The organism is Vibrio sp. CUB2, assembly GCF_001557945.1.
Classification (GTDB): Bacteria; Pseudomonadota; Gammaproteobacteria; order Enterobacterales; family Vibrionaceae; genus Vibrio; species Vibrio owensii.
In genome coordinates this window covers 1-57,671 of record NZ_LNRB01000024.1, presented here as the reverse complement: position 1 = coordinate 57,671, position 57,671 = coordinate 1, and the positions used below count along the sequence as shown (strand labels likewise).

The 57,671-nt window shown below is 46.0% G+C and carries 59 protein-coding genes and 1 pseudogene (1 of these 60 running past the window's edge); 30 read left to right on the top strand and 30 right to left on the bottom strand.

Translation table 11 applies throughout. The features are described 5' to 3' along the window. Together ATB78_RS25365 and ATB78_RS25360 are read left to right on the top strand one after the other, a co-directional pair. Positions 1-757: the 3' portion of a helix-turn-helix domain-containing protein gene (locus tag ATB78_RS25365; RefSeq protein ID WP_061010949.1), read on the top strand. The gene continues 302 nt to the left of window position 1, outside the view; only the last 757 of its 1,059 coding nucleotides appear in the window; the start codon falls outside the window, past its left edge; its stop codon occupies positions 755-757. Between the two features lie 62 nt (positions 758-819). Further along, the gene (locus tag ATB78_RS25360) at positions 820-1,545 is read left to right on the top strand and encodes a phosphatase PAP2 family protein (RefSeq protein WP_061010948.1); all 726 of its coding nucleotides are present in this window, start codon (positions 820-822) and stop codon (positions 1,543-1,545) included. An 87-nt stretch (positions 1,546-1,632) separates the two neighbouring features. Here the strand turns inward: ATB78_RS25360 and ATB78_RS25355 are convergent, their stop codons facing one another. Beyond that, positions 1,633-1,866, bottom strand: a complete 234-nt coding sequence (locus tag ATB78_RS25355) for a hypothetical protein (protein WP_078608762.1) — start codon at positions 1,864-1,866, stop codon at positions 1,633-1,635. 321 nt (positions 1,867-2,187) lie between these two features. On the opposite strand from ATB78_RS25355, the gene ATB78_RS25350 reads away from it, so the two are divergent. After that, positions 2,188-3,351 carry a HAMP domain-containing sensor histidine kinase gene (locus ATB78_RS25350; RefSeq protein ID WP_240537443.1) on the top strand — a complete coding sequence of 388 codons (1,164 nt, stop codon included), beginning with the start codon at positions 2,188-2,190 and terminating at the stop codon, positions 3,349-3,351. A 181-nt stretch (positions 3,352-3,532) separates the two neighbouring features. Here the strand turns inward: ATB78_RS25350 and ATB78_RS25345 are convergent, their stop codons facing one another. Together ATB78_RS25345 and ATB78_RS25340 are read right to left on the bottom strand one after the other, a co-directional pair. Beyond that, positions 3,533-5,980, bottom strand: coding sequence for a molybdopterin guanine dinucleotide-containing S/N-oxide reductase (locus ATB78_RS25345; RefSeq protein ID WP_061010945.1), 2,448 nt, complete (start codon positions 5,978-5,980; stop codon positions 3,533-3,535). Positions 5,981-6,003: 23 nt separating this feature from the next. Next, a complete protein-coding gene (locus ATB78_RS25340; protein ID WP_009706835.1) occupies positions 6,004-7,098 on the bottom strand; it encodes a NapC/NirT family cytochrome c in 1,095 nt (364 codons plus the stop codon). Positions 7,099-7,329: 231 nt separating this feature from the next. Here ATB78_RS25340 and ATB78_RS25335 point away from each other — a divergent pair, with 231 nt between their 5' ends. The 6 genes from ATB78_RS25335 to ATB78_RS25310 all read left to right on the top strand — a co-directional run bounded on the left by ATB78_RS25335 (position 7,330) and on the right by ATB78_RS25310 (position 10,789). Continuing rightward, positions 7,330-7,881 carry a GNAT family N-acetyltransferase gene (locus tag ATB78_RS25335; protein WP_061010944.1) on the top strand — a complete coding sequence of 184 codons (552 nt, stop codon included), beginning with the start codon at positions 7,330-7,332 and terminating at the stop codon, positions 7,879-7,881. 28 nt (positions 7,882-7,909) lie between these two features. Continuing rightward, a complete protein-coding gene (locus tag ATB78_RS25330; RefSeq protein ID WP_061010943.1) occupies positions 7,910-8,641 on the top strand; it encodes an SDR family oxidoreductase in 732 nt (243 codons plus the stop codon). 9 nt (positions 8,642-8,650) lie between these two features. Continuing rightward, positions 8,651-9,115, top strand: a complete 465-nt coding sequence (locus tag ATB78_RS25325) for a GNAT family N-acetyltransferase (RefSeq protein ID WP_061010942.1) — start codon at positions 8,651-8,653, stop codon at positions 9,113-9,115. A gap of 118 nt (positions 9,116-9,233) precedes the next feature. Next, positions 9,234-9,704, top strand: a complete 471-nt coding sequence (locus ATB78_RS25320; RefSeq protein WP_061010941.1) for an HAD family hydrolase — start codon at positions 9,234-9,236, stop codon at positions 9,702-9,704. A gap of 60 nt (positions 9,705-9,764) precedes the next feature. Further along, positions 9,765-10,265: a GNAT family N-acetyltransferase gene (locus ATB78_RS25315; protein WP_061010940.1), complete on the top strand. Its 501-nt coding sequence runs from the start codon at positions 9,765-9,767 to the stop codon at positions 10,263-10,265. A gap of 74 nt (positions 10,266-10,339) precedes the next feature. Beyond that, positions 10,340-10,789 carry a GNAT family N-acetyltransferase gene (locus tag ATB78_RS25310; RefSeq protein ID WP_061010939.1) on the top strand — a complete coding sequence of 150 codons (450 nt, stop codon included), beginning with the start codon at positions 10,340-10,342 and terminating at the stop codon, positions 10,787-10,789. 14 nt (positions 10,790-10,803) lie between these two features. On the opposite strand, the gene ATB78_RS25305 is transcribed toward ATB78_RS25310, so the two are convergent. Together ATB78_RS25305 and ATB78_RS25300 are read right to left on the bottom strand one after the other, a co-directional pair. Continuing rightward, on the bottom strand, positions 10,804-11,463 hold the full coding sequence (locus tag ATB78_RS25305) for a hypothetical protein (protein ID WP_061010938.1): 660 nt from the start codon (positions 11,461-11,463) through the stop codon (positions 10,804-10,806). Positions 11,464-11,531: 68 nt separating this feature from the next. Beyond that, entirely contained in the window at positions 11,532-11,975 is a 444-nt protein-coding gene (locus ATB78_RS25300; RefSeq protein ID WP_020195147.1) for a cytochrome c, read from the bottom strand. Between the two features lie 132 nt (positions 11,976-12,107). On the opposite strand from ATB78_RS25300, the gene ATB78_RS25295 reads away from it, so the two are divergent. Both ATB78_RS25295 and ATB78_RS25290 read left to right on the top strand, forming a co-directional pair. Then, entirely contained in the window at positions 12,108-12,749 is a 642-nt protein-coding gene (locus tag ATB78_RS25295) for a cytochrome b/b6 domain-containing protein (RefSeq protein WP_061010937.1), read from the top strand. A gap of 10 nt (positions 12,750-12,759) precedes the next feature. Beyond that, entirely contained in the window at positions 12,760-13,188 is a 429-nt protein-coding gene (locus ATB78_RS25290; protein WP_005435347.1) for a MarR family transcriptional regulator, read from the top strand. Between the two features lie 96 nt (positions 13,189-13,284). Here ATB78_RS25290 and ATB78_RS25285 read toward each other — a convergent pair whose 3' ends face one another. From ATB78_RS25285 to ATB78_RS25270, 4 genes are all read right to left on the bottom strand, one after another. Then, positions 13,285-13,812: a hypothetical protein gene (locus tag ATB78_RS25285; protein WP_061010936.1), complete on the bottom strand. Its 528-nt coding sequence runs from the start codon at positions 13,810-13,812 to the stop codon at positions 13,285-13,287. Positions 13,813-14,090: 278 nt separating this feature from the next. After that, positions 14,091-14,462 (bottom strand): cytochrome c, encoded by a 372-nt coding sequence (locus ATB78_RS25280; RefSeq protein WP_061010935.1) that lies wholly within the window; start codon positions 14,460-14,462, stop codon positions 14,091-14,093. A 67-nt stretch (positions 14,463-14,529) separates the two neighbouring features. Beyond that, entirely contained in the window at positions 14,530-14,817 is a 288-nt protein-coding gene (locus ATB78_RS25275; RefSeq protein ID WP_061010934.1) for a hypothetical protein, read from the bottom strand. 62 nt (positions 14,818-14,879) lie between these two features. After that, positions 14,880-15,797, bottom strand: a complete 918-nt coding sequence (locus ATB78_RS25270; protein WP_061010933.1) for a DMT family transporter — start codon at positions 15,795-15,797, stop codon at positions 14,880-14,882. Between the two features lie 109 nt (positions 15,798-15,906). On the opposite strand from ATB78_RS25270, the gene ATB78_RS25265 reads away from it, so the two are divergent. Then, positions 15,907-17,343: a PLP-dependent aminotransferase family protein gene (locus tag ATB78_RS25265; protein ID WP_061010932.1), complete on the top strand. Its 1,437-nt coding sequence runs from the start codon at positions 15,907-15,909 to the stop codon at positions 17,341-17,343. 128 nt (positions 17,344-17,471) lie between these two features. Here the strand turns inward: ATB78_RS25265 and ATB78_RS25260 are convergent, their stop codons facing one another. Then, complete coding sequence (locus tag ATB78_RS25260) at positions 17,472-18,605, bottom strand: glycerate kinase (RefSeq protein WP_061010931.1); 1,134 nt, start codon at positions 18,603-18,605, stop codon at positions 17,472-17,474. A gap of 148 nt (positions 18,606-18,753) precedes the next feature. Next, entirely contained in the window at positions 18,754-19,884 is a 1,131-nt protein-coding gene (locus ATB78_RS25255; protein ID WP_061010930.1) for a sugar diacid recognition domain-containing protein, read from the bottom strand. A 237-nt stretch (positions 19,885-20,121) separates the two neighbouring features. On the opposite strand from ATB78_RS25255, the gene ATB78_RS29645 reads away from it, so the two are divergent. Next, the gene (locus tag ATB78_RS29645; RefSeq protein WP_009706819.1) at positions 20,122-20,295 is read left to right on the top strand and encodes a hypothetical protein; all 174 of its coding nucleotides are present in this window, start codon (positions 20,122-20,124) and stop codon (positions 20,293-20,295) included. Between the two features lie 58 nt (positions 20,296-20,353). Here the strand turns inward: ATB78_RS29645 and ATB78_RS25250 are convergent, their stop codons facing one another. Beyond that, positions 20,354-22,042 (bottom strand): amidohydrolase, encoded by a 1,689-nt coding sequence (locus tag ATB78_RS25250; RefSeq protein ID WP_061010929.1) that lies wholly within the window; start codon positions 22,040-22,042, stop codon positions 20,354-20,356. Positions 22,043-22,172: 130 nt separating this feature from the next. On the opposite strand from ATB78_RS25250, the gene ATB78_RS30290 reads away from it, so the two are divergent. After that, complete coding sequence (locus tag ATB78_RS30290; RefSeq protein WP_258070912.1) at positions 22,173-22,307, top strand: hypothetical protein; 135 nt, start codon at positions 22,173-22,175, stop codon at positions 22,305-22,307. Between the two features lie 10 nt (positions 22,308-22,317). Here the strand turns inward: ATB78_RS30290 and ATB78_RS25245 are convergent, their stop codons facing one another. Next, the gene (locus ATB78_RS25245; protein WP_033005074.1) at positions 22,318-22,689 is read right to left on the bottom strand and encodes a hypothetical protein; all 372 of its coding nucleotides are present in this window, start codon (positions 22,687-22,689) and stop codon (positions 22,318-22,320) included. Between the two features lie 242 nt (positions 22,690-22,931). Between ATB78_RS25245 and ATB78_RS25240 the strand changes: the two genes are divergently transcribed. From ATB78_RS25240 to ATB78_RS25210, 7 genes are all read left to right on the top strand, one after another. Beyond that, positions 22,932-24,779 (top strand): M3 family metallopeptidase, encoded by a 1,848-nt coding sequence (locus tag ATB78_RS25240; RefSeq protein ID WP_061010928.1) that lies wholly within the window; start codon positions 22,932-22,934, stop codon positions 24,777-24,779. 55 nt (positions 24,780-24,834) lie between these two features. Continuing rightward, positions 24,835-25,371 (top strand): DUF924 family protein, encoded by a 537-nt coding sequence (locus ATB78_RS25235; RefSeq protein WP_050910031.1) that lies wholly within the window; start codon positions 24,835-24,837, stop codon positions 25,369-25,371. Positions 25,372-25,521: 150 nt separating this feature from the next. After that, positions 25,522-25,839 (top strand): DUF4144 family protein, encoded by a 318-nt coding sequence (locus ATB78_RS25230; RefSeq protein WP_010645482.1) that lies wholly within the window; start codon positions 25,522-25,524, stop codon positions 25,837-25,839. A 314-nt stretch (positions 25,840-26,153) separates the two neighbouring features. Continuing rightward, entirely contained in the window at positions 26,154-27,362 is a 1,209-nt protein-coding gene (locus ATB78_RS25225) for a NupC/NupG family nucleoside CNT transporter (protein WP_061010927.1), read from the top strand. A gap of 164 nt (positions 27,363-27,526) precedes the next feature. Beyond that, on the top strand, positions 27,527-28,255 hold the full coding sequence (locus tag ATB78_RS25220) for a class I SAM-dependent methyltransferase (RefSeq protein WP_047477074.1): 729 nt from the start codon (positions 27,527-27,529) through the stop codon (positions 28,253-28,255). Positions 28,256-28,317: 62 nt separating this feature from the next. Further along, positions 28,318-29,568 (top strand): hypothetical protein, encoded by a 1,251-nt coding sequence (locus tag ATB78_RS25215; RefSeq protein ID WP_061010956.1) that lies wholly within the window; start codon positions 28,318-28,320, stop codon positions 29,566-29,568. 99 nt (positions 29,569-29,667) lie between these two features. After that, on the top strand, positions 29,668-30,606 hold the full coding sequence (locus ATB78_RS25210; protein ID WP_061010926.1) for a LysR family transcriptional regulator: 939 nt from the start codon (positions 29,668-29,670) through the stop codon (positions 30,604-30,606). Positions 30,607-30,641: 35 nt separating this feature from the next. Here the strand turns inward: ATB78_RS25210 and ATB78_RS25205 are convergent, their stop codons facing one another. Then, positions 30,642-31,088, bottom strand: a complete 447-nt coding sequence (locus tag ATB78_RS25205; RefSeq protein WP_010645458.1) for a hypothetical protein — start codon at positions 31,086-31,088, stop codon at positions 30,642-30,644. Between the two features lie 362 nt (positions 31,089-31,450). Between ATB78_RS25205 and ATB78_RS25200 the strand changes: the two genes are divergently transcribed. After that, complete coding sequence (locus tag ATB78_RS25200) at positions 31,451-31,942, top strand: VOC family protein (RefSeq protein WP_005428296.1); 492 nt, start codon at positions 31,451-31,453, stop codon at positions 31,940-31,942. Between the two features lie 150 nt (positions 31,943-32,092). Continuing rightward, on the top strand, positions 32,093-33,703 hold the full coding sequence (locus ATB78_RS25195) for a DUF4041 domain-containing protein (RefSeq protein ID WP_240537441.1): 1,611 nt from the start codon (positions 32,093-32,095) through the stop codon (positions 33,701-33,703). Between the two features lie 367 nt (positions 33,704-34,070). On the opposite strand, the gene ATB78_RS25190 is transcribed toward ATB78_RS25195, so the two are convergent. From ATB78_RS25190 to ATB78_RS25170, 5 genes are all read right to left on the bottom strand, one after another. Next, complete coding sequence (locus ATB78_RS25190) at positions 34,071-34,862, bottom strand: hypothetical protein (RefSeq protein ID WP_050919582.1); 792 nt, start codon at positions 34,860-34,862, stop codon at positions 34,071-34,073. Further along, on the bottom strand, positions 34,859-36,421 hold the full coding sequence (locus tag ATB78_RS25185; protein WP_061010925.1) for an NAD(P)-binding protein: 1,563 nt from the start codon (positions 36,419-36,421) through the stop codon (positions 34,859-34,861). The genes ATB78_RS25190 and ATB78_RS25185 overlap by 4 nt, the downstream gene beginning before the upstream one ends. Positions 36,422-36,435: 14 nt before the next feature. Further along, on the bottom strand, positions 36,436-36,840 hold the full coding sequence (locus tag ATB78_RS25180) for a hypothetical protein (protein ID WP_061010924.1): 405 nt from the start codon (positions 36,838-36,840) through the stop codon (positions 36,436-36,438). A 572-nt stretch (positions 36,841-37,412) separates the two neighbouring features. Further along, entirely contained in the window at positions 37,413-37,721 is a 309-nt protein-coding gene (locus ATB78_RS25175) for an MliC family protein (protein ID WP_043883155.1), read from the bottom strand. Next, positions 37,718-38,179, bottom strand: coding sequence for an ecotin family protein (locus ATB78_RS25170; RefSeq protein ID WP_061010923.1), 462 nt, complete (start codon positions 38,177-38,179; stop codon positions 37,718-37,720). The genes ATB78_RS25175 and ATB78_RS25170 overlap by 4 nt, the downstream gene beginning before the upstream one ends. Before the next feature lie 200 nt (positions 38,180-38,379). Here ATB78_RS25170 and ATB78_RS25165 point away from each other — a divergent pair, with 200 nt between their 5' ends. Both ATB78_RS25165 and ATB78_RS25160 read left to right on the top strand, forming a co-directional pair. Beyond that, positions 38,380-38,799: a VOC family protein gene (locus ATB78_RS25165; protein WP_005428272.1), complete on the top strand. Its 420-nt coding sequence runs from the start codon at positions 38,380-38,382 to the stop codon at positions 38,797-38,799. Positions 38,800-38,928: 129 nt separating this feature from the next. Next, entirely contained in the window at positions 38,929-39,180 is a 252-nt protein-coding gene (locus tag ATB78_RS25160; protein ID WP_005428362.1) for a TIGR03643 family protein, read from the top strand. A gap of 37 nt (positions 39,181-39,217) precedes the next feature. Here ATB78_RS25160 and ATB78_RS25155 read toward each other — a convergent pair whose 3' ends face one another. From ATB78_RS25155 to ATB78_RS25140, 4 genes are all read right to left on the bottom strand, one after another. Beyond that, entirely contained in the window at positions 39,218-39,937 is a 720-nt protein-coding gene (locus ATB78_RS25155) for a hypothetical protein (RefSeq protein WP_061010922.1), read from the bottom strand. A gap of 521 nt (positions 39,938-40,458) precedes the next feature. Beyond that, entirely contained in the window at positions 40,459-43,164 is a 2,706-nt protein-coding gene (ygjK, locus tag ATB78_RS25150) for an alpha-glucosidase (RefSeq protein WP_061010921.1), read from the bottom strand. Between the two features lie 260 nt (positions 43,165-43,424). Further along, the gene (locus ATB78_RS25145) at positions 43,425-44,192 is read right to left on the bottom strand and encodes a transcriptional regulator (RefSeq protein WP_032802841.1); all 768 of its coding nucleotides are present in this window, start codon (positions 44,190-44,192) and stop codon (positions 43,425-43,427) included. A 456-nt stretch (positions 44,193-44,648) separates the two neighbouring features. Continuing rightward, complete coding sequence (locus ATB78_RS25140; RefSeq protein ID WP_061010920.1) at positions 44,649-45,782, bottom strand: MBL fold metallo-hydrolase; 1,134 nt, start codon at positions 45,780-45,782, stop codon at positions 44,649-44,651. A 157-nt stretch (positions 45,783-45,939) separates the two neighbouring features. Between ATB78_RS25140 and ATB78_RS25135 the strand changes: the two genes are divergently transcribed. Continuing rightward, positions 45,940-46,185 (top strand): Rho-binding antiterminator, encoded by a 246-nt coding sequence (locus tag ATB78_RS25135; RefSeq protein WP_061010919.1) that lies wholly within the window; start codon positions 45,940-45,942, stop codon positions 46,183-46,185. Between the two features lie 86 nt (positions 46,186-46,271). Here the strand turns inward: ATB78_RS25135 and ATB78_RS25130 are convergent, their stop codons facing one another. The 5 genes from ATB78_RS25130 to ompW form a co-directional block, all read right to left on the bottom strand. After that, positions 46,272-47,759, bottom strand: a complete 1,488-nt coding sequence (locus tag ATB78_RS25130; protein ID WP_005434843.1) for an MDR family MFS transporter — start codon at positions 47,757-47,759, stop codon at positions 46,272-46,274. After that, positions 47,756-48,781 carry an HlyD family secretion protein gene (locus tag ATB78_RS25125; RefSeq protein ID WP_009706795.1) on the bottom strand — a complete coding sequence of 342 codons (1,026 nt, stop codon included), beginning with the start codon at positions 48,779-48,781 and terminating at the stop codon, positions 47,756-47,758. The genes ATB78_RS25130 and ATB78_RS25125 overlap by 4 nt, the downstream gene beginning before the upstream one ends. 270 nt (positions 48,782-49,051) lie before the next feature. Next, positions 49,052-51,652: a TRAP transporter permease gene (locus ATB78_RS25120; protein WP_061010918.1), complete on the bottom strand. Its 2,601-nt coding sequence runs from the start codon at positions 51,650-51,652 to the stop codon at positions 49,052-49,054. An 81-nt stretch (positions 51,653-51,733) separates the two neighbouring features. After that, the gene (locus ATB78_RS25115; protein ID WP_020195112.1) at positions 51,734-52,705 is read right to left on the bottom strand and encodes a TAXI family TRAP transporter solute-binding subunit; all 972 of its coding nucleotides are present in this window, start codon (positions 52,703-52,705) and stop codon (positions 51,734-51,736) included. A gap of 431 nt (positions 52,706-53,136) precedes the next feature. Then, on the bottom strand, positions 53,137-53,781 hold the full coding sequence (ompW, locus tag ATB78_RS25110; RefSeq protein ID WP_061010917.1) for an outer membrane protein OmpW: 645 nt from the start codon (positions 53,779-53,781) through the stop codon (positions 53,137-53,139). 507 nt (positions 53,782-54,288) lie between these two features. On the opposite strand from ompW, the gene ATB78_RS25105 reads away from it, so the two are divergent. After that, complete coding sequence (locus tag ATB78_RS25105; RefSeq protein WP_061010916.1) at positions 54,289-54,939, top strand: Qnr family pentapeptide repeat protein; 651 nt, start codon at positions 54,289-54,291, stop codon at positions 54,937-54,939. 8 nt (positions 54,940-54,947) lie between these two features. Continuing rightward, positions 54,948-55,259, top strand: coding sequence for a cupin domain-containing protein (locus tag ATB78_RS25100; protein WP_061010915.1), 312 nt, complete (start codon positions 54,948-54,950; stop codon positions 55,257-55,259). Between the two features lie 195 nt (positions 55,260-55,454). Here the strand turns inward: ATB78_RS25100 and ATB78_RS25095 are convergent, their stop codons facing one another. After that, a complete protein-coding gene (locus ATB78_RS25095) occupies positions 55,455-56,201 on the bottom strand; it encodes a hypothetical protein (RefSeq protein WP_061010914.1) in 747 nt (248 codons plus the stop codon). Between the two features lie 187 nt (positions 56,202-56,388). Here ATB78_RS25095 and ATB78_RS25090 point away from each other — a divergent pair, with 187 nt between their 5' ends. Continuing rightward, positions 56,389-56,718, top strand: a complete 330-nt coding sequence (locus tag ATB78_RS25090; RefSeq protein ID WP_005434828.1) for a multidrug efflux SMR transporter — start codon at positions 56,389-56,391, stop codon at positions 56,716-56,718. Positions 56,719-56,734: 16 nt separating this feature from the next. Next, positions 56,735-57,364, top strand: a complete 630-nt coding sequence (locus tag ATB78_RS25085) for an HAD family hydrolase (protein WP_061010913.1) — start codon at positions 56,735-56,737, stop codon at positions 57,362-57,364. Between the two features lie 65 nt (positions 57,365-57,429). On the opposite strand, the pseudogene ATB78_RS25080 reads toward ATB78_RS25085, so the two are convergent. After that, positions 57,430-57,671, bottom strand: a pseudogene (locus ATB78_RS25080) (IS5/IS1182 family transposase); the annotation flags it as partial.

The following is a 57,671-nucleotide window of genomic DNA, read 5'->3' as shown; positions in this document are numbered from 1 at the left end:
AAATGCGACAGAAGCCATTCACCGTCACGTTCAGTTCAAGCCGATTATGGGCTCACGTGACCGCTTGTATTATCGGATAGCACCGCAAGGTGATGTTGTTGTCCATTACGTACAAGATGAAGGGGTTGTCGATATTTATGGCCCTATACTTAACTTGTGTTTTGTTGCTAAAGCACTCACTACCTTATCTCTTCCGCCTGATTCAATGCGAATTCAGTCCAATAAATTCATTCCGAATATCAAAGATTTTGAGCAAACGAGTGGTGTCATTATTGAAGCTGGAGAGCAAAACCAACTCATTCTAAAAGCCCCTTATGCACAGCATCAACTTGAAACGAATAATCCTCTTCTAGACCAGCACCTTAATCAGCGCTTGTTAACTTCACTGGCCCAGTTAGAGTCCTTAAATGATCTAAATACCACTGAGTTAGTGATGCTGACTTTAGAACGCTTATACCATCATGATTCACTCATGCATGCTTCAAGCAAAATCCTGAATCAAATGGGATACTCTCGCTGGACGCTAGCCCGAAAGCTTAAACAAGAGGGGCAAACCTTTGATCAATTGCTCAATCAATTTAAACAAAAGAAATGCTACGAAGTTTTGTCATACACATCGATTCCTCTTGTCGCATTGTCAGAACGTTTAGGTTTTCAATCTCAATCCTCACTCAATCGCTTTACTGTTCGCACTTTTGGGCTTTCTCCAATGGAGATTCGGAGCAAAATAAACAAGACCGAATTGACAGAGCGTTGATAAGTTTTTCACATCGATTGTCGTAAGATAGCCGCCTATTTTCGACTGCTGTATGACTTTTCATGAAAACTAAAAAATACGGTTTGATGATGCTCGCCTTGTTCATTCTTGGCATCATCCCACTTTCGCTGTTTGCCTCGTATCACGATCTTACTTCTCACGTTTCTGACGGCATTGGCATTCTCTTTACTCTGCTAACCGATTCTGCGGGCAGTAAAGGCTTTTTGATCACACTTACGCTGTTGGTGTTGTCACTTTACCGCTACAAACCGAGTCAGTCTGATTGGATGCAAAAACTCTCCATGCTGGGATTGTTACTGGTGATTGGTTTTGCCAGCAAAACAGGCTTAAAGTTGATGACAGAAAGCCCGCGTCCCTACACAGAACTGCTTGCCGCAGAGCAATTGATTGAGCACCCAGAAGCGTTTTATCAGTTGGAGACTGAACAACAAGCGAGTGTGATTGGTGAGATCTCCGAAAAAGTCAGCGAATGGCGTACTCGTCACTGGCAAGGTGAAAAAGACTATTCCTTCCCATCTGGTCATACGATTTTCGTTTCTATCTGTTTAGCCTTCTTTGGTGGGTTGTTTTTGCAGAACAAGTGCTATTTCTCTGCCGCTACCTTATGGGTTTGGGCAATGGGCGTGGCGTACAGTCGCTTGTGGCTCGGCATGCACAGAATTGAGGATTTGATTGGTTCAGTGGTATTTGTCGCCATCGTGTTTACTTTGCTGCCTGCATTCCAAGTCACCAAGAAAATGCCTTTTGTGACCCTCGCTAAATCGTAACAAGACATACTCCACTCAAGCATTATTCAGCTCCAGAAATGCAAAAACGCCCGACCATAAGACACTATGCGTCGGGCGTTTTGTTATCTAAACGACATCCAAATCAGAGGCTAGTGAGTAGCACTCTTGTGCTCGCACAGCACCGCTTGGAACTTGATTCGCGATCAACGCAGACAAAACCGTAAACTGCCACTGGTGTTGGCAATCTGAGTTACTGCAATGAACCTGATACAACAAGTTCATTTCAAAAGCGCCTTGTTTATACGCCATAAACTGTGTTCGACACACTTGGCAGCTCACATAAGTTATCGCTACTTTCATACGCATTCCCTTCGATAAAAGTAATCCATTAAAAAACCAAGCACTGAAAACACTTCCCTTCCCTCCGCTTTGGATCTGGAAAGTCATTTTCATATTTTGTTCATAGAGCCATGTTATTTGAGAACGCGTGAAGCATTCGTGAAGAAAATAAATAACGAACATTCAATGAGTGTGATATCCCTGTGAGGATGAACGAATTATTTCCGCATACTATTTCTATTTTTCGACAAGGATAAATTTATGGATATTAGGGCAATAATCAAACCGGTTCATAAAAAAGCCCCCAGTATTTATGCCAAAATACGGTGGAGCTTTACTAGGATGGCATTCATTATTGCCTTGTTTTTCTGGACGATTATTTACATCGCCGAAAGTAAGTTTGAATCTCTGAGCTTAAATCATTGGTTGGAAAAAGAAGCAGAGCTGTATTTACACAACTACCAACAGTTTCAGCACCTCGCACCTCCACCAAACTCTTTGGTATTTGATTTCTACTGGTCGTTAACGCATGTACCTGAATGGCTCGCGATTCACACTCAGTTGGGGTTTTATGGCCAAGAAGTGCGCTCCGATGAAAAGAGCTTCGGTGTGTTCCATCACCCTTCAGGAAAAGGGCTGATGTACATTGTATTCAAAGGCGATTCTGATGAGTTTAGGGATGAGTACGAGAGCGCTTTGCATCACTTTACGCTTTACTCCGTTGCCATCCTTTGTTTAGTGATGTTTCTGTATGGCATTCACATTGTTCGTATTCTCTCCCGCCCACTCAACGTGATCGTCAACAAAATAGACCGCATGCCACCCCAGTACGAAGGTTTTGAAGTGGAAACCCGCTTTAGTGAAACACGTTATATTGAGCAAGCCCTTGTTGATGGCAAGAAGCACATTGCGCATAACTTTCAGCGCGAACAAGAGTTCAACCGCTTCGCTTCTCATGAGCTCCGAACACCAATAATGGTGATCAAAGGATCAGCCGATATTTTGAATCGCGTATCGGATCTGCCGCGCGTTGCCCTAAAGTCAATTCAGCGTACGCAGCGAGCTTGTGAAGACATGAGAGTATTGACCGAAGTGTTCCTGTTACTAGGAAAGGAAGAGATAAACTCACGTCATTTTGAGCAGGTCGACTTGGCGAAGTGTATAGAAAAGCAACTCGAAGAAGCTGGAACACTGTTTATTAAAGAAGGCGCTCAGCACCACTTTCAGCAGCAAGGCAATATACATTTGCTTGTACCAAAGAGCTTCATATCAATCGTTATCAACAATCTAGTTAAAAATGCATTCAGCTATAGCTCTGGTGATGTCTTCATTGATCTGAATAACCACCGCTTACAAGTCAGAAATCAATTTGAAGCCGATAATGAAAATAATTCGGGGTACGGATATGGATTGATCATTATTGAGCGAATTTGTGAGCGGATGAATTGGCAATTTACTCACCGTACTGAAGACAAACAATTTATTGCCCAAGTCATCTTCACTTAATGGTTTTATTTTAATTGCCCAGACTGCAACTCAGTTTACTAGCAGAAATTAGATGGCTTATTGTTTGATTCTGTCTTAATAAGACTCAGTTGAAAGTTGAGAAGCAAATACAAAGAAGCCAGCGTATCGCTGGCTTCTTGTTTTAAACATCGAATAATGAATTTGCTAATTAGCGTTCACATTAACCGTTCTTAGGCGGTGTGAATGCTGTTAGCTCAAGCACTGGACCTTCGTACTTCTCGATACGAACCAATGCAGAGTTCGCCGCACAACCGTTCGCAAGGCGAGAGGTTGGAATATCGAGCGTTAGAACGTTACAGCCACCGTTTTTACAGATGCCTGTTTTAGGGTCTAGATCTGGCCAACCACCTTCGTGGATACACACTGAGCCTTGCTTGATGCCATCAGTCACCAATGCACCAACCAGAACTTGACCACGGCCGTTGAAGGCACGAACAAGATCGCCGGTCTTAATACCACGCGCTTTTGCGTCTTCTGGGTGGATAGAAATCGGCTCACGGTCAGCAATCGCGTACTCTTCACGAATCTTCGCGTAGTTGAACTGGCTGTGTAGACGATGCGCCGCGTGCGCTGTCATTAGCTGAAGTTCACCATCGGTTGCGTTACCCGTGTACTCTGTTGGCTCCATCCATGTTGGGTGTGGAGGACAGTCTTCTAGCTGGTAACCTTCAATCGTCTTAGAGAAGATCTCGAACTTACCACTTGGCGTACCTAGTGGGCTCATAATTGGGTTTTCACGGAATTCAGCGTAACGAACGAACTGCGCGTTCTTCTCGTTCCACTTCATTTCGATCAACTGGTTATCTTCCCAGAACTTGCTGAAGTTTGGCATTGCGATGCGTTGGCCACGACCGCCTTGCTGAGCGGCTTTGTAGAAACCGTACAACCATTCCATTTCAGTCTTGCCTTCGGTGTAAACATCACGACCACCCGGAGCAAGCAACTCTGCCATGTCCGCGAATACATCAAAGTCGTTACGAGCTTCACCTTGAGGCTCAACCACTTGCTTCATCGGCACTAGGTGTTGGTTACTGTAGTCACCTGTCATGGTCATATCGTTACGCTCGAACGATGTGGTGATAGGTAGAACAATATCCGCGTGCTTCGCTGCCGCTGTCCAGTATGGTTCAGAGATAACGATAAGCTCTGGTTTTTGCCACGCTTTGATCAGACGGTTAGTGTCTTGGTGGTGAGTAAAGTTCGCACCGCCTGCCCACCAAATCATCTTGATCTCAGGGAACGTTAACTCATGACCATTGTGGTGGTAGCTCATACCTGGGTTTTCTAGTGCTTCAACAATACGTGCCACTGGGAACGCGTTAACAGAACCAGAAACCGCCCAGTCGTTACCTGCAGAAGAACCGCCGCCTAGAGACGCAGAAATAGCAGGAAGTACACCCGCATCACGTGAAGGGTTACCGCCGTTTGAGTAGTGGTAAGAGAAACCAAAACCACCACCCGGTAGACCAACTTGGCCCAGCATAGTTGCTAGCGTTACCAGCATCCAGTGACGTTGCTCACCGTATTGCTGACGCTGCATACCCCAGCCCGCCATTAGCATTGTGCGGTTTTTGCTGAAGATGTCTGCAAGCAGCTCAAGTTGCTTAACTGGCACGCCACAAATCTTAGATGCCCATTCTGCTGATTTCTCAACGCCGTCTTCTTTACCCATTAGGTAAGCTTCGAATACGTCGTAACCTGTGGTGTATTTCGCTAGGAATTCTTTATCGTGCTTACCTTGTTTCACAAGCGTATGCGCGATACCCATCATCATCGCCACGTCCGTCATTGGATGCGGAGCAATCCACTGTGCGTTGTCACCGAAGAACTCGATGGTTTCTGAACGCATTGGGTCGATAGCGATAACCGTCTTACCTGACTTCTTCAGCTGATGGAAGAACTCAAGGCCCGCACAATCTGTTGAGCTCCAAGCGATTTTCAGTGTATTAATTGGGTTAAGACCCCAAAGCACCACAACGTCACTATGCTCAAGAACCACTGGGTAGGTCGTTTGCTGTTCGTAAACTTCAATAGAACCTACCACGTGCGGCATGATCACCTGCGCAGCACCCGTAGAGTAATCACCAAGGTGACCTGAGTAACCGCCCGCCATGCTCATGTAACGTTGTAGAAGCGTTTGTGCTTTGTGCAACACACCACTTGAACGCCAGCCGTAAGAACCAGCAAAGACAGATTCAGCACCGTGCTCTTTACGAATGCGCATGTGTTGTTCGTGAATCAGTTTGTAAACTTCATCCCAAGGCACGCGAACGAATTCATCGCTACCACGCACGCCTTCTGGCGCTGATGGGTTTGCCAAGTAGCCTTTACGTACCATTGGGTACTTAACACGAGCTTTAGTATGAACTTGGTCAGGGCCCGTAGTTTGAAGACTGTTTGGTACCGTTTGTGGCAATGCGTTTGTGGTTGAAACCAGCTTACCGTCTTTTACTTCACACAGCATTGGGCCCATGCGACCCGCTGTAAGTACACCTGAACCACGCTTATCAGAGGCTAGTGCGCTCATTGGCGTCAATGAAGTGAAAGCCAGAGCACCAGCAGTTAGACCAGTGCCTTTTAGAAATCCGCGACGAGTTAAATTAGTCATAATCTTATCCTTCTATTTCTCTATTAGTGACCAACCACATCTTTCGCGTGGTGCTGGAAGAACTTAGTCAAAATTTCTAGGTTTTCTGCTGAAATATCAGTGCGATCACCCATACTCTTCGCTACAGGACCCCATGCGTTCACAGTAAAGTGATTTGAAGGAATTTTCGCGTGACAAGTTGCACAGTAAACGTTGTCCAACTCTTCTGCGTATGACCAAACCGGCTCTAGCGTATCAACCACTGGAGAATCGATCGTTGCCGTTAGAGAAACAGGACGCCACTCGTTGCCGTATACGTCTGCTTTGAACTCGCCAGCTTCAACTGCTTGTTGGCCTTGTTCAGATAGTGTTGCAACAATCGCGCGTTGACCTTCACCCATGTAAAGCACTTGCTCAGCGCCTTTCATTTGGAATGCATTGATCTTAACGGTGCGGTTGTCACCTTCCGCTTTTACAACGTTCAGTTTGGTTGTTGGATTCACCGTACCAAAGTCACCCATGCTGATAGACGTCACTGGGTAAACCACTTTCGCGTCGGCTGCTGTTTTGGTAGTGAAGCTCATCAGTGTTTCAAACGCCTTGCTATCAAGTTCCGCTTCTGGAGCGAAGTGCGCTACACCTTTGTGACAGTCGATACACGTTTGGTCATTCGCTTTGCCGTATGCGTGCATCTTCGCCGCATCACGTGATTGCTCGAACTCTTCCATTGCATCGAAGTCGTGACAAGAACGACAGGTTGCCGAATCGTTTTCACGGAACTGCTCCCAAACCATCTCTGCAAGTTCAGTACGGTGTGCTTCGTACTTCTCTGGCGTGTCGATCTTACCTGTTACAAACTCATGGTAGATGTCTTTTGAAGCGCGGATCTTAGTGACTAAGTAATCCATTGGCTCTTTCGGAATGTGACAGTCTGAACATTCTGCGCGAATACCTTTGGCGTTACTGAAGTGTACTGAGCCTTGGTACTCTTTGTAAGGGATTTCCATAGAGTGACAAGAGAGACAGAACTCAGTGTCGGATGTGTAATGCATCACTGCTGCGGTGCCACCTAAAGTTAGCCAGCCCACACCAATACCCACTGCCACCATTGCGGCGATATAACGTTTTTTAATTGACATAATTAGAAATAAATACTCACAAATTCACATGCTTTGTCGCATATTTACCTCTTTAGTAGTATCTGGTAATTGATCTGAGTCATACGTACACCCTAGGTGGTGACTTATTTTTCGTTATTGAGAGACTCCTTGGCATATTCCATTTTTCTGAAAAATCTTTCTTGACCGAACCTATTCGCCATAACGATAGATGTTGTTTATCAAAGCACTTTTGATATGTTTGTGTGAGATATGAAAACTCGATCACATGGAGGCGATTCAAACGTGTTATCTCTACCCATTTCCACCCCAAGAACTGAGCTTAAACCGCTAACGAAAAGTGATTGGGATCTGTATCGCCGCTTGAGTAGCGAACCACAAATCATTGCACTTTGTTTTGACCCGCCGACCGAAGACGAAATGCGCCAAAAGTTCGAATCACGGCTACCGGCATGGACACCGCAAAGCGAGCATTGGTTGTGTTTGGTGATTTATGAAAAACAAAGTGCACGACCAATCGGCATCACTGGCTTTGTGTTGCAAGATGGTATTGCAGAAGTCGGGTATTTATTGCTGCCAGAATTTTATGGCCAACAGTTTGGTACGGAATCCCTTACCGGTGTGATTGAGTGGGCGTTTGAGCAGCACAAAATTTCTCAGTTTTCCGCCACGGTCACAGAGGGCAATATTGGCTCTGAACGAGTGCTGGAAAAATGTGGCTTCAAACTCATCGAGACCATCCCTGAAGCCTATGAAATAGGTGGGAAAAGATACGCAGATAAGCTCTATTCATTACAAAAATAATATTCACGACAAACAATAAGGACGTGTTTTGCAGAAAGTAGTCATTATCACAGGCGCAAGCCGAGGCATCGGAGCCGCAACCGCCAAATTACTCGCCAAACAAGGCTATGCCGTATGCGTTAACTATCGCGCACAAGCCGAGGCTGCCGCGCAAGTTGTTCGTGAGATTGAGGAGGTTGGCGGTAAAGCCATCGCCATCAAAGCGGATGTTTCCGATGAGCAGCAGGTACTCTCATTGTTTGAACAAACCGAACAAGCACTCGGAAAGGTCACTCATCTCGTCAACAACGTGGGCATCTTATTCACCCAGTCTCGTCTTGCGGACATGAGCCTTGAGCGATTCCAAGCTGTCATGAACGCTAATGTGACGAGCTGTTTTCTTTGTTGCCGAGAAGCAGCAAAACGATTTGAATCTGGCAATGCGATTGTTAATGTTTCTTCTGCCGCATCCCGCTCTGGAGCGCCATTTGAATACGTTGATTACGCTGCCTCAAAAGGTGCAATGGACTCGCTCACCAAGGGGTTATCTTTGGAATTAGCTGAGCAAAACATCCGTGTAAACGGTGTTCGTCCCGGCTGCATTTATACCGATATCCATGCCGATGGCGGCGAGCCGAATCGAGTCGACAGGCTCAGTGAAAAAATCCCTCTTAAGCGAGGAGGCACGGTAGATGAAGTGGCCAATGCCATCGCGTGGCTACTCAGTGATGAAGCATCTTATGTCACAGGTTCGTTTATCGATCTAGCTGGCGGAAATTAAGGAACAGTAATGAAAATCAGATCAGCGACACCCGACGATCTCAATGCGCTCTTTGTATTAAACACGCAAATTAGCGAACTTCACTTTCGTCATGCGCCACATACTTTTGTTCCGCCTTCTGAAGAAGACAGAAATTTTCTCGCAGATGCGCTGGCCGATGATGCTCGATTGGTGCTTATTGCAGAAGAAGGTCAACAAGCACTTGGCTTTATCACTGCGACCATTACCCAAAATGAAACCATCAGCTTTTTAATCAAAGACCCAATTTGCCGCATTGGCACCATCGTTGTCGATGAAAATCAGAAGTCAAAAGGCGTTGGCCGAGCCTTAATGACGGCCGTTGAGCAATGGGCACGCGAGTCAGGTGCAACTCAAGTCCGCTTAGAAGTCATGGAGTTTAACCACAATGCGCAGCAGTTTTACGACAAACTGGGCTTTGCTCCCAACTCCCGTCTTATGATGAAATGTTTGTAACGATCACGACATTTAAGCGAATTTCACCGTTAAAGCTAACGTGAATCGCATTTATCTTTCGCGCTTTCCTTCCCTTTTCGAAAAGACGATATGATGTACGAATAAAGGAGATTCGAACATGATTTATCTTTTCGATTGGGGAAACACCTTAATGGTCGATTTTCCTCACGCACAAGGAAAAATGTGCGATTGGGAACACGTTGAAACCGTTCCTCAAGCCAAAGAGACTCTGGCTCAACTCACACAAGATCACCAAGTTTATATCGCGACTAGCGCATCAGATTCCGCGATGGAAGATGTACAAAAAGCCTTTCAACGAGTCGGGCTCGACCAATACCTTTCTGGCTACTTTTGCTTTGCCAACCTTGGTATTGCCAAGAATCAGTCTGATTTTTATCTTGCGGTCGCAAAACAATTGGGCATTGAGCCGAGCCAACTCACCATGGTTGGCGACTTACCAGAAAAAGACATTTACCCAGCAATGGACGCAGGGTTAAACGTTGTTTGGTTCAATCCTCATGATCTCCCTGCGCCAAGCAAACCCATCCCAAATCAAATACGTTGTTTGTCTGCGTTGCTAAGCATCTAACCGACATACGCACAAATACACTTGAGCCACTAAACTTTATGCACCAATCAAGGAAGATGAATGCAGATTAGACCGATTACCGTCAACGACATTGACCACTTTATTTCGCTCTGGAATCGCGTTTATGAGGAAGGAGAATACTTACGCTCGCCAGCGCCAGACAAAGCGATGCTGAGTGAAGTAATCACTCGTGTGGAAAAAGAATCCATTCCCCAATTTGTGGCCTTCGATGGAAAACGCCTAGTTGGCAGCATCGAAATCTTCCCAGCCGAAATGTGTGGCTACGAAGGAGGTGAGTTCGCTAGAACGGGCATTCTCGGCATTCATATTGACCGCCACTACCGAAACCAAGGGTTAGGAAAGAAGTTGCTCACCACCGCCATTCATAGCGGTTGGCAATATGGCTATGACACTATTGCGTTGAATGTTTACAAAACCAACCACCCTGCGATTGCTTTATATGAGAAGTTTGGCTTCGAGCATTGTGGCGAGTTAGGTGAAGTGCTATTGCCTAACGGCAAATATCTGATGAGTCAGAAAATGGTCTTAAAGCATCCGTAAGTTGATTCTAGTAGCAAGACCACATTGCCTTTGCGATATACTGATCGGAATCCAATATTTACCGCGTACTTGTGATGATTGAATATAAACCCTTATCGCCAAATCAAATCCCGATGGCTTTGCTATTAGAAGCAGATCCAGACCAAGACAACGTTAATCGCTATCTTGCAAACTCATTGAGTTTTGTTGCGGTGGAAGAGAACCAGATCGTCGGAGCATGCTTGGTGCTTCCGCTTTCAGAAACGCAGGCTGAAATCATGAACGTCTCAGTCGCACCTACGCATCAACAACGTGGTATTGGCTCAGATTTATTGCGATTTGCCATTGAAGAGTTAAAAGGCGAATCTTTTCAAAAGTTGATATTAGGAACGGGGACGTTTGGTTACCAACTGACTTACTATCAACGCTTGGGTTTCAGGGTAGAGAGCGTGGATAAAGATCACTTCTTACTCCACTACCCAGAACCAATTTGGGAGAACGGTATCCAGCACAAAGACATGCTGCGTCTGTATCTAGACCTTTAAACATAAAGGCTTAGTTAGCTTTTCATATCCAACTTTTTACCCAAGTATTCAATTTCAAAAGTCGCATACCCAAGCTGTACCGCTTCAAAAGAGTACATCAGGTTTTGCGCCTGCTGGGCATCTTTCGCCAATACGGCGACGGAGTAAATTGGACGCTCAACACCATTGTCCAACACTTGGGTATTGATGTAAGACGACGTGACTAAGCCAGAGTTGTTCAAGCTGATCACTCGCTGCAAGTCGACACCCAATACACGGTCCATTTCTAACGCCTCGATGCCCTCTTTCCAACGTAACGTCACACTGTAGTTATCACTTTCTGGCGTGTTATCTAACCATTTGGCGCCTAGTGGTTGAATGCTCGCGATCTTCACCAAGTCTTGCTGGTACATAGGTAAGTCCTGCAATTTAGTGGCAACTTCCGCCTCGTTATCAGCCGACAACACGAAATGCAGAATCTGTACTGGTTTACCATCGATACTGCTTGGTAAAACAAACATGTCTTTCACATCACCTTGTTCGATCAGTTGGCTAAAGGCCGCTTTCTGTTCTGGCAATGTTTTGAGAACCTGTTCCGAATCATTGGTGTTCCAAGCCAGTTCCACACCGTAATCAGCAGCAAAGCTAGAGAAAGAAGCCACAGTAAGCGTGCTTAATAGAATGATTTTTTTCATAAGGTTACCTTTCACTTAACGATTTTCTTTTTTGCTTCAATATAAATTCAATGTTGTGGATCGCTTGATTACCAACGACTGCGGTATGCACGATGACAGCTTCGGCAAGTACTCTGAGCTTGCTTAAGTCCTGCCTCAGCCGATGAAACTTGTTGGTTCTGCGCAGCTTGATACAACTGTGCAAACCCTTCATCCATTTGAAGCATCAAGCGATTGAAGTTATCTGGTTTGCTCCACACTTCTTTCTTCGCTTTGCTCTCAGCTTGGCTTCCCTCTGGAAACGCTTGTTGCAGTTGTGCGCTGTGGCGAGTGAGCTCAACACCAATCTGCTCTAGCGCGTGCCAATCGGTATTGCTGCCTTTCAATGTTTTATCGGCTTGTTTCGACAGAGACTCTATTTGCTCAAATGCATTCTGACGCGTTTCGATTTGAGCGCTGAAGTCTTGGGCAAACACTGTTGTTGATACAAAGATGGTCGGTAAAAGTGCAATCAGTGCCAATGTCTTTTTCATTTCGTTCTCCTGGTTTTTCGTTATTGCTGTGTGGTTGCAAATAAATTTACACAACAATTATTGCGCATGCAACTATTGTTGTGTAAATTACCGTAAAGAAGATCATCACACCGAGAAAAGATCAAGGTAATTATGAAAATTTGGGATTTAGCAACGCGACTTTATCACTGGGCTCAAGCCCTACTATTTATAGCCTTGATGGCATCTGGATTGTCTGGCAATGGCCCCCATGTTCAATTGGGATTAGCGTTATTCACTTTGTTGTTATGGCGATTGACTTGGGGAGTTATCGGCAGCGAGACCAGTTTGTTTCGCCAGTTTCTCCGCTCGCCAAAAGGTGTCATTACTTACTTAAAAGGTAAATCGGCGGCGACTGTGGGTCATAATCCTGCAGGCGGCTGGATGGTGGCGGCACTACTGACGACATTGCTACTTCAATGTATCTCAGGAATGGCGCTTGGCGGCTTATTCGATACGTGGCCATATTCCGATGTTTGGCTTAACGACAACGTATTTGTAGGGATTGAGTGGTTACACCTGACCTTGGCCGATCTTTTGCCTATACTGATCGCCTTACATGTTGGTGCGATCCTTTTCTATAAACTAAGAGGTAAACCCTTGTTGAAAGCGATGATCACAGGTAAACAACCCCAAATGAACAAGCAGACACTCATCACGGAACAGAAAATTGTCTATCTCGCGCCGCAAAGCCGTGCTTTTGGGGTGCTAGTTGCTGCAACATTGGTTACCATGGCAATCGTTGCTTTATCATAAGAGTAAGAAAATGAGCGAACAGTTTGACAGACAAGACAGCTTTGGCTGGATGATCAATGTCGTTGCACACGATGCAGCGAAACGATTTGAAGCCGAGCTCAAAAAGCACGGACTTACCGTTGCACTTTGGCCGACCATGATGTGTTTGTGGGAAGAAGAAGGCGTGACGCAGCGCGATATCGCAGCGAAATCTAAAGTAGAAAACTCGACCACGACTCGTACCTTAGACAAGTTGGAGAAGTTAGGTTTGGTAGAGCGCCATCCCGATCCAAACAGCCGCCGCTCGTTCCGTATTTATCTAACGGAAGAAGGACGAAGCCTTAAAGAAACCTTGGTGCCAATCCCACTGGCTGTTAATAAAGAGCTGATGAGTCCGCTAGAGCCAGCAGAGCAAAAAGAGATGCTTCGCTTGCTAAAAAAGTTGGTCGCAGAGATTTAGCGCTTCGCTAAGTTTTTCCAACCTAAGAATAAACAAAGCCCCAAGTTCTGCGCTTGGGGCTTTGTACTTTTCTGCTCGCGCCAGGTTGCCTGATGTCTAGCAACCTTCTGTAACATGCCCTCTAACCACCGAGCGCGTCGACGCTTGATTAACGTAATAGAAATAGCACGCTTCACGTTCCAAGGTGTACCCTTGCGGCCAAATATACACCACACGATCTAAGCCAGAATGATCAGCGAACTGATACTCAGGAATCGCAACAAAATAGGCACTGTTTGGGAATTGATTGCCCATAATGCAAAAATCGCTGCCTTCACACGGCTTATCAATGGGTGAATTGCCTTTGGCAGGCAGACCAATCTCTAACAATGCTCGTATGCTATTTGCACTGGCTTCTGGCATCCCACTGAGCATGTTCACTTGATGATCAATGTACGTCATTTGTCTACGCTCCTGCGCACCATCAATCATCACTTTGGCATGGAAGAATTTAAGAGACGTCCCCAGAGAAGACTGCGAACTGTGCAGCATAGAAACGTAAGCTTGACGGTGAATATCGAGCAGAATTGGCAAGGCAGCGAGAGCGATCGAACCCAAGGTTGCTAAGACGATGGTGATTTCCATCAACGTAAATCCTTTTGTTTTCACTTTCGACTCTCAGCATACAGACAGATGATAGGGATTCGCTCCCACATCCATGTGAGAACCGAGCCAATATATCGCTGAAATTACGCAGAGAAACGCGCAAATGATAAGAAAAAACGAGGGAATCGAGAACTTGAGAGTGACCGCCAAATTACCTTGAAACAAGCGGCTAAAGTAACGTAGAAATTCGACTGAATTCAAAACCTTGAAGCACACCAAAAGCCAATAAGTGTCTGTTTCTAAAATAAGAATTCAGCTCAATTAATACTTTTTATGTATTCAAAAATGTCATTTACTTGCTTTTCACTCAGCACAGATTTGAATGGTGGCATTGCACCGCTTTGACCATTCTCCCCTTCCAATACCGTCCCTATTAACTCCACTTTTGTTCCGAATGGATTGGTCAGTTCATCAAAAATATTATCGGGGTTGATGTTCGTCGCCTTGGCCACCAATCCATCACCATGCCCTTTATCACCATGACAAGAGACACAGTAAGATTCAAAATGCTGCTTACCCGCAGCAAGATCCGCTTCGCCATATTGGTTGTCAGTGAACCATTTGTAACCCGCAAAACCAGAACTGGAAGCCAGTAATAACAAAACAGCAGAGAAAAAGAGTTTGCACATGAGAACCCCTTGTCTTCGTTTAATCAATGAAGACAAGGTAACGAGGGGGATGTCGAAAAAGTGTTGATTAGGTGTTGAGCAACGGCACGTTATTGCGGATTAAACCTCGGCGTACGCTGGTGCACATTTTGCCAAATCGGCGGATTTCATCAAACTGAGGCGTGATACCGCGATCCATTGCAGATTCCCAATAGCTCAGTTCAGAATCGACCATTTCCAACAGTTTTTTTGGGCAACCGATGCATTTACCCTCAGGGCCACAAACAAAGGTCTCCGATTCATAAATCGGCAATTCTGCTTTCACTTGTTCAATGATATTGCGCATCGCGCTCATTCGATCTGGCTTGACGGTCATCATCCGACTCCACAAACATGTAAGGAGCCGGATTGTACTCTCTGGCACGCAAATGTCCCTACCTAATTTAGGTATATTTTACGTTTCTGCTTTGCAACCTTTGATTTAAACATTGGTAGCTCAGGCTTTTTCACCACTAGGTAGACCGCCGTCGCCGCTAATACAAAGCCAATAATGCCCATCCAATCAAACGACTCACCGAAGACAAACCAAGCTTGAAGCGCCGTGGTCGGAGGCACAAGGTAGAACACCGAAGCAACACTCGATGCCGCGCCATTCTTCACCATGTACAGCAGCAACAGAATCGCCACACAGGACAGCACAACCACGAGCCAGACTAAAGTAAGAATGAATTCCGTCGTCCATTGCACCTGCATAGTTTCAAACTGCATCGCGATTGGTAGGAACATGGCCAATGCCGCTAAATACTGCACGGTCGCGCCGCCTACCATATCCACTTGTTGGCAATATTTCTTTTGATACAAAGTGCCAAGCGTAATACCAAACAACGACGACAAGCACACACCAATGGCTAAGGTTTTGTGCAAATCGGATTGCCACTCCATCTTGCCCATGAGCACCATAGCAATGCCGACAAACCCCAAGGACAAACCAATCCACTGTGATGGTTTGAACTGCTCAGAAGCGAACGCCACCAGCAATACGGCCGTCAAAATAGGTTGTATTCCGACGAGTAGCGAACTTAAGCCCGCCGGCATTCCCAAACTGATGGCAAAGTACGTCCCGCCTAGGTAAAAGCCGTGAATCAATATCCCGACAACGCAGCTGTGCCAAAAGTCTTTTCCCGTTGGAATGCGACGACGCAGAAAAGCCACAATCACCAAAAACAACAGGACATTGGACGCCATGCGAATCGACAACAAGGTCGCAGGCTCGGCGTATTGCAAACCAAATCGCGCACCAACAAATCCAGAAGCCCAAAGGATCACGAACACAAAAGGAATGGCTCTGATTAACATGATTCGCCCTCACTCTACTTACTTTTAAATCTTGAATGTTTTTAATCTCGAATGTTGCTAATGTAGTTAGGTACAGTGTTTTCAAAAAGTGACAGATGGAAGTGTTTTTATGGGTACAGATTTAGCAAGTACACTTGATGCCAATAAGTATTTGATCGTGGAGAAGCATCTCAAACAAGCGATCAGCAATGGGGTTTATCAGCCGGACGACAAGTTGCCTTCCATCCGTCAATTGAGCACGGAACTCAAGGTAAGTAAGAACACGGTGATCCGCGCTTATCAGGAACTAGAAGCACAAAGCATGGTTTATTCGGTGCCAAAATCTGGTTATCGAGTAAAGCCAACCGAGCGACATGAAGCCAAGATCACTAAACCTACGCGCGTGGACTTGCTCTCGGTGTGCAAACAAATCCTTACCTATCCCGAGTATCAAGAGCTGCTTCCGACGGGCTCAGCACACCCAAACATTGACGCGCCAGCCATCAAAAGCCTGTATGCCGAAATTGGCCGCCAGAGTCGCCAACAAAGCCATATTTCCAGCCATTATCAATTGCCACCCGGTGATGACTTGTTGGTCAAACAGCTGGCGAAGATCACCCAAGATCTGGGAACGCCGGCAAACGTGGATGATCTTTTGGTTACCCATGGTGCGCAGCAAGCGATCAGTCTTGCACTTAGAGCAACAACACAGACAGGGGACATTGTTGCGGTGGAATCGCCCTGCTATTTCGGCAACTTGTTGATGCTCGAATCCCTCGGTTTGCAGGTGGTCGAGATCCCTAGTTGCCCTCGTGATGGTATGGATCCAGACGCGCTGGAAAAAGCCATGGCAACGTGGGAGATCAAAGTCATTATTGTCACGCCAAACTTCACCAACCCAACAGGCTCAATGATGCCCCTTGAAAGGCGAGAGCGACTGCTTAAGGTTTCTGAAGATATTCCAATCATTGAAGATGATGTATTTGGCGCGTTAAGTTACGACGAACCCTTGCCAAGCTTGCGCAAATTGGACGAGAAACAACGGGTGATTTACGTCAACTCCTTGTCGAAAACGCTCGATTCACGCCTTCGTATTGGTTGGATGCTAGCGGGACGTTATCGCGCTCAAGTCGAGCAATACCTATTGTGTGAAAACATGGGCAGTTTGAACTTGATGCAATCGGCAGTGGGCACTTTCCTAACCTCAGGCAAATACCGCACTCACACTGCGCGTATGTGCCGTGTTTACCAAGCCAACGTCAGACGATATTTGCAGATGCTCAATCAATGCTTGGATGCACACTTTGAACTAAAGAATCGCTATCAAATCAATGCGGTGCAAGGTTCATTCTTGCTTTGGTTACGCTTGCCACCCAAAACTGACAGCTACGCGCTTTATCAAGCCTGTAACGAACACAAAATCAGTATTCTGCCCGGCTCGGTATTTGGCACTCAGGGACAGTATCAAAACTGCATTCGTCTTAGCGTGGCGAACTTTGGAGCGGAGAAAAACTGGCTCCCTGCAATGGAAACGCTGGCAACACTGATTGCTCAACACGCCAAATAGTCGCTCTAGACGTTTCGTTCCAAGCATTCCGCTCCAAAAACATTCAGCACCAGAAACAACAAAGCCTCCGCAATTGGGAGGCTTTGATATGAGTTCTCTGAGCTATCTGCTCAACCAAACACAGAGTGTTAGCGAGGTAATTGCCACAATCTGGCTACGTTTTCAGCCAAGTTCGCAAGGTTCACGTCGGCTTCTTCTATAGCTTCTGGCAAACTCATTGCGCGTGGTACACATACAAATACCGCGTCAATGCCACACTCGTAGACTGCTTGGAAGTTATCACCTGTGCAGCCTGCTAGGGCAATGACAGGCAAACCATACTCTTTCGCCACTTTAGCCACACCCATTGGTGTTTTGCCATGCACAGTTTGGTGATCAATACGACCTTCGCCAGTAAAGACAATATCAGCGTCTGCTACGTGCTCTGCGAGTTTTACGGTGTCTAGTACAATCTCGATACCCGGCTTCAAGCGTGCAGGTAGGTAGCCAAGCAACGCCGCGCCCATACCACCGGCAGCGCCCGCGCCTTTTTGAGTCAACACATGCTTGCCTGTCACTTGCTCAGTCAGTTCACCGTATTTGCTTAGAGCAGAATCTAGCAGCTCAACATCCGCCGGTGTCGCGCCCTTCTGTAGGCCAAAAATCGCTGATGCACCTTTCTCGCCACACAATGGGTTGTCCACATCGCATGCCACCAGCACTTCGCAGTCCGCTAAGCGAGTGTCGAGCCCAGACACATCAATGCTTGCTAGCTCAACTAAACCGCCACCGTTAGGAGTGATAGGCTGACCAGCACTGTCTAGAAACTTAACACCTAAAGCCGCCAGCATACCCGTGCCGCCGTCATTGGTTGCACTGCCACCCAAGCCAATAATCAAGCGTTGAATTCCGCGATCAAGCGCATTCAGAATCAACTGGCCGGTACCAAAGCTGCTGGTGTTTTTTGGGTCACGTTGCTCACTTGGCACAAGGTGCAAACCACTTGCCTCTGCCATTTCGATCACTGCGGTTTCACCGTCACCTAGAATGCCGTAAAACGCCTCAACATCATTGCCAAGTGGGGCTTTTACGGTCACGAAAACCTGCTCACCTTCAGTCGCATCAATCAAAGATTGAACTGTCCCTTCACCACCATCAGCAACAGGCACCGTAACGAATTCAGCATCGTGCCAAACACGAGACAAACCGCTCTTGATGGCGTCACTCACTTGTTTGGCGGTCAAGCTCTCTTTAAACGAATCTGGGGCAATCACAACTTTCATTTCATTCTCCTGAAAACAGCACGCTGCGAGCGACAAGTCGCAGGTCATCGATGTGGCCATTCTCACTTAAAAACTTGGCATATTCTTTAGTCAAACATCCAAACAGTACTGACTACGTTTGAATTATCTTGTGCATTTGCACAATTAGCTAATTTAGCTTTCTTAACTGGCTTGCGATATACAGCTCGGTCAATCCCGTAAAATCTTGCGTCGAAATGCCCGTCACTTCACTGATTCTATCCAGACGATACCTCAGGGTATTTCTATGAATATACAGAGCCTTAGCACAGTCATTGGCGTTACCATTGGCTTGAAAATACGCCTCTAAAGTTTTTACCAACTGTCCAGATTTGTCTGCCGAAACCAAAGCTGCCATCGCTTGAGCGAGTTGTTCACCTTGCCAAGAATCGGCTAAAGGGGCGAGTAACACAGGTAAGCGGTATTCAGAGAAGCTCAACATGGTTTGTTCTGGATGAGAGCGACGACCGACAGCAAGCACTTGCTTGGCACTTTGGTAGGAGAGAGGAAGCTGCTGTGCGCCATCAAAACGTTGCCCAATCGCTAGACGGACATCATCAATTTGATTAGCAGTTAAGCGGCGCTGAATGCTCTCCAGCACACCTTGGTCACCATTCGAAGAAGAACGTAAAGACTTGAGAACAACGATTTCATTCATCGACATGATCGCCACCAACGGCTTATCTTCATAGCGATACAGCACGTCAACTAGGCCGCGCACGCTGTTCAAACTAACAGGCGCATTCTCTGCCTTAAGCTCAATTACGACAGCAACTCGTGGTGTTGCTAAATCGATGGAAAGGCGCTGCGCCCAATCGTGCAACTCAGAATCGCCAAGCTGTTGGTTCAACCATGCTGAAACAAACTCTTCTTGATGGCGGCGATCCCATTGCAATTGCTCCACCAGCGAAGCTTGTTCAATCGTCAGTTCCGCTGTCATCTTCACTAACTGAGCGAACGCTCGGATGTGTTCAGGGTTACCAGTCACACCCACCACGCCAACGACTTCACCTTTAAAGTGCAGCAGCATATTGATGCCCGGTTTCACGCCTTGCAATGATTGGCAACTTTGCTCATCCAACTCTAACGAGTCACCATGATTCAGCGCCAGCACTGCACCATCGTGCTTTTGACCAATACGCTCAGCATCGCCGCTGCCAATAATGGTTCCTGCCGCGTTCATCACATTGATGTTATGACCAATGATCGACATGGTGCGATCGACAATTTGCTGCGCGAGTGTGTGGTCGAGAATCACCATTTCCGTTCCTAAAATCTCCACGATTGAGGCGTCAATAAATCACACTTTGTCTTCTATCGCCATGATATTGAACCGGTATCGACGTCAAAGTGTTATACCGACCAATTAACCTTAAATAAATTATGGCTATTAAACGATAAAGTCCTCCATCACTGCTTATACTTATAACCGAGCCACCCAAGTTTTTATGCTTGGCGCGACTTGAACCGACAACCAAACAGTGACCGGAGGGAAACCATGGAACTGCGGAACAAGGCGGGCGACATTGCCAAAATTGCTGACAACCTCACCCTGAAAGAAATTACCGAGATGGGCTACACCGTTGATCTATGCGATGAAGCCTTTGACCCAGGCGAGCATTGGAAAGCAGAGGGGCAAACGCAAGGTATGGGCGAATACCCTGAGCAATAGTCTCTAAATACGCTTCAACAAGACAACAATCTTTCAGCCGAGTGAGTCATCGCTCGGCTTATTCGTCATCCAATTGCTCGTAGACCACTTCCCCTCTCAACACCGTCATGAGGACGCGAGCTTGGGCGATGTCTTCCGCTTTCAGTTGGGTGATGTCTTGATCCAATACAGCAAAGTCTGCCGATTTCCCGATATCTATTGAGCCAATTTCCTTTTCTAAACCCAAGCTGTAAGCCGGATGAATTGTGTAGGCATCGATCGCAGCTGAGACATTTGGCAATCCGGTTTCACCCATCACCAAACTATTGGAGATACCAACCAATGGGTTCAAATCATGCACATTCCAATCGCTGCTTAACGTCACGTTAGCTTCGCCATTATAAAGCGCACGCAGGTTCATCAAGGCTCTCGCTCGCTTAGCACCTAAGAAAGCTTCTGCCCATTGGTGATCATGATAAGCCACATAATCGGAGCCAACTTGAAAGTCCGCCGTGACACCTAACTTGGCAAACCTTGGCACGTCTTTGCTGTTCACCAATTCGACATGAGTCAAAGTGTAACGTCGCTGATTGCCCTGACTGCGCACCTTCTCAATTGCATCGAGTGATTCACGAATACCACCGTCACCGATAGCATGAATATGAGCGCTATAACCCAGTTTATCGAGCTTGCTTAGCCAGTCGGGCATCGCTTGTGGCGGAATGTAATTCAGCCCATAAGGAGAATCCGGCAGGTAAGTATCAAGATAAGGCGCAAGGGTTTTGGCTGTACCATTGATGAAGATGCCATCACTGTACATTTTGACTTGGTTCACCAGCAGCAAGCGAGAAGTATCGTCGGACTGAATGCCTTTCAAATACGACAGCTGAGAGTCCATGCTGTCAGTCGGATAGATCCATGGTCGCAAAGAGACGCGAGCGGTCAAATCGCCTCGTTTTTCACTCTCCTTCCACACTTCATACCAACCTCGCTTCCAATACATTCGCCCATCACCAATTGTGGTAATGCCGTAGAGCGCGGCTTCTTCTAATCCAGTCAACAAACCTTGGTAGCTCACCGCAAATTGCGCACTCATGCTGTTCCAAGCCAGTTCCATCACTAAATCACCAGCGTTACCGAGCAAGATGCCATTCAACTCACCAGTATCCGGATCTTTGAGAATGCGACCGCCTTGCGGATCGGGCGTGCTTTTATCAATGTTCGCCGCTTTCAGCGCAGCCGAGTTAACCCACATCGAGTGAGAGGTTTGCTCCATTAACACCACTGGCGTCTCAGGAAAGACTTCATCGATCACTTCCAAAGGCGTGCGCTGGTTTTCTTCCGACAAGGTCGCATCAAGCGTAAAACCGTACCCCATCAACCATTCGCCATCTTGGACAAACTCTTTACAGTCTTGCAGTTGTGGGATTTGCTCATCCAACAAGGTGCCAGCTTGCAATAAGCACGTACCGCCTGCTTCGGAAGCCGCCTCAAACACATGATTGTGATTATCGACAAAACCCGGCAACAAGTAGGTATCAGTCAAATCCACCACTTCCGTGCCTTCACCAACCCACATATGTGCCTTAGCTTTATCGCCAACAAAAGCAATCCGTCCATCATGCACGGCGACCGCGTCTGCTTTTGGGTGAACATAAATACCAGCGTTGATGTACACCACGTCTGCGGTTTGCTCAGCGGCATTAGCCCACGCGCTAAATACAGGCAGCAACGCAGCACCAAGAATCAATCTATGAGGAGTTAACATGACACCTTCCGTTGTATTCGCTAACACATTGAGTATATGCAAATTGATTTAGTTTGCTGTTGATGTCGTAATTTCTGTGGTGTTGGTTTAAAATTACAGAACAAAAGACCATATAATGAGAAGGTGAACAATGCGACGATACGACCAAGGCGATTTATGCCCTCATTGTGGTTTGATCATCATGATGCCAACCGACCTCTCAAACCAATGTTTAGGGTGTGGTAAAGAGATCAATCAGCATCAAGAATCGGATGAAGACGAGTAAGGCGCAGGTCTTACTCTGATTTGCTCGCTTGTGTTTCCTTCACAAATAAGTACATCTCTTCAAGGTAATTGCCATTTGCGCAGCCCCAGTCACTCACTTCAATAAATTCTTTGAGTAACTGATGACTCTCATCGCGAATCAATTTTTGGCGAAATGAGTTCCATCGAGCCAATTCCAAACGGTTCTTATCAGATACATAATGGTCGCCATAGCTTTCAATAAGCTTGTTGTAGGCGCTCCAACGTTCTTCTGGCGTCACTCCTTCACTCATAATGACGGCGCAGTTTTCCTCGATATTAAAAACTTGGTCATTGGTTGGTGTTGTTGCTGAACATCCCACCAAAGTCAGCCCCATTGTTAGAGCTGCGATTCTTGTTTTCATTATTGTTTTCCTTACTTTCAGCACCACTGCGAAAGACCGAATTTTATAAATAGAGAACGGCCATTACTAATCAAAAACGGAAAAATTTTGTGACTGACGTCTGCACATGTAAAAAGTGCGGTAAATTCCTGTTTACAAGCCATAAACATGACAAATGGATTTCGCATTCCTTTCTGCTGCTTATGCGTGCCATAATCAATGACGATAAAAACCTCAATAAAGCAAACATTTGAAGGATCAAAATGACTGCAACGGAATACCTAAACGACCTAAACCAACGTTACCTCGCTATCCATCGCACCAAAGAAGATTTCTTTTGGGAGACGTACATGGGTATCAGCGACGACCACGATGGTTCGACAAAAGCACAAACCGCTTGGACCAATTTCTTAAGCAACGCCGAGCAAATCTCTGCTATCAAAGCACAACTTGAAGCGGCTGAAACAATCGCTGATCCACAAGAGAAACAGCAAACGCAAATTGGTCTGCAAGGCTGGTTGGCAACGTTTGAATCGCATGCAATTGAAGGCGAACAAGCTCAAGCGCAAAAGAATGCTCTGATTGCATTTGAAGCCGAGTTGTTCGAGAAAAAGCAAAATCACGTTCTGACGTTTACCAATGAAAACGGTGAACAAACCGAGGGCTCTTTGCCAGTATTGTCTTCGACCATTCGTGCCAACAATCACGAAGAAGTGCGTCAGTCCGCGCACCAAACGCTGCTCGACCTTGAGCAATGGTTGCTGCAAAACGGCTTTATTGAGCTGATCAAACTGCGTAACCAATTCGCACGTTCTTTGGGCTACGAAACCTTCTTTGATTACTCAGTGAAGAAGACAGAAAAGATGAGCTCAGAACAACTGTTCAGCATCTTAGATGACTTTGAACAGCGCACGCGTGATGCCCACCTAAACAGCTTGGCAAACCTTGCTGAGCAGAAAGGTCAAGGCGCACTGACTGGCTACAACTTTGTGTACTCGTTCGCGGGTGATGTCATGCGTGACCTTGACCCGTACGTACCGTTCTCGAAGTCGCTACGTCGCTGGGTGGAATCGTTCGGTCGTCTTAACATCGAATACTCAGGCGCAGAGCTGACGCTAGACCTGCTTGATCGCAAAGGCAAATACCCGAACGGTTTCTGCCATGGTCCTATCCCATCGTTCTACAACCAAGGCGAATGGGTTGCCGCGCAGGTGAACTTCACCAGTAACGCTAAACCAGACCAAGTTGGCAGCGGCTACGATGGCATCAATACCTTGTTCCACGAAGGTGGTCACGCTGCGCATTTCGCTAACGTTAAGATGAACGCGCCGTGTTTCTCTCAAGAGTTCGCACCAACTTCTATGGCATACGCAGAAACACAATCCATGTTCTGTGACAGCCTGTTAACCGATGCCGATTGGCTCAAACAATACGCGTTGGACGCAGAAGGTAACCCAGTACCGGATGAGATCATTCAAGCGATGATCAACAGCCGTCAACCATTCAAAGCATACGAAGAGCGCAGCATTTTGGTTGTGCCGTATTTTGAACGTGCACTTTACCAATTAAGCGATGAAGAACTGACGCCAGAGCGCATCACTAAACTGGCACGCGATTGTGAAAAGCAAATTCTTGGTTTGGAATGCAGCCCACGCCCATTGATGGCAATTCCACACCTTCTGTCTGATGAAGCAGCGTGTGCCTACCACGGTTACTTGCTAGCACACATGGCGGTTTACCAGACTCGCGCTTACTTCCTCGACAAGTTTGGCTACCTGACTGACAACCCAGAGATTGGTCCGCTACTGGCGAAACATTACTGGCATGCGGGTAATCACCTATCGCACAACGAGACTATCGTTAGCCTAACGGGTGAGGGCTTTAACGCTAAGTATCTGGCAGACGTGTGTAACCTATCGCCAGAACAAGCATGGGAAGTTCAGCAGAAGAAAATTGCCTCGTTGCAAACTCGTGAACGTGCTCCTGTGGCATCGTTAAATGCCAGTATCAAGGTGGTAGATGGCAGCAAAGAGCTTGCGAGCAATACGGTCTCAGACGAGCAGATGTGCGAGCAGTTTGAGCGCTACATCCAGGAGACTTACGGTCGATAAGCGAAACCAAGAGCTAGGGTATACTCCTAGCTCTTTTTCTATCAGGGAAGCAACCATGTACCAAGATATCCTGACTTTCTGGTTTGAAGAACTGGAACCAAAAGACTGGTTTGTGAGCAACGCCGACGTCGATAAACAAATCGAAACGCGCTTTCTCACCACCTTAGAGCAAGCCGCTCAATCTGAATTGTTTGACTGGCGAGAGACAGCGCAAGGTCGACTCGCAGAGATCATTGTGCTCGACCAATTCTCTCGCAATGTTTACCGCAATACACCCAAAGCATTCGCTCAAGATGCCCTCGCGCTTGCCTTGTCACAAGAGGCAATTCGTTTAGGCTTAGACCAAGAATTGACGGACGTTGAACGCAGCTTCTTGTACATGCCATTTATGCACAGTGAATCTAAGCGAATTCATGAAGAGGCAGAGAAGCTGTTCAAAGCTCTTGGGCGAGAATCTAATTACGAGTTCGAGCTAAAGCATAAAGTGATCATCGATCGCTTTGGTCGCTACCCACACCGCAATACGATTTTAGGCCGTGATAGCACCGCAGAAGAAGTGGAATTCTTACAACAGCCGGGGTCCAGTTTTTAAGCAAGCACACCTGCCAACTGAAAACGAACTATTACACCAAGCATAAAGCCTTTTGCTCTCTTAAGGCTTTGTGTATCGTACTTGCCTTACGTAGCTTGTTTAGCTCGAGCTCAACTTCAAATGACTCAATCCAAATATTAAGGTAACGCAATGATCACATGGCCTTGTTTGCTCAAACTCGATGGCGACGACGAACTGGTGTACTTAGCTTCATCAGAGCAGTTAAACGCCGAGTGCCAAGCATTGATTTGGGGTCAGGATGACATTGTGATTGATACGCAAGGCCATTGCTTTGCATTGAGAAATGGTGCTAATAACACGGTGGAATTGGACCTTTTGCCACAAACATTGAGCGTACAGCAAGTGACAGAACTTATTCAAAAACACGAGTTTGCCCAAGCGCAGCGCTGCATCATCAAAATCCATTTTACTTCCGTCCAACAAGCGATTGAGGCCTTAGCTGATTAACAATTGCGCCCTTGCTTTCGTACAACGAAAAATCCCCTCAATAACCATTGTCAGCACCGAAAACCGTGCGTATACTCCGCGCCCGGTTAGATAGGTTCTCCTTTCACGATGAAATGGAACCGAACCAGCTTTCAATCGGCTGCAAAATGGAAACTTGCCCCAAGGAACAGGGCCCAGCGTAACTGTTAGCGTTTACGGGCTTTGAATTCGACTTCGGGTAAAGACAACATTTTGCACTCTCCGCAATGTTGCCTCTGCACGCGTGCGTCTTTTTCACGGCTCGCTCAAATACAGATACATAGCAAGGTAACATAATGCAAATCATCTTCAGCTTGGCCGGCGTATTGGCCTTGTTGGCGTGTGCTTACGCACTTTCTGATAGTCGTCGCGACATCAACTGGCGCACCGTAATCGGCGCATTCTCTCTTCAAGCCGGTTTTGCGGCACTAGTGCTCTACTTCCCTCTCGGGCAATCCATGTTAGGCTCCATCAGCAACGGCGTATCCGGGCTCCTCTCATTCGCAGACGAAGGCATCGGGTTTGTTTTTGGCGAACTCGCAACGGGCAATTTCATCTTCGCAATTCGCGTACTCCCTCTTATCATTTTCCTCTCCGCTATCATCTCAATGCTCTACTACTTGGGCGTGATGCAAGCTCTTATCAAAGTCATCGGTGGTGCTATCCATCGCCTACTGGGTACTTCTCAAGTCGAATCTCTTGCTGCAACCAGCAACATCTTCCTATCCATGTGTGAAGCCTCTTTGGTGGTTCGTCCGTTCTTGGCCAACATGACTCGCTCTGAGCTGTTCGCTGTAATGGTTGGCGGTATGGCGTCTGTGGCAGGTTCCGTACTAGGCGGATACGCAGCACTGGGTATTGAGCTGAAATACCTTATCGCAGCGAGCTTTATGGCGGCGCCGGGTGGCTTGTTGATGGCGAAGATCTTAGTGCCAGAACGTGAAGTATCGGCGCATCAAGGCGCGATTCAGCTAGAGAAAAGCGAAGATTCCAACATAGTTGATGCCTTAGCTTCTGGTGCGATGAACGGCGTAAAAGTGGCAGTTGCAGTGGGCACCATGCTGATTGCTTTTGTCAGCGTCATCGCGATGGTCAACGCAGGCTTCGAAACCGTGGGCAACTGGTTTGGTTACGAAGACGTAACGCTGCAATTGATCTTTGGCTACCTGTTCGCGCCACTGGCGTTTTTTGCTGGTATCCCGATGAATGAAATCCTAACTGCAGGTTCGCTGATCGGTCAGAAGACGATTCTGAATGAGTTCGTGGCCTTCCTTGATTTCGTCAACGTGAAAGAAACCCTTTCAGCACATAGCCAAATCATCATCACTTTCGCACTGTGTGGTTTTGCTAACATCGGCTCTATCGCGATTCAACTGGGTTCAATTAACGCAATGGCACCAGAGCGACGCCAAGAAGTGGCGAAACTTGGCTTCCGTGCCGTTATTGCGGCTGCCCTTGCCAACATGATGAGTGCAGCGCTAGCAGGCTTGTTTATAGCCTTGTAATCACCCTCTCATTCCAATTGAAGCCCACCATCGCGTGGGCTTTTTTGTCGATCCAAAAACATAAGCATCTGAACTTGCATACTTTCTCATTTTGAGACTCATAATCACTAAAAACAGCGGAGTGATTCTTGCTACCTCAACCTTTTGGCTTTGAAGAAATTGACATGCAAGATAAAGTTCGCCAACTGGATGCGCAGCAAACCACCTCCTTTGACACGGAATACATCGACAAAGATATGTTTGAAGTGCTAACCAAACAACTCAACATGCTCTACCCTACACAACAGCCTTTTCATCTACTCGATGTAGGTGGCGGGAATGGAATGTATGCCGACAAGGTTTTGAATCATTATCCTAGCGCTCAAGTCACGCTTATCGAACCAGAAGCGTCACTCATCTCTAAAAACCGCCCCAACCCAAAAAAGCACCTTGTCTGTCACCTTTTCCAAGATGCCGCGCTTGAAAGCAGTTTTGATATCATCCAGTTCAACTGGGTTTTGCATCATTTTGTCACCGACACCTATCAGTCCACCAAGCAAGTCCAGCAAGAGGCTCTGCATTGTGCCTACCGACATTTAACCTCAGGCGGCTTAGTTGTCGTATTTGAAAACTTCTATGAAGGGCTTCTAGTGAACAACCTACCTAGTTCACTGATTTATCAATCGACCTCATCCAAGCTACTTGCACCGATCACTCAACGACTAGGAGCAAACACTGCAGGCGTTGGGGTCTGCTTTCATAGCCGCACGACTTGGCACGACATGATCATTGAAGCGGGCTTTAAAACCGTATTGCACGTTCCCTTTTATGCCTTTGGCAACTTAAGCAATCTCAAGGCCAAAGCGTTACATTTACGAAAACAAAATGTGGGGCTATTGATTGGTAAAAAGTAGCTGGTCTGCCAATAAAATTTGCTAGTCTGTCACGGTGAATTATGTGGATGGTGAAGTCGCTTATGAACAAGGTCGTATTAGTATTTGGTGGACTAGGGAACGCTAAATCGTCTGTGGTGGGTTTGTATGAAAGCCTTCTGCACACCCTAAGCTCTCGCTTTGATATCGTCGCTATCGATCCTGCAGTTCAACATCCCAAGTCCTTTGTATCTCAGTTCCAATTCCCTTACTCCGCTTGCTACGCCAATCTTAATGCGTTTTTACAGGCTCACTCACATACTGATGTTGCTGCGGCCTTCGTTCTCACGCCAGTTGGCACACATCTCTCCATCATTGAACACGTGAGAGATGCTATCCACACTCAAGGCCTTCTGTTTGTGGTTGAGAAACCGTCTTTCTCATTGGCTGAAATTGACAGAGGCTTTAACCAAGTCATCCCTGAGCTTAAACGTCGCGGGGCACAATTTTACTTTATCGATACGGCTTTGGTTGCTCCATCGCTTGAAGCGCTTTTTGTTGGCTCACCTATCGCACTGCCTGACGGAGTGCCCAGTAAGATCATTGCGATTGCTGCCGATAACCCCATCGACACTCATGAAGCAATCCAAGGCTTCCGTTTTGAAAACCGAATTGAATTACTCAACGCCAGAAAACTACTTAACTTAACCACCAGCGGAGGAGGTGGTTACGGCTTTGATATGGGCATCCACGCAATTGCAGGATTGGTGCGTTACCTGCATAAATCCAGCATAGGTGACTCGCTGGTTGAACTAAAACAAATCTGTGCCGAACGGATTAGTGAATCGCAATTGGAGTACACACAAGGCGCTGAAACTCATCTCTATGTCGAAGGCGAACTTGCTTCACTGGAGGGCAACATTGAAGTAGTGATTGAGGCAGGAAAAGCGGGGGATATCTGGGACAGACGGTTAGAGCTGCACTATCCGAAGCGCGTCATCGCGATTGGTTTTGGCACACTCAAACATCCCCCGTATCTGTGGGAGAAAAGCCCCGATGGTATCAAGAGCACCACATTTGATGTCTCAGGCTCAGGTTATGCAATGCACTTTAACGACATCCTCTGCGCGCTTGGTTTTGATGCTAAACCACGACTCTCACAGCAAGAGAGCGAAGCCTTGATGTCACAATCGATGAACTTGCTAAGCAGCGTCTTTGACGCCATCGGCGATACCCACCAAGCTCGCGAACAAAACATTGTCGTAGTGGATGCACACACACCTAAATACTTATCAGAAGCAGAGTTAGAGATCAGGAAAGAGCTTAGCCAATACCTCGACCTTTTGATTCTTTGATTAAAGACCTTCCCTGTATTTCTGACTTAACTCATTTCAATTAAGTGATATAGTTTCTATTCATACCCTTCAATTTGTAAGTTGAATGATAGGAATATCATGATAAATCTATCCCACTTAATCAAAAATGATATGAACCTGCTGATTTGTCTGTACGTTTTACTGCAAGAACGCAGCGTAAGCAGAACCGCAGAGAAACTATTCTTATCTCAATCGGCCGTCAGTAAACAGCTTACTAAGTTACGCCAAGAGTTTGATGACCCTTTATTCGAGCGAGAATCCAAAGGTTTATTGCCGACCCCAAAAGCGCTGGCATTAGAAAGCAAACTGCAACAAATCCTGATGCAAATTGATCAGCTTCGTGAACCAGAAGAATTTGACCCAGAACGCTCGACACGTGTTTTTAGCATCGACCTTATTGAAACCGCCTACTCCACGATTTACCCCCGTTTTCTGCCTCAAGCCTTATCCAGTGCGCCAAGGATCACGATAAAAAGTGAGGATTGGAGTAACGGCAGCATTACTCGACTACAAAGAAGAGAGATCGATTTTGGTGTGGGTATCTTTGAGTTTGATGCCCGTTCTAAAACCCATGTCGATACCATCCCCGACACACTGAATTATGCCGAACTCATGCGTGACACCTCTGCTTGTATCATGCGAAAAGGACACCCTGCGTTAGAGGAAAAGTGGAACCTCAATCCCTTCTTGAAATACCGCCACATTCAAGTCATCACTGGTGGCGTATCTAGTTGGCTATTACATGAAGTTTTGGATACGAAACGACTGCGCATTGATAACGCCGTCAACATGTCCGATATTTCCAGCGCAGTGAAACTGTGTGAGAAGAGCGACTTATTACTCACCTATCCTTACAAAAGCATCCGCGAGTTCGAAGGCAAATCGGATATTGTGATTAAGCCGCTCCCAATCGAGATGGAACCAGGCGGGTTCTTTCTACTTTGGAACAAACAACTCGACAATGACCCAAGCCATAAATGGTTAAGAGAGCTCATCGTCAGTCAGTCCTATGCCTAATCACAAAGCCTGTAACCAAAGTAGAAAGTACAAAGCTAAGAGTTGATGTACTTTAAATGAACATTCAAACGCCAAAAATAGAGTGCTTGCAAAGCGATAACAGAGAATGTCGAAAGTAATTCAACGATAAAATAATGTTGAGCGCCAAAGTCGAAAGAGACGATAGCCATCCCAACAAGCACAGATAAAGCGACAAATCTAAACGACAAAGGGATAGATAAAGCGATAGAGCGAAGAATGTAGGTTTTACCATCTCTATTATTCGTTCTATACGTGACTATTACACCCAAAATTGACACAACTAAGATACCAATCGCCTCGGTTATCATAACTTCATTGCTTACATACGGCGCCAAGAACATCAAGTAAGGTGTCACCGTATAAAAGATTAAGAATATTAAAGCGTATTTTATCCAATCACTGTCTGGCACTTTGTTGTCTTTTAGTTCCTCAGACAGCTTTGATGTTTTCCAAATGTACAAATTATTATTCCTTTTATGTGAGCTCAGATTGAAGGCTCGCCTAAAACCCTAACTACCAACGTTCAAACACAACTAGTTAATATCAATAAAAACAGATAACTAGCAGCAACTTCGGCCAGAAGTTTACCTCACCAAACCATTCGCGATCGATATAAAACAACCCAAAACACAAAGAAATTTATAAGATAACCATTTAATAAGCATGCAGGATACGCTTGTTTACCCTTCTCTCCATTATTTGATAACAAAAAATTATTATCTTAAAAATTATTGATAATTTCATGTAATCAAAATTTCTCCATATACTCTCCTCCATCGAAACGAAACACGAATTAAACATCGCAATTTTTTGGAGCAGAATTATGAAAATGAATCACGTAGGCATCATGGTTGGCGATATGGACAAAGCAGTAGAGTTCTACACTAAAGCGCTTGGTCTTCGCATCGTAATGAACAACACAAAAGTTATCGAAGAGCGCGAATCAGCAATCGGTCGTATGTGTATCGCTGTATTCGGTGAAGGCTTCAAAGGCTTCAACATCGCTCACCTAGTGACGTCTGACGGTATCGGTGTTGAGTTGTTTGAAATGAAAGAGCGTCAAGAACGTCACGAAGTCGACTTCTCTCGCCTAGGCATCTTCCACTTCTGTCTACAAGTAGCAAAAGAGCAGTTCCCACAAACGATCAAACGCATTGAAGAGTTTGGTGGTAAAGCTCGCATGGACATCATGCGCTACCACCCAGAAGACGACAGCAAACAAGCTCAAATGATCTACATGGAAGACCCGTTTGGTAACCTATTCGAGCTTTACTCACACACTTACGAAGAAACTTACGCGTCTGATTACGAATAATTGAATGCTAAAGAATCAGAAAGGGTTGGCCTAGTGCCAACCCTTTTTTGTTTATTAAACTTATTTCTTATGATCTTAATCGACATACAGAACGGTGACCCGTTATATTATTATTGTTTTTAGCTATTAAATATAAACAGAGGCTTAATCGTGGAATTCTTATACTTGCCACATTTCTTAATTGGCTCAATTGCAGCTCTATTCATTGTAATACTCCTTTTGATAAAGAGAGGCAGCAACGCCAAAAATCAACTTAGACTCACTCAATCCGAGCTTTCTCAAGCTAACTCTATAATTGATAACTATCGCCAAACAACTTCCGAACAAAAGAAAACCATTGAAAACAACACAATCCAGATCACCGAGGCAACCGAGCGTCTTGATGAGTACAAGATAAGATTCTCGAAAATTTTTGATACTGAGGCTGAATGTCACAATATAAAAAATGCTCTGGAAATTGCTAAAGAGGAAATCGAGGCTCGAGCGAGAAAGACTCTTGAAAACTTAGAGTCTAAAAAGAATCAAACCGTTGAGGAGCAGCGATTAACTGAATTAAAAATAAATGAGTTACGTACTGACTACAAAAGCAAAAAGCTAACCTATGATGCTTTGAGCAGGCAGATTGCTATTTTTAGAGACGATATTGAACTAATAGAACTTGGCTTCTATGAACCAAAATTTGACTTCGATGCCTCAGAGAAATTCAAAGAAGAAATCAAAAAGTGCAAAGACCGACAAAAAGCTTTGATGAGAGAAAAATCATCTAGCGGTGCTATTTTTTGCTATCGAGAATGGACCGTCGACGGTTCACGTTCTGAAGGCAAGAAGATGACGGACAAGAGCATTCGACTTACTGCTAGAGCCTTTAACAACGAATGTGAAGCAGCAATTGCTAACTGTACATGGAAAAACGTCGTCAAAATGCAAGAGCGTATTAGAAAGGCTTTTACTGCAATCAACCAACTTAATGAGCCGAATGCCATTTCCATCACGGACAAGTACTTAAAAGAAAAGCTCAAAGAACTTCAACTGACCTATGAATATCGCGAGAAAAAACAACAAGAGAAAGTTGAACAAGCAGAGATAAAGGCACAAATGCGAGAAGAGGCTAAGGTTGAAGCCGAAATTAAAAAAGCTGAAGCAGAAGCCATAAAGGAAGAAAAGCGCTTCCAAAAAGCTCTCGATACCGCAAGAAAAGAACTAGAGCAAGCCAGTGACGAGCTAAAGCTAGAGCTTGAACAACAGATAGCAAAACTACAAGCCAACCTGAAGGAAGCAGAGCTCAAGCATCAACGAGCTCAATCAATGGCAGAGCAGACAAAACAGGGGCATGTTTACGTTATTTCAAATATCGGCTCTTTTGGCGAAGACATATATAAAATAGGTATGACACGTCGACTTGAACCAATGGATCGCGTCAAAGAACTCGGGGATGCTTCTGTACCATTCACGTTTGATGTACACGCAATGATTCATACTGATGATGCTCCGACATTAGAGAAGAAGCTACATGAAGTCTTCGATTCTCGCCGATTAAACATGATTAACAGACGAAAAGAGTTCTTCAATGTCACACTAAACGAAATACAGGAAGCTGCGCAATCCTTCTCAAACCATGAGATAGAGTTCGTAAAGACTGCCGTTGCTCAAGAGTATTATGAAACTCAGGCAATGAAGAAACAGGAACAAATGAAGGAGTACGGTGTTTCAGAAGAAGCAGAGAGCGCAAATAACTTACCAAGTTTCGCCGATGCTATTTAAGTAAGCACTCTATAACATCAACCCCACCTAACCTCCCCTTGGTCTCAGCTTCGGCGATCAAAATACATCGAGAGTAAAGGGGAGGAACTGTCCAAGCTTGTTAAAGAGAGATTCCTGATGTCGCCTAGGCTCCTCGGAATGACGACGTTAAGGTGCAGTGCTAAAGACTGTCATTCTCGAGAGCGACGAAGGAGCGAGTCGGGAATCTCTGGTTAGGGCGAGGCAACATATTTTCTCGATTCTTATTAGTCCAAAAGTAGCCCCCTACAGCTCCCCCTTGGACACTAAATGCAAATGCTGAGCAAACAATGTCAATACAAGGGGGAGTTGGAGGGGGTTGCGAGTAAGAAACACAACCCTAAGATCGCTATATCAAAAAGATCCCGAGATACGTCATCACAACAATACCGAGCAAGAACTCAGACAAGGGCTCTCTGACCATCTTTAATTGAATAAAACGACTGAACCGAGTAGATACGACAAAATCGCCCCCTCCCCAATCCAAACTCTTGAGGTTAAAACACAGACTGAGGAATAAAAGGTGACTGGCTGTCACGATGCGGGCATGGAAGAAATCCTCCGCGCCAATTGCAATAACAAAGGAGGCAATATGGCAAATCGCAAGCGTCAGTTTTGGTAAAACAGAACGATACTCCACCAACAGCAATTGCATTAACCAAAAGCCATAAATCAGTTTTAATTGCCAAGGCACCGCCTCGCCAAACAACAGAATGCTCCCTTCACCTAGCAGAGTGGTTTGCGCACCAATGTGTATCCAATATGCAATCGCCGCCGCCAACACCATCGATATCAGTGCCGATAAGTAAGCCTGCTTTTTGATTTGCACCATGATAAATCCAGCGGACTGCAAGACAAAAAACACGACCAAGCCTTTGTCGACGTATTCCACGCTTACCCACTGGCTCACAGCGAGGAAACATAACAGATTAAAGCCTGTTTCTAGACAAAGGATACGCTTTATCTCATTGGCATTTTCTACTGGCTTCGTCAGCGGCCAAAACAACACCGGCAACATGAGTGTCAGCACAAATGTCAGCCACACAGAGCTTTGCACAAGCAGATAAAAACCACTGCCATAAACTAAGCAAAGTATCAGAAACAGCCCACATGATAATGGGGAGTAGACCAGTGACTTCATTGACTCTCCTCACTCTCAGAGAGGGCTTGCGCAGCCACATCCATCGCACATAGATTGGCGGTTTCAATGCAGCGCTCCAGCGTAACAGGGACTCGCCAAGTTTGCCTTGGATCAGACAAGTACTCGCCGCTTAAGAAGACGTTAGAGAAGTTTTTCACGGTAGTCGAGAGCGTACTCTGAGCCGTTGGTTGCGTTAATGTATGTTGCAAGACCCAGCAACGAGGCTGGCCACTTTCATTGATAACGATATCACCATGAAAGTGATCGGCATACAAAGCATCCCGCTCTTGCGGCGAGACCATTTTTGCCCCTAGCCCCACTCTGAAACCTTTGTAGGCCGAGTGATCCAGTAAATCTAGTTGTCCGAAAAGTTGAAACAATAGCTCATCTTTAACTTGCTGCTCTGTACAAGACAGCATCGGTTTTTGATAAAGAAGGCCAAGCGCATTATCAAGGTCGGTTGCCGTCACCGACAAACAGGTCATCTCGCCTCGGGGCGTATTTCGCGTGGTCACGTGATAACTCAACCCCCAAGGAGAATCGAGGACCAAACCAACCGTCCTACTCTTCAATACCGCAGGTACCCGTGAAAAGTAGAACTGGAATCCGTGACTCAACACATAGTCATAACTCAGAGCAGGGCTTGTCTCAGCGAGTAGAGATTGTGTCACGTGAGCCGGTAGTGCAAACACATAATAATCGGCCAAAACGGTACTATCGGTATGAAGTCGAACGCCTTCAATTCGTGTTCGGGCCTTATTGGGGTATATGGCTTGTGCTTTGTAGCCTAAATGAAATTGAACGCCCTGTTTTTGTAGATGGTGAGTCAGCGGGTTAATCAGCGCATCGCTAATTGGTTTGTCCATTCCCAAGCTGTAGGCGTCTGGAGCAAATGGATGTAACTCTCCTTCTTTATTGTTGAGTAAATCCAAAATAGCCAGTGCGGGCGTATCATCGGTTGCACCGATCCATCCGAGCAATACAGATCTCAAGAAGATAGCAAGCTTGGGACGGGTATCGTAGGAGAAGAAATCACGAACAGAAACGCCGAGCAAATCTTCTGTCGAGTAAGGAGCTTGTAGCCGTTGCTTAAACCAAAGCGTGTCCTTCACGGGCACTTGAGAATAGAGCATCGAATAAGCTGATTTCGCATCATCCCACAACTTTTCTAGGCGAGTGAAATAGCTACGCTGAAACGGGATCGTCTTATTACTTTGAGCCCAAGAGAATTGAACAACATTTTGAGGATAGAGTGAATCTAAACAACTCCCTGACTCTGAGGGGATTTCTTTAAGAAAGTTAATCAGGTTGTAGTTTTTAGCGAAGAACTGTCGATGTGTGAGCTCATGCACCACGCCGCCATCATCTACCGTACCAATGCACTTGCCTCCGGTGTAGAGCTCCTTGTCGTAAACGGCAACATCAAAACCTTGCTTTATACAATTATGCGCGACGGCTAAGCCTGAAATTCCCGCGCCAAAAATCGCGACTTTCGGGCGAGAGCGGCCTGCGCTAGCGCAAGCCTCAACCTCCCCTTCACTAATAGAATGGCAAATCATCTTCTCACCTCGAACTATCGGTGAAAGTTCACATGATTCGCGATTTCTACACGATATAGGTCGTGATTCGGAAGTTGCTCAAGCACGCCACTGATGTCCAGTTCAAACGGGCTATTTGCCAGTGAGCGGCACATAATCAGATCATCACCTACAATCATCACTTTTGGTGTCGCCCCCTCCCACACCAGTTGTGCTGATAAGTTTAAATCACTGATGTTAATGCCACAGTCATAAGTGCGAGAGCGTAAAACACCATTTTCTACTTCGTAACCACCAACCAACACAATGGGATGCTGAACAGTAGGAAAGACGATTGGATCGTTTACCTCTGCAGCGGGTTGAGTCGGAAAAGTAATCGCATCTTCAGCGTGAACCAGAGAAGCAGCAAGAAGGGTCACGAAGCCAAGAACGTTTTTCATTATAGTTTTCTCCATTTTTATATTTATTGCGGGAATGTTCCCAAACGAGAATGTATATCAATTGCGAACTTATCACTATTGGCTTAACTCGTTTAATTCTGTAAGAGATATGCCATTGAAAAAATCTTCACCAAAAAAGATAAAATCATTAAATATCATCAACTTTAAAAAACAAAAGAAGCAATAAAGAAAGAAATTATGGGAAAAATGAAGGAGTAAACATTTATGGGAATAGGAGAATTTTCAAAAAAGAGAGAAAAAAGTGATAAACGCAGCCAATTACATCAACTTTAAGTGATAGAAAACCCAAATAGTTATTACTACTTTGTTACTAGTAACATATTGAACATTAAAATTTTATAAAATAGGCCAATATCTCACTTCAGCTTACGATAAGTCTGCTTGACTTGCCTGTAAACATAGAGCGGAAAACAGGTACAAAATAGAACTGGTGAAGCTCTTTGTAGAGACACAAGTCCTCAATATTCACTAGAATCTCTCACCGAATACAATTCGTTTAGCTTTTGAGTATAAAAAAGGCTCGGTATCAACCAAGCCTTTGAGCGATCGGATTACTTCGTAATGCGACATGTACTCTGCGATATTTCATTGACGATCAAAATCGCTTCGTCACCTTTGGTGTGGAGCACTAACATTTGGTCATCAGATAGATACCTTACACCAGAAGCCGAGCGGACCTGTTTGAGCTCAAGCTCTCTTCCGCCATCAACGGTAATCCGCGCTTTTTCCTGCTCAAAACGGGCAGCAAACTGATGGCCGTCATCACACTGATATTGGTACTCCGGCACATTGGAAGTACAGCCTCCAAGTACAAGCAAACTACCTAGTGTCAAAGTGATTTTAGCCGGAAGAGAAATCATTCTTCAGGCGCCCAAACGCGAATGTTCACGTCCAAATCCGCTGGTGCGTAAACCACAACAGGTAGCTTGCTGTTGTAACGGTAAAGGTCGCGTGTTGGCATTTGAACGAAAGTCTCTACCTTTTCCATGTCTTCAGGACAAGCCATAAGCGTAGAGATGCCGCCTGCTGGAGAAGCGTCTACTTGGTAGTAAGTGTAGCCCCAGCCTTCTAGCGAATGCTCGCTCACACTGCCGCCTAGAGAAACACGGTTACAGTCTGTTTCCATCATTTTGCCTACCACAAGCTCAACGCGCTTATCTGCTTCGTTGCTTACTGGGTCTACATAGAAAACGTGCTTCGTCATGTTCTCCATCTCTGGGAACATCTCTGCTGATGGGCGAGATACATCATTTGCTGAGTTCATTGCCGAACATCCGCTCAGTGCCAATGCACCTGCGGCCAACCAAACTGCTTTCATCGTTTTTTCCTTTTTCATATGGATGGGCATATTGTAATGGGGAATTCTGATTTAATGTGAGAGGACGGTAGGATTTGAGGCTGGCTCTCACAATTACGACGCTCTTAGCAAAATAAACGCGCGTAGTTATGCTGGCTCTGGCGATCAGCTTGCTGGTTTAGTGCGTATACTTTTCTCAATGCTCGAAAAAGGAACACGTCATGGCAAACCAGCGTAACCCCATTGAAATCAAAGCCCTCGACCACGTGGTATTGAGAACGGATAATCTCGATGCGATGCTCCGTTTCTATCGAGATCTATTGGGGTGTCCTATCGAGCGGGAGTTGCCTGACTTAGGACTGACGCAGTTACGTGCTGGCACAGCCATCATTGATTTGGTGACGGTTGAAAGTGAACTCGGCAAGTTAGGCGGTAAATCGCCAAGCCAAGATGGCCGCAACCTCGACCATTTCTGCCTGCAAATTGCGCCTTTTGAAGAGTCTGAGTTGCTTGAATATCTCCATCAACATAACGTCCACGTTGAAGAATTTGCCGAACGATATGGTGCTCAGGGCTTTGGTCGCTCTGTGTATTTAGAAGATCCAGAAGGCAATGTAGTCGAGCTTAAACCACAGAAATAACTCGTTGCTATTCTTAACTTTATTTCCTCGCCTTATCGGCTAAAAACGACTTCCAATTAAACCGTTCCGCCGTAGATTACGTATGTGTGTTCCTAAGCTTAAATAGGCAACTCTGATTAGGAACACACCATGACACTCAGCGACGACGCACTATCCAGAATCATAGAAATGGCATGGGAAGACCGAACCCCATTTGAAGCGATTGAGCATCAGTTCGGTCTGAACGAAAATGGCGTTATCAGCCTGATGCGTCGCCACCTCAAACCCCGCAGTTTCAAGCTTTGGCGACAACGTGTATCTGGACGCAACACCAAGCACTTAAAACTGCGCTCACCAGACGTGAACAGAGGCTATTGCCCAACGCAATACAAACAACGTTGAGCCCCTCATAGAGCCTTCAATTTCAAACGCTATGTGCTTAAACCATAAAGTAAGGCGCACTGTCTCGCATGAATTCCGCCATAGAGGCAAGGTAGTCCCATGTTTCTCGGTAGGTGTGGCTCATACATTGCGTGAAGGCTTGGCACAGTGACGGATCTTCTTCCAACCACTGGCTGACGTGTTGCGCCGTGTAGGAAACCTGCCTCACCTCATCATCTAAAATCTGCTGAATGGTCGGTCGCATCTCTTTCAGATACGGAATATCCGATTGGTCGATAAAACTCAGTTGAGAAACCAATAGACACCAAGAACGAAGTTCGACGGAGTGAGCTCGGAAAAGGTGGATTTTAATGTCGTCGTAAAAGTTGCTCACATTGCTGAAATCACTCGACTTTTCTTCTTGATAAACCTCGGTTTGGTAACCCGTCAATGGGATCAAACTGGCGTACATCGCTGAGTGGTTTCTGTCGTTTTGGCAGTGATGCATGATTTGCTGCTTCATTTCCCCTTGCGCATAACGATTGGCGATCATTTTGAGTCGCTCTGCGCCCTCTTCTTCGTTAATGGCATTATGCAGCAAGTAATACGCCATGGTTTGTTTGCTCTGGAATATTTCTCCGGTGAGCTTACCCATAGCTTGAGGTGTAAGTGAGGAATCGGAATGTAGATAGCTTGCAATAGAGGCTTTGTACTCTTTAGACGGCACAAAGTTATTGTCTTCTAGCAAGCTATAAAGGCTGGTCTGTAAACAATTCATGTCACCTTCCTTGATGGTGCTGCATCGCAACACGTCATGCTGACTACTAAGAAAGTGAGGTATTTATCAATACGCTCCTTAGAATGAGGTAGATTCAAGCGGAAGAGTAGAGTTTGGGAATGATTTCGGCTCGGAGCGGCTGGCCAGCGGCGAGGTTAGGACAACTCTTAATGCTTTCGTATGAATATTTAACGACCTCATTGATTTATGAAGCATATATTTTGTTACAAAACAGTTAAACGATCATTTTATAAATGTTATGTGTCGAAAATAGACAGAACGAAATGCGGGTAGGTTAACTATTGGTTTTTAAAGGAAAGTGCCTTAGTAGCGCAATTTTTCTCGCCTACAAGTTTTATAAAAGTGCCGAAAAGTAGAGTTTTAACCCTATAAAAACCGGACGGAGATCACCATCCGGTTTGATCTTATTGAGCCTAATTTGAAGAGGATGAAGCGGTTGCAGATGCTAGGGGGGTCATCTGCAACGCCCAAATCTTCTCGTTGTTAGTGACGAATGAGCCTTACTTGCCCACAAAGCCGTTGTACAACATGTATAGGTGCGCAGCACTCCAAGAGAAGTTGTTTGCGCCCTGCACTGCACCCGTTTCAGGGTTGTAGTTTTCCTGAATTGGCGTTGTTTCTGTTAAGCCTTGTGCGTTCTTGAATAGCTTATCCACCATCTGACGCGCTTCCACACCGTAACCGTAGTTGTCCATACCACGTACGCCGAAGTAGAACTGATCGAGCCACACACGACCACGCCAGTAAATGTCTGGGCCGTAAGCTGGGTTATCCATTGATGCGGTGCCAAGTGGGATCATTGGTGAGTTAAACTTGCTGGTATCAAGCATGTTCTTCACTACTTTATCCGCGTGCTCTTGCGTTGCCGCGTTGTTGAATAGTGGAGACCAACCTTCTGGACCCATGCCGCGTTTCACCAACATTGGACCTGCACATTGGTTGCTTAAGCCACCAGGTACCACTTCGATGTCGTAGTAGAAACCGGTTGATTCATCGAACATACAGCGGTTGATGTACTCTTTGGTGTCTTCCGCTTTCTCTTTAAACTCAGCCGCTTTATCTGCTTTGCCCAGTACTTCTGCAATTTGCGATAGGAACAGGTTATCTGAGTACCAGTAAGACGCTTGGTCTACCGATTCTTGCATCAGCGAGTAGCCAGACAACTTGTTCGCGTCGTTGGTGTTCTCGTTGAACTTCACTTCCCAGTCTTTCTTCGCTAGAGCCAGTTTGTCCATGTTCTCTGGCGAATCATCACGGTAAGTCACCACCGAGCCGTCTTCACCCATAACCATGTCGTAGGTGTTGTCGAATCCGTTGGTGTCGTGTGCGTAACGACCCATCTGGTCGATCACTTTAGCTTCGTCTTGTGTCGGCAGTTCAGACATACCTTGTAGGTTGTCGATAGTGTCGATAAAGCCAAATACACCCGCGTTGTCACGACCAGATTCCCAACCCGCAGCTACTTTCGCTGGGATACTCATCGCGGTGTAATCACCGGACGTTAGCAACTGGTTGTATTTCTCGACGCCAGTCTCTTTGATCCACTTGTCGCCATTCGCTTCGTCTTTGTATTGGAACTTCATGTCATCCAATGTTGCATCGTCACCCCAAGGCAATTCGCCATCTTTGTTCGGGTTCAAATCGTCTGCGAACACAGTATGAATTGGGTCTTTTGCTGCACCGTATTCAGGGATACCGTTTTTGTTTGTATCACGAGCACGTAGCCACCAATCGTGGAATGCCACCAGCTTCGGATACATCTCTTCTAGCCACTGCTTCGCTTCTTCCGGACGGTTATGCTCGTCTTTCAGTGCGGTGTACACTTCCCATACTGCCCATGCAGCTAGAGATGGTTTGGTGTTACGTTCGTTCCAGTTCAAACCGTCTGTAGCCAGTGGGAACACTTTTTTGTATTCCGCAGACATACCTTCCCAACGTTCTGCCGGCAAGTTGTAAGTCACCACGTCAAGCAAGTAACCTTCGTCCCAAGGGCGAACAGGATCGTCAGACTGCACTTGGTATTGGAATACAGTACGAATGTTTTCCATCGCCACATCTGGGTTGAAGTGAGCCATTGCGTACGCTTGTTTCCATGTATCCCACGGCCAAGTCATGTTGCCAGAGAAGTAAGGTGCAGTTACCGATGGTGTTACTGTGTCGTGGTCAATGGCACCTGCAGCACCACGCCAGTTTGCGCTCAGTGTTTCCATCGCTTTTACTGCAACGAATTCATGCTCTTTTGAAGCCGCATCGTTAGTTAGACCATTTTCTAGGTATTCTTCCCAACGCATCGCTGAATCGTGCATGTAGCCTTTTGGATCGGCCATCACGTCGTCTAACTTCGCAAACTCAGACGCTTGCTCTTCGGTGTTTTGCACGTGCGTGTAAGCCGTGTATAGCGTGATTTCTTCGCCATTACCTAGCTCTGCCGTTTGGACAAAGCCTTTCTTATCATCATCGATGGTAGACGTTTCTGGCTTGATAGAGCGCGTTACTTCAAACTTAGAGTCGCCTGAAGTCAGCAGAGACCAAGAGTCGCGAACCGCGCCAAAAGACACTTCTACGCCGTTTTCTGTCGCCGTGATTTCACGTGAGTAAGTAGGGTATGCATCTTCAACACTGCGCACTGTGCTGTCGTTGTTTTTGTATAGCTCACCATCGTCAGCACGGTAATCTTGCATCAACTCGCCGTCCCATTCGCCTTGAAGAGCCAGCTTGTTCGGGTTCTTGATGGTGGTTTTAACAAGAGACGTACGGTCGGTAACAAAGCGCATTTCAAGTTCGGCAGTGATGCCGTTATCGCCTGTGTACTCTTGAATCAGTGCGCCTGGTTGCGAGTAAGCGTCTGTTAGCTCAAGCGGCATCGCTTCACCGTCAACCATCAGTGTTAGACGGTCGAAACGTGCAGCCATGAATGACACGTATTCTTCCGTTAGCAACGCCGTACCGCCTAGGGTGATTTCGCCACCTTGAGTGTCTAGCGTGTGACCATGCCAAGAACCGTTATCGAACATAGGAATGTAGCGAAGGTGACCACCATGAAGATCACGCAGTGCCACTGGCACACCTGCACGGTCAATGGTGTTGTGGAATTCAGCCGCTTTCAGTGGCGCTTCCACATTAGAGTCATTATCACTACTGTTGCATCCGCTAAGTGTTAGAGCAACCCCGACAGCAATCGCACATAAAGAAGTCTTAAAGTGCATGTTATATCCCTCATTTATTGGCTTTTGGTCCTGATCAGGCGAAAAAAGGTCGAGACGTGCCCTGCCGAGTTTCGATGATGAAGATTCAGCCTTATTTATTTCACTTTTGGATTTGAGAAGAGATCGGTTAATTTGTCTCTTCTTCGTTTAACCTATTTAAATAACAGGTCATTAATTTTGGATAATAGTGGGTCTTTGATGCATTCATTATCAAATACACCCACTTAATATAAATTTTTTATTTTGTGATTAAATAGTCACTATTTTTCATTCGCCATCGAGATGGCTTTTAATAATTCACCGTCAATATTCGGAATCGTATCCGAAAGGAATATCTGATTGCCCGGCGTGTAGGTCATCAAGACGTTTCTCAGTCGCTTACTGCCTTCTCCGCTCTTGTTTTGCACATCAAACTCTATCAGTTTGTTGTACACCTCATTCGCCAGTTTCTCTTCCTGCTCTTCAGTGATAGCAATGCGTCCCATGCAAATCGGTGGTCGCACATCATGGCTAAACACTTCATCTCGAAAACGCTTAGCAAACAAAGTATCGAGCTTGGAGCCTTCTTCGAAAATAAAACGACCTTGGTCTTTAAAGCGGTATTGGTCATCACCTTTTAGCTCGATGTAATCCATCATTTCCAATGCCCGGAAATAAAGGGTGATCGAGGTATGGGTCAATTGGTATTTGCTCGCAATATCTTGTGGAGACCATTCCTTCCGACGCAATAAATACAAGAAATCAAACAGGTACGGATACTGGTGAAATATTTCACTGTTAATGTCGGTGATAAATTGCTCGTTTTCTTGTTGCAGCTGTTTACCACGCATGGACAATTCGACTAAATCAGTATCTAAATGAGTGGCATACGAGAGTATTTTGTCCAACCCTAAAGACGTATTGTGTAACTGTCTCTTAATGGTTGATAGAGGAATCCCCATTCCAGCAGAGAGATCGGAATAACAAATCCCTTTCTCTTTAATTTTTTCTCGTAAAGCAGCAAGTAAATACGTTGCAGAATTATTCATCTAACAATGCCTGTTTTAATTTCTTCAGCATCCCTGATGATATATTCAAGAGAATCCTACTCTTGTGATACTGGCTCCAATTATTCCCAGCACTCTTTATCAATTAAATCGGTTTCAATGATGAGACTTTTACTTGTTGTTAACTGATCAAGTTTTACTCATTGCGTTCACACTTTGACCAGCCATTTTAAGCCTTATCAGTATGGCGACGAGTATAATTGTTTTGATGCGTAAAATTAAGTTCACAAAGATTTTTAGTAAAAGTTTTCTCTCAGAAGGTTATTTTATTAGGTGAGAAGTATCAAAAAGTTGTACCCAGAGATTTATTATCGTGAGGGATCACAGAAAAATAGTGACTCACTGGTAATTTATTGAATCGATGACCAGTAAAAATCTTGTTATAAGGAGCAAGAAAGTTGGTTAAATTAACCGAGGTATTATTGAAGCGCCGTCATATTATACCCGTATTTTTCTAGCTTGCTCACATAATTTATTGGCTTGCCACCAAGGCTTATTTTTATATTCTTTTGCCACGTAAAAACTCTCTCCCGCCATCGGGGTTATCAGCTCAATGTGATCAGCTTGGCAATGTTCAATCAAGTCCTCAATGGGCTCATCCCATTTGTGCGTAAACAACTCATACGTTGCCCAGTGCACAGGTAGCAACTTCTTCGCTTGCAGATCTTTGAATGCGCGTACGGTGTGATGCGCTTGCATATGTCCCCAGTTCTCAACCGGATATCCTTGGTTGCCTTTCACATCTGCCGCGACTTCCAAACAGGCGATATCAATCGGACCGCAGCGCTGAGCAATTTGTGCAAAGTGACTATCGTACGCACTGTCGCCACTGAAATAGAGGGTCTCTTGCTGCCCTTTTACCACCCAAGATGCCCATAAGGTCGAATTCTTATCCAGATAAGTGCGCCCTGAGTTGTGATTGGCTGGCGTGCAAATCAGCTCGACGTTGGCGTAATGAACGCTCTCCCACCAATCAAATTCCACCACGTTATCAGGTCTAACGCCCCAACGAATCAAATGCTTACCGACACCGAGTGGCACGTAAAATGTTACGGATTTATCAGAATAGTAACGTATGGTCGAAGCTTCGAGGTGATCGTAATGATCATGAGAGATCACGATAACATCCGGAATCGGCAAGCTATCACGTACGGCTGTATTGGGGATATTGCGCTCAAACCATGCCTTAGCAATCAACGGCGACGCATAGTCGAATACAGGGTCAGTCAGAATGCGCACGCCATCGGTCTCAATCATCAAAGTGGAATGCCCTAGCCAAGTGACTCGCATCGCTTGTTGTCGCTGCTCAAACCGCGTCGGCTCTATCGATGAATAAGGCAACTGGTTATCGGGACTGAGCGGCGAACGTCCGCCCATGTAGGCCCAGCACACTTGCCAAAAAGACTGAGGGCTTGGCACGTTTGGCATCTTGTCTTTGACGCGTCCATGTTCAAATTGAGGTGAGTGGTTAATGCGATGCGCCAACTGCGCGTAGTAAGTGTGAGGAGTAATCAGTGATTGCGTTGCGCGCTCACGAGCCAAGTACGTGTTTTTAAGTGTCGTTTCAGACATGTCCTATCTACGTCTTGTTCACTAAACTATGGTTTTAGTTAAGCCTGCTTGTATGTCTTTTTCATGACCAAAATAGGGCGTAAGATGAAGATTAGGTTTCAGAGAAGTATTTCTGTCCTTTATCGGTCTTGATAAGGAAGAGAGAAGGAGAAAAGTTATGGTGACCTGCAGCCAATACGATTTTATTGAAATCGCCTGTATGTTTAATCTGCCCATGGAGATCACTCTCAAAAACGGTGAGAAACATCAAGGCAGCGCATTTGATACAGGCTACGATATTGAACGACAAGAGTGCTTATTTTTGGATATCGATGGCGAGCACATTTCGTTCCCAACCGAGCAATTGATTGCGATGAGAGCGCTCAAAGACAATCCGCATTTCAGTGAAGTGACCTTCGGTTAATTGCTCGAAAACCGATAGAAACGTCAGACATAAAAAAGCGCCCTTAACTGACTGAGTTAAGGGCGCTTTTGTTTGGCTTTAGAGGTTTACCTTGAGCGGATAAATATCAGCATCGGCATCATGATAACGAACATCACCCCGACCAACTGGAAGGTGTGCACAAAGGCCACCATTTGCGATTGCTGATGGAGCATGTTCTGGTATTGCTCCAATGCCGCAGGATCAGTAATCGACAACCCCTGTTTCGCAGCCCAGTCATGCAACACTGGGTTATAAGGGTTAAAGCCTTCTCCCAAAGCGTGCCATTGCTGTTGGCTGTCACGATATTGGTATGTAGTCGCGATCGAGATACCAAACGAACTACCAATGGTGCGGAACAGGTTAAAAATACTCGCCCCTGCCACTGACTGCTCTTTTGGCAATGTCATGTACGCCAGTGTCGATAAGGTCGAGAAGGTCAAACCTAAGCCCATACCTTGAATCATACTTGGCATCACGATCCAGAAGGTATCGATTTCCATTGAGTACAAGGTCATGAGGTAACTACCAATACCGATACAGGTTAGGCCAAAGACAATCTTCAACCTTGGATCGAATTGTGGGTTAATCACAATCACCAATATCAGCATACAGGCGGACGCCAGCCCCCGTGGTGCCATTAACATACCCGTGGTGGATACTGGGTAGTTCAATAAGCTTTCAAGCAACATCGGTTGTTGAGTGGTCAAGCCGAACATGGCCATCGACACTACCGCCATCATTAAGGACGAGACCATGAGGTTTTTATCCTTGAGGAGCCACAGAGGCGCGATGGGGCTCTTGGTCTTCCAACTGCGGTAGATCCACATGATTAAGCCCATGATCGCCAGCAGCACTGCGGTTTGGATAATGCGAGAGTTGAACCAGTCTTCGTCGTTACCTTTGTCGAGCACGAACTGCAACGCACCGACCCCAAGGGCCATATAACCAATGATCCACCAGTCGAAGTTCGGTTTGGATTTGTTACTGATGTGGATGTAGCGATAAATCAGCGCAGTACACACCAAGCCAAATGGCAAGTTGACGTAGAAGATCCAACGCCAGTTGATGTTGTCAGTAATCACACCGCCCACCACTGGGCCTAAAATCGGACCAAGCAAGATACCGATGGAGAAGATCGCCATCGCCTTGCCTTTTTGCTCGGAAGGGTAAATCTGAACCAATGTAGATTGCGCCAGTGGAATAACCGAAGCACCAAACGCACCTTGGATAATACGGAACACCACCATCTCTTCGAGTGAGCCCGCTTGCCCACAGAAAGCACTGGCAATCACAAAGCCGATGACGGCCACCAACATGACTTTGCGCTCACCAAATCGCGATACCCAGAAACTGGTCATCGGAATGAAGATCGCCTCAGCCATACTGTAGCCAGTTAGCACCCAAGTGATTTGGTCTGCCGTTGCGCCCAACGCGCCCATCATGTGTGAAAGCGACACGTTAGCAACGGTCATGTCTATCAGCACCATGATGGCCGAAAGCATCACGGCGACGGTGGCTATTCCCCGTTTGTCGGCCGTAATCTCGTTACTCATTGCGCGTTACTTTTCAGATCAACAGTCACTTCAGAACTTGCACCCACACGTAATTGTGGCGCACCTTCAGGCACTTCAAGCGTCAGACGCACAGGGAAACGTTGTTTGATTTTCACCCAGTTACCGGTTGCGTTTTCTGGTGGCATCAAAGAGAAAGAGGTACCACTTGCTGGCGACAACTCTTCCACTTTCGCATCCCAAACCACATCTGGATACATGTCGATCACGACTTCAGCGTGCATGCCTGCTTTGATGTGTGTTAGGTCAGTTTCTTTAAAGTTTGCGCGTACCCAGTAGCTGTCTTTCACAATCACAGGGAACAGAGTTTGGCCAATGCCGACAACAGAACCAGTATGTGTGTTGATTTCACCCGCGATACCATCGACAGGAGAAGTGATGTCGGTGTAGCTAAGGTTCAACTCAGCCTGTGCAAGTTGCGCCGCCGCTTGTTGAACAACCGCAGCTTCTGCGCCTTCTTCACCGCGGTTTGCGATTGCTTTTTCAACCGTTGCACGTGCTTGTTCTAAGCTTGCTTGAGCGTTAGCGAGTTTGTTTTTCGCAGTATCCAAATCTTGATCAGACGCTAATTTGCGTTTCACTAATGAGTTAGTACGTTTGTACTCCAACTGCGCTTCGGTCAGGTTAGAACGCGCCGCATCCAATCCCGCCACCGCTTCAGTCACTTGCTTGTCGGCCACATCGTGTTGTTGAACCGCCAATTGGTAAGCCGCTTTGGCTTGTTTGACTGCAAGCAGGTAAGGACGAGAATCAATCTTTAATAGCAGATCGCCTTTGTTCACCACTTGGAAATCTTTGGCTTCTACTGAGATCACTTGGCCTTGAACCTGAGGAGCGACTGACAGGATTTTAGCTCTTACATAGGCATCTTCCGTACTCGGATGACTGTCAGAATATTGCCAAGACCAGTACATCGCACCGAAGCCGATAGCACAAACGAGAAGGAAAAGGATTTTGGTCAGTTTGGATTTCGAAGAGGATTTCTTCGCGATATCGTCGCTCATTTATATTGTCCAAGTGTTCAATTATGTGATCAGTGTAGGATTTTTCCGCTTTCGAACAACAAGATGATCTGAAAGGTTAAGATCCGATTTTGAGCGTTGATAATTTGTTCAAATGATGCGCAAAGATATTCACACTCTAATCGTGCATAAAGTATAGAAGACGCTAATCATTCCGCGACTTAGACAATCACATTGGCGAATATTCCAGACAGAAAAAAGCCCCGTTAGTCTTAACTCCAACAGGGCTTTATGGTTATTTATCTTTAATTATCAATGTGCTGCAGAAAGCTGGGCAGTTACTCTTCGACGTTGTAGCCAAATCACAACACCAAACAGCAACATTGCCGGAATCCACATCCACTCTTTGCGATAACGCTCAACAGGCACACGTACATCGACAATTTGTTGGTCGAACTGCAATCCTGCAGCCTCTGCTGGGCTAGCAAAGCTAACGATATCAATCAGGGTTCGTTCACCTTGCTGATAGGTAGCGATACCCAATGCGTCCAGCTTATCTTGTCCGGTTTCCCCTTCAGGAACCGACAACAACACCGAGAATTCACGCATCTTACCGACCGCATCTTCACCGCTGATGCGCATTCTCAGCACACCGCCCTCTTCTAGCGGCTCAAGCGTTTGTGCCAACTGGGCAGGATTGCTCGACTGATACGGGTCCACCACCATGTCGATCCAGAACCCTGGACGGAACAGAGTAAAGGCCACCAGCAAAAGCAAAACGCCTTCGTACCAACGGTTACGAGTCAGGAACCAACCTTGCGTCGCCGCTGCGAATATCAACATCGCAATGGTAGAGATAACAAAGATGGCGATACCGTGCGCCCAATCGACATCAATCAACAACAAATCCGTATTGAAGATAAATAGGAACGGCAACGCTGCGGTTCTTAGACTGTAGTAAAACGCGGTTAAGCCCGTCTTGATTGGATCGCCTTTCGACACCGCTGCTGCAGCAAACGAAGCCAGACCCACTGGCGGCGTTACATCCGCCATGATGCCGAAGTAAAACACAAACAAGTGCACCGCAATTAACGGTACGATCAAACCATGTTGTTGACCCAGCGTGACGATAACAGGTGCTAGCAAGCTCGATACCACGATGTAGTTAGCCGTAGTTGGTAAGCCCATGCCTAGAATCAAGCTCAATACGGCGGTAAGCATCAGCATGAGTAGCAAGTTGCCCATCGACAACATCTCAACCAAATCAGCCAATACTAAGCCAACACCCGTTTGCGATACCGCCCCAACGATTACGCCTGCGGTGGCGGTCGCGATACCAATGCCGATCATGTTTCGCGCACCAGCAATCAAGCCTTCACGCAAATCAATGCAACCGTCTTTAAAGTTGCCGTAATCGTGTTTGCCGTCTTTACGCATCCAAGTCAGCAGAGGACGTTGAGTCAAAACGATCACCACCAGAATCACACTACCCCAAAAAGCAGACAGCCCCGGAGACAAACGCTCAATCATCAAACACCACACCAACACCACCACAGGCAGTAGGTAGTGCAAGCCAGACAACAAGACTGCGCGCGTATTTGGTAACTGTTCTAGCGGAGCATCTGGGTCTTCTTCAGGTAGCGGCTCATTGCTTGCGGCGACTTTTAGCAGCGCCAAGTACACCACTGCAAGAATCAACGCCATCCCCGGTAGAACAAAGTCACCCAATACTGGCTTCAACCATCCTAAGCCGTAGTAGACCGACATCGACAAACCAGAAATCAACGCCGCACCAAATGCAAAACCCGTGAGTCTTGCTAGCCAAGGTTTTGAACGTGCGGCATCAATCGGCTGCATGCCCAATTTGAGCGCTTCTAAATGAACAATATAAAGCAGGGCAATGTAAGAAATAGCAGCAGGTAAGAAGGCGTGCTTGATGATCTCAACATAAGGAATGCCGACATATTCCACCATCAAAAACGCCGCAGCGCCCATAACAGGTGGCATAATTTGCCCATTCACCGATGACGCCACTTCCACTGCACCGGCTTTCTCCGGAGAGAAACCCACTTTACGCATCATAGGAATAGTGAACGTACCCGTGGTCACTACATTGGCGATAGACGAACCCGAAATCAAACCCGTTAAACCAGAGGCAACGACGGCCGCTTTTGCAGGGCCACCACGCAAGTGCCCCAACATGCTAAATGCCAATTGAATGAAGTAGTGCCCTGCTCCAGCGCGTTCCAACAACGCACCGAACAGAACAAACAAGAATACAAAGCTGGTCGATACGCCAAGTGCAATACCAAACACACCTTCTGTAGTGATCCACTGGTGGTTAGCTAGCGCATCCAACTGCACGCCACGGTGGGACAATAAACCGGGCATGTATGGGCCTGCCAAGCTGTAGCCGATAAACACCAACGCTATCACAGGCAACGCAGGGCCCAATACTCGACGCGCCGCTTCTAAAAGCAGAGGCAAACCAATCAATGCGGTAATAAAGTCTTCAGTGGTTAAGCTGCCTGGACGTTGTGCTAGTGCTTCGTACATAACAAACAAGTACAGCGAAGAGGCACAAGCAATCAAACCCAACATGATGTCGAAGGCAGGAACACGGTCGCGTGGGGAGCGCTTAAAAGCAGGGAAGACAAGGAAGGCAAGCAACAAGGCAAAGCCAAGGTGAATGGCGCGCGTTTCGGTGTCGTTCATCACACCGAAGCCAACAATAAAGGGCAGCGGAGACGCTATCCAAAGTTGAAACAGAGACCAAAGTAACGCCAAACCTGCAATCAGCTTTTCCATGATTCCGGTTGGCAGGCGAGCACCCACATCTTGGGCAATCAGTTCTTCTGCCGACAGCTCACTCGGATGCGTATCAGCATGGGACGTGGAGATCGTCTTATCCATAATTTTCTCACAAACAACAGAGAAGCAAGCGCTGCGAATCCATCACAGCGCTTGCTAAAAATTGAAGGTTCTAAGAGTTACTTACAACCAGCCGCGCTCTTTGTAGTAGCGCACCGCACCTTCATGCAGTGGTGCAGACAGACCCACTTCAATCATTTCTGATTCTTTCAGGTCTTTAAATGCTGGATGCAGACGCTTGAAGCGGTCTAGGTTGTCGAACACAGATTTCGTCAGTTGGTACACCAACTCAGGATCAGTTTCTGCTGTGGTTGAGAGCACCGCTTTGCCGCCGATAGATTGCGTATCGTTCGGGTTGCCACGGTACATTCCGCCCGGGATGGTGGCTTTGGTGAAGTACGCACGCTCGGCAAGTAACTTGTCGATTTCAGGACCAGTCACTGGCACTAACACGGCATCCGTTGTGGTTGAGGCTTCTTGAATCGCGCCGTTTGGGTGGCCAACAAAGTAGCTCATTGCATCGATGTTGTTGTCACTCATTGCGGAAGCTTGTTCTGCAGGTTTTAGATCCGATACCAAGCTGAACACATCTTGTGACCAGCCTTTTGCTTGCATCACTTGCTCAAACGTGTCGCGTTGACCAGAACCAGGGTTACCAATGTTGACGCGCTTGCCTTTCAAATCGTCGAAATTAGTGATGCCCGCGTCTTTACGCGCAAGAATGGTGAACACTTCACTTTGTAGTGAGAAAACGGCACGAATGTCCGTCATTGGTTGGTTATTTTGGAAAGGAGCCACACCTTCTAGGGCTTTGTATTGGTGATCTGACTGCATGATGCCGAAGTTATATTCGCCACTGCGCAAACCATTGACGTTTGCCACGCCACCACCACTGGCTGGTGCATTACATTTAATGCTGTGGTCTGCCGCACCACGGTTTACAAAACGACAAATCGATTGACCTGCCACGTAATAAACACCCGTTTGACCACCCGTGCCGATAGTAATAAATTTCTCTGCCGCACTTATTTTCTCACTGTATGAGAACAATGATACTGCCGAAGCAAATACTGCAATGAGTGTGGTTCCTTTCATTTTAAGTTCTTCCTGTCTATCGATTGAAAAATAAAGACATTTTTCTCAGCTAACGACAGCAAAACTGAAAAATACTCGCGTAAAATTTCCACGCTTTACGAGTAATTTTCCTTAGTCAGCCAGTCCTTAGCTTCATTTTGTAATATTTATTTTGACGTTCGATTAATAATTAACCGAATGCTTGTCATCGAATTTATCAGAACAATTTCAAAACCTAGCTATAGTAATTTTTCGCTTTTCTCAGCAATCGAGAATTAACAGAAAATTCATTTTTTAATCGATGCGTTTACAAATAGAAAAATCATAGAAATAGGAGGAGAAAGGAGAGATGAGAAGAAGAGAAAATGAAATAAAAAAAAGAGGGGCAATCCCCGCAACTGCCCCTAAAAGTCATGCCAATAATATTGTTGTTCTTTTGCTACTGCTTTTTCTTAGAACTTGTACCCGCCACTGATCATGAATACCCAAGGGTTGATTTCAACGTCAGTTTTTTGTTTCGCGCCACCCGCTTTGTAGGTCGCTTCTGTTTCAATGTTTGCGTACCACGCCGATGCGTTTAGGAACCATTTATCGTTGATCATGTAGTCAACACCAACGTTTGCAGCTAGACCGAATGAATCATCCAATTTCAGATCAGAAAGACCTGCGCCTTTACCTGTACCGTTAAAGCCTTCATCAAAGAAGATGGTGTAGTTTAGACCCGCACCCACGTATGGGCGGAATTTGCTTTGTGAGTCACCAAAGTAGTACTGAACCATCACTGTTGGTGGCAGGTGTTTGGTCTCGCCGATGTCACCAAGGCCAAATAGATCTGTAGAAATATCATGGCTAAATGGGGTTGCAGCAAGCACTTCTAAGCTGATGTTGTCGGTAAACATGTAACCGAACGTCAAGCCCAGCTGCGTGTTGGAATCCACTTTAAGCTCTTCTTGAGAACCTAGGATTTTGTCACTGCTGTCATTTGGTACAACGGATGCCGCACCAACACGTAGAATGAAGTCACCTTCACTGTGAGCGAAAACACTTGGAGACACTAACGCAGCAACCACTGCTAAACTGCAGATTGTTTTTTTCATTGTTATTTCCTTTTGTAGGGCTTTGTTTCTTTTTGTACTCAGCTGCGCTCTTCCCTTTCGGGCAGTTCCTTAATGAATCCAAAACCTTGAAGCACGCGAGTATCACTATTTTCTTGAGCTGCGCGCAATCTAGCATATAGAAACCCTACTATTTTGATGGAAATCAATTTGTGAAAAATATAGCTTTTCCGTATACAAAAACGCCAAATTGATCAACAAATTATGCAAATAGGACACAATCCTGTAATGCAAACTGTGCGTGTGAGAAGCGTGCGTCGCAGTTCTCATTCCGCATCTTCTGAGAGCTCCTGTGCTCAACAAAACTTTTTTCTCGATATGCTCGGGTTATTTTCAAAAAACACCCACTTTAAATCGCCAATTTGACCGCTTAAATTGGCGACTTTCGGCCTTTGTAAACCACTGAAATACAACAAGTTATATTTCTGGAAAATCAGTCACTTAGGGTGTTAGTCTGCTTCCAACCGAACAAGGAAAAGATAAAAAGCCATGATTAAGACCGATATCACTTTCGAACAGGAAGACTTTTCTCATCACGATTTGCAAAACACCACTTTTGAAAACTGCCGCTTTTATCAGTGCAATTTCGACCACGCCGATATGAGTGATGCAAAGTTTATTGATTGCCGTTTTATCCAGCCGAGCGACATAGAAGGCTGCAGTTTCCGTTATGCCAAGCTCAAAGACGCCAGCTTTAGCAACTGCATGTTGGCCATGTCTCAGTTCAATGGTGCGGATTGCGTCGGCATCGAACTGCGCAAATGCGATTTGAAAGGCGCAAACTTTCAAAGTGCCAACTTCGCTAATCGCGTCAGCAATACCGTATTCTTTTGTATCGCCTACATTACGGGCTGCAACTTGGCTTACACCAACTTTGAGCGCGCACTGCTAGAGAAATGCGACCTGTTTGAAAACCGATGGAACGGCGCCAATTTGATGGGCGCGAGCTTTAAAGGCTCTGACTTATCGAGAGGAGAATTCAGTCGAGAACAATGGGGCAGCTTTAATATAGAAGAGAGCGATCTTACCCACGTCGACTTAGAAGGTTTGGACATTCGCCGCGTCTCTTTATACGGTGTTAAGATCTGCGACTGGCAGCAAGAACAACTGCTCGCACCATTTGGACTGATCGTTATTTAGGAAGCATTATGAATCTGTTTAAAGACCTACCCAGTGATCTCAGTGAAGAAGTGTTCGAAGATTTACTCACGCATAAACAGCTGCGCATCGAGCGTATTGTCTCAAAGGGGCAAACCACGCCAGAGGGCGAATGGTACGATCAAGAAGAACATGAGTGGGTGGTGGTGCTGCAAGGCGCTGGTGAACTGACTTATGAAGATGGATCTGTAAAACGTTTAGAAGCCGGTGACCACATCAACATTCCGGCGCATACAAAGCATCGCGTCAGTTGGACAGATCCAGAACAAGAGACGATTTGGCTGGCGGTTTTCTACAGTTAGATTTTCGACTTTCGAGTTATTCCGAGGAGCAGGTAAAGAAAAACGGGGGAAAGAAACCCTAACTTTCCCCATGTGCGCAATAAAGGGTCTAGGTGAGGCGCAAAAGAAATTGAAGTCATGACTCCGAGCCAGTCTCCCAACCGTTACTCAGAAATGAACCTAGTCATCACTTCAATGTTCATGGATAAAAACGTGTTATTGGCGTGAGAGTGTGTTTTGCTTGCGGTTGTATTCGAATCGATGGCTTTGCTCAACGGTGTCTTTGACTTCTAGCCCTTCCATCATCGTTGTGCCTTTCTCCAGTCGAACTTGATCACTGTTCAAGTCCACTATCAGCTCATCATATTGGCTTTTTTCACCATTATCGTCGTACTGCAAACGCACCTTGTACGTGCCTTTGCTTGCATCATATTCAGCTTGATAACCTTGGTTGAATGCTTCAATCGCAATGCCTTCTGGATACACCACCATGTCAACACGCGTTGGTGCTTCGGTGAATTTATAGGTTGAGATACCAAAACGGGTTTCGATGATGTCCGCTTCATAAAAGAAGTGTTCAATCTCGTTTGATGAGCTGACCATCACCATTTCAGGTGTTAGGCGCATCAAGTGAAACTCAAAAATCAGAGAGGTTTTGTTGTCACCAACATTAGGGACTAGAGCTTCCAACTCCGCGAGGGTACTCACATTAAAATCACGCAAAATGTTTAATGAGAGTCGATCGAGCGTGTAAGTCACTTTGCGAGACAAGTTCTCGGCCTCAAAGCCCAGCAAGTCATCGCTGATGGTGTCGGTAATCGAACGATGCAGCAGATCGATACCGTCTACCTCATAGTTCGCTCTGTGATCTTTAAACTTAGGCACAGAGTCTGTCGTTATTCCTTCGCCACCACAGCCACTCAGTGCAAACATCACCGCAATACTCGCTATTGCTTTATGCATCTATACACGCTCCTTTACCAAGACGGCGGCAGTGTAACGATTGCGGCAACGAGTTGATGTAAGCGTATGTAAGACGGGCTTATTATTACAACTAAGTAAAAGTCATTTGAATTTTTATGGGATTATCATTTTATTCGACATCAATATACTAGCCCCATTCCAAATTAACCGATGACGAACGATAACAATGAGCTGGTTTTTCTTACTTTTAGGCGTGGGCGCAGAAGCCCTTTCACACGTTGCACTTAAAGCCACTGATGGCTTTAGCAAACCGCTGCCTGCAACCCTTGTACTAGTTGGTCACTTGGCTGCTTTTGTCTGTTTGGCGCAGGCGATGAAAGGCGGCATGCCAGTTGGCATTGTTCACGCTCTTTGGGCAGGTTTGGCAATTGTATCGGTGACGTTAATCTCGCAATTGGTTTACCGCCAACACATGGATACTAGCCTTTGGATTGGCATGGCACTTATCGCAGCGGGCGTGATGGTGATAAACTTCTCTCACGGACACGCACACTAAACCATAAGGCAGCGGATTGTCAGATAGCCAAAAGCCCTCTCTCGCACTGTTTGATTTTGATGGCACCATCACCGATGAGGATATGTTTAGCGCCTTCCTCCACTATTCTGTTTTTGGCCTGCGCAAGTGGGTCGGAAACGTTGTGATTCTGCCGTTCTATGCGCTCTACAAAGCAGGAGTTATCCCTGCTAAACGAATGCGCCCTATCGCCAGTTTCATCGCCTTTGCAGGAAGAAGAACGCGAGACGTTGAAGCGTTAGGAGCCCAGTTTGCAAAAGAGGTGATTACAAAACACATTCGCCCAGAAGCCCAAGCGAAACTGGAATGGCATCAAGCGCGAGGCGACACCATTGTCGTTGTCTCAGCATCACTTAACGCCTACTTAAGACCGTGGAGCCAAACGCACGGCTACCAATTACTTTGTAGTGAGTTACTCGGCGAAAGTGAACGCATTAATGGTCGTTACCAAAGTGGCGATTGCAGTTTGGAAAGAAAGGTCGAGCGTGTTCAACGCGCTTTCGACTTGAGCCAATACGAGACGATTTACGCTTACGGCGACACCCACGAAGACATTCCGATGCTCAAATTAGCCAGCCATGCGATGATGAATTGGCAACCTTGGCAAAGCGAAAACAACCTGAATTAAAACAGAAAACCGGCTTTGTTGCTTAATTCGGTGGGAAGACATGGCAGCCTAAAGTTGTTCAGTTCTTAAGCAATATACTGAGTTTCAGGCATACCAAGTCCTGTAAGTTTGTTCAGCGCTTTGATCATTGCGTAAGTCTCGCCAACCTGAGCATTGTAATTTCTTAGGCTTAATTTCCCACCTAGCAGCTGTTTTACTCGGTACATTGCTGTCTCTGATAGTGAGCGCTTGTGATAGCCATACCGCTTTTTCCACTTCTTGTTGGAGCCGTAGAGCTTTTGACAACCTACTGCTAAATTGCGAGGGT

Coding starts and splice junctions, on each gene's coding strand:
- ATB78_RS25125 (WP_009706795.1), bottom strand. CDS start 48,781: ATGAGCGACGATATCGCGAAGAAATCCTCTTCGAAATCCAAACTGACC.
- ATB78_RS25310 (WP_061010939.1), top strand. CDS start 10,340: ATGATTGAATATAAACCCTTATCGCCAAATCAAATCCCGATGGCTTTG.
- ATB78_RS25200 (WP_005428296.1), top strand. CDS start 31,451: ATGAAAATGAATCACGTAGGCATCATGGTTGGCGATATGGACAAAGCA.
- ATB78_RS25165 (WP_005428272.1), top strand. CDS start 38,380: ATGGCAAACCAGCGTAACCCCATTGAAATCAAAGCCCTCGACCACGTG.
- ATB78_RS25155 (WP_061010922.1), bottom strand. CDS start 39,937: ATGAATTGTTTACAGACCAGCCTTTATAGCTTGCTAGAAGACAATAAC.
- ATB78_RS25175 (WP_043883155.1), bottom strand. CDS start 37,721: ATGATTTCTCTTCCGGCTAAAATCACTTTGACACTAGGTAGTTTGCTT.
- ATB78_RS25245 (WP_033005074.1), bottom strand. CDS start 22,689: ATGAAAACAAGAATCGCAGCTCTAACAATGGGGCTGACTTTGGTGGGA.
- ATB78_RS25240 (WP_061010928.1), top strand. CDS start 22,932: ATGACTGCAACGGAATACCTAAACGACCTAAACCAACGTTACCTCGCT.
- ATB78_RS25255 (WP_061010930.1), bottom strand. CDS start 19,884: ATGGTGATTCTCGACCACACACTCGCGCAGCAAATTGTCGATCGCACC.
- ATB78_RS25180 (WP_061010924.1), bottom strand. CDS start 36,840: ATGAAAAACGTTCTTGGCTTCGTGACCCTTCTTGCTGCTTCTCTGGTT.
- ATB78_RS25340 (WP_009706835.1), bottom strand. CDS start 7,098: ATGTCAATTAAAAAACGTTATATCGCCGCAATGGTGGCAGTGGGTATT.
- ATB78_RS25135 (WP_061010919.1), top strand. CDS start 45,940: ATGGTGACCTGCAGCCAATACGATTTTATTGAAATCGCCTGTATGTTT.
- ATB78_RS25335 (WP_061010944.1), top strand. CDS start 7,330: ATGAAAACTCGATCACATGGAGGCGATTCAAACGTGTTATCTCTACCC.
- ATB78_RS25190 (WP_050919582.1), bottom strand. CDS start 34,862: ATGAAGTCACTGGTCTACTCCCCATTATCATGTGGGCTGTTTCTGATA.
- ATB78_RS25305 (WP_061010938.1), bottom strand. CDS start 11,463: ATGAAAAAAATCATTCTATTAAGCACGCTTACTGTGGCTTCTTTCTCT.
- ATB78_RS25350 (WP_240537443.1), top strand. CDS start 2,188: ATGGCATTCATTATTGCCTTGTTTTTCTGGACGATTATTTACATCGCC.
- ATB78_RS25235 (WP_050910031.1), top strand. CDS start 24,835: ATGTACCAAGATATCCTGACTTTCTGGTTTGAAGAACTGGAACCAAAA.
- ATB78_RS25100 (WP_061010915.1), top strand. CDS start 54,948: ATGAATCTGTTTAAAGACCTACCCAGTGATCTCAGTGAAGAAGTGTTC.
- ATB78_RS25295 (WP_061010937.1), top strand. CDS start 12,108: ATGAAAATTTGGGATTTAGCAACGCGACTTTATCACTGGGCTCAAGCC.
- ATB78_RS25265 (WP_061010932.1), top strand. CDS start 15,907: ATGGGTACAGATTTAGCAAGTACACTTGATGCCAATAAGTATTTGATC.
- ATB78_RS25280 (WP_061010935.1), bottom strand. CDS start 14,462: ATGTGCAAACTCTTTTTCTCTGCTGTTTTGTTATTACTGGCTTCCAGT.
- ATB78_RS25300 (WP_020195147.1), bottom strand. CDS start 11,975: ATGAAAAAGACATTGGCACTGATTGCACTTTTACCGACCATCTTTGTA.
- ATB78_RS25320 (WP_061010941.1), top strand. CDS start 9,234: ATGATTTATCTTTTCGATTGGGGAAACACCTTAATGGTCGATTTTCCT.
- ATB78_RS25185 (WP_061010925.1), bottom strand. CDS start 36,421: ATGATTTGCCATTCTATTAGTGAAGGGGAGGTTGAGGCTTGCGCTAGC.
- ATB78_RS25355 (WP_078608762.1), bottom strand. CDS start 1,866: ATGAAAGTAGCGATAACTTATGTGAGCTGCCAAGTGTGTCGAACACAG.
- ATB78_RS25145 (WP_032802841.1), bottom strand. CDS start 44,192: ATGAATAATTCTGCAACGTATTTACTTGCTGCTTTACGAGAAAAAATT.
- ATB78_RS25220 (WP_047477074.1), top strand. CDS start 27,527: ATGCAAGATAAAGTTCGCCAACTGGATGCGCAGCAAACCACCTCCTTT.
- ATB78_RS25095 (WP_061010914.1), bottom strand. CDS start 56,201: ATGCATAAAGCAATAGCGAGTATTGCGGTGATGTTTGCACTGAGTGGC.
- ATB78_RS25115 (WP_020195112.1), bottom strand. CDS start 52,705: ATGAAAGGAACCACACTCATTGCAGTATTTGCTTCGGCAGTATCATTG.
- ATB78_RS25230 (WP_010645482.1), top strand. CDS start 25,522: ATGATCACATGGCCTTGTTTGCTCAAACTCGATGGCGACGACGAACTG.
- ompW (WP_061010917.1), bottom strand. CDS start 53,781: ATGAAAAAAACAATCTGCAGTTTAGCAGTGGTTGCTGCGTTAGTGTCT.
- ATB78_RS25090 (WP_005434828.1), top strand. CDS start 56,389: ATGAGCTGGTTTTTCTTACTTTTAGGCGTGGGCGCAGAAGCCCTTTCA.
- ATB78_RS25270 (WP_061010933.1), bottom strand. CDS start 15,797: ATGTTAATCAGAGCCATTCCTTTTGTGTTCGTGATCCTTTGGGCTTCT.
- ATB78_RS25260 (WP_061010931.1), bottom strand. CDS start 18,605: ATGAAAGTTGTGATTGCCCCAGATTCGTTTAAAGAGAGCTTGACCGCC.
- ATB78_RS25225 (WP_061010927.1), top strand. CDS start 26,154: ATGCAAATCATCTTCAGCTTGGCCGGCGTATTGGCCTTGTTGGCGTGT.
- ATB78_RS25360 (WP_061010948.1), top strand. CDS start 820: ATGAAAACTAAAAAATACGGTTTGATGATGCTCGCCTTGTTCATTCTT.
- ATB78_RS25290 (WP_005435347.1), top strand. CDS start 12,760: ATGAGCGAACAGTTTGACAGACAAGACAGCTTTGGCTGGATGATCAAT.
- ATB78_RS25210 (WP_061010926.1), top strand. CDS start 29,668: ATGATAAATCTATCCCACTTAATCAAAAATGATATGAACCTGCTGATT.
- ATB78_RS25105 (WP_061010916.1), top strand. CDS start 54,289: ATGATTAAGACCGATATCACTTTCGAACAGGAAGACTTTTCTCATCAC.
- ATB78_RS30290 (WP_258070912.1), top strand. CDS start 22,173: ATGCGACGATACGACCAAGGCGATTTATGCCCTCATTGTGGTTTGATC.
- ATB78_RS25285 (WP_061010936.1), bottom strand. CDS start 13,812: ATGGAAATCACCATCGTCTTAGCAACCTTGGGTTCGATCGCTCTCGCT.
- ATB78_RS25215 (WP_061010956.1), top strand. CDS start 28,318: ATGAACAAGGTCGTATTAGTATTTGGTGGACTAGGGAACGCTAAATCG.
- ATB78_RS25325 (WP_061010942.1), top strand. CDS start 8,651: ATGAAAATCAGATCAGCGACACCCGACGATCTCAATGCGCTCTTTGTA.
- ATB78_RS25250 (WP_061010929.1), bottom strand. CDS start 22,042: ATGTTAACTCCTCATAGATTGATTCTTGGTGCTGCGTTGCTGCCTGTA.
- ATB78_RS25345 (WP_061010945.1), bottom strand. CDS start 5,980: ATGACTAATTTAACTCGTCGCGGATTTCTAAAAGGCACTGGTCTAACT.
- ATB78_RS29645 (WP_009706819.1), top strand. CDS start 20,122: ATGGAACTGCGGAACAAGGCGGGCGACATTGCCAAAATTGCTGACAAC.
- ATB78_RS25130 (WP_005434843.1), bottom strand. CDS start 47,759: ATGAGTAACGAGATTACGGCCGACAAACGGGGAATAGCCACCGTCGCC.
- ATB78_RS25140 (WP_061010920.1), bottom strand. CDS start 45,782: ATGTCTGAAACGACACTTAAAAACACGTACTTGGCTCGTGAGCGCGCA.
- ATB78_RS25275 (WP_061010934.1), bottom strand. CDS start 14,817: ATGACCGTCAAGCCAGATCGAATGAGCGCGATGCGCAATATCATTGAA.
- ATB78_RS25170 (WP_061010923.1), bottom strand. CDS start 38,179: ATGAAAGCAGTTTGGTTGGCCGCAGGTGCATTGGCACTGAGCGGATGT.
- ATB78_RS25315 (WP_061010940.1), top strand. CDS start 9,765: ATGCAGATTAGACCGATTACCGTCAACGACATTGACCACTTTATTTCG.
- ATB78_RS25120 (WP_061010918.1), bottom strand. CDS start 51,652: ATGGATAAGACGATCTCCACGTCCCATGCTGATACGCATCCGAGTGAG.
- ygjK (WP_061010921.1), bottom strand. CDS start 43,164: ATGCACTTTAAGACTTCTTTATGTGCGATTGCTGTCGGGGTTGCTCTA.
- ATB78_RS25160 (WP_005428362.1), top strand. CDS start 38,929: ATGACACTCAGCGACGACGCACTATCCAGAATCATAGAAATGGCATGG.